The organism is Porphyromonas sp. C0041D3, from assembly GCF_056590575.1.
In genome coordinates, this window is record NZ_JBWPWJ010000011.1 from 1 (window position 1) to 43,706 (window position 43,706).

A 43,706-nucleotide genomic window follows, 5' to 3' on the forward strand; every position below is an offset into this window, starting at 1 on the left:
AACTACGGAGCTAGAAACACCGACTTCTTTCTCTACCGAGTTGCCCTCCACTTTTCCTGAATCCCTCTCCTCAACAATGGTAATCTCTATTTTCCTCCCCCTCCCAGCACATCAAAATGCGAATTAGCCAATTTGAGAGGTTCGGCTAGGAAGCAATGATCCCCCTAAGGCTTCACACCCTGTAGGATTGACACAGGGTGGGAGTACCTCCTAAGAGAGTATCAGGTGTCTCTTGTGCTGTCCGACTCGTCCGATATGATGGCGCAGTCAGCGGTGTGGCACCCCGGCAGGGGTGCTCGCTCCATAGGCATCGGTCATCCGCGAAGCGGTGACCGATGTGCCGAGATCCACCTCTATCCCCCTCGACCCCTTGCGGGTCGCCGAGCAGGATCCCCCTCCCCGCAACCCCGCCAGGGTGTCGCACCTTAAGCCTGCTATCAAGCCCAAAGCGTCACCCCTTACACTTGGTCAAAAGCTTAACCTTGGTGTCCTGTATCTGAGCGGAAAGGGAGAGGTGTGTCTTCTTAGTCAAAAAAAAGAAGAAGAGACTCTCCGAGCGTGAGGGCGGGCAATTCCTCATACTGCCTCCGGAGGCAGTTGCTGACTCCGGAGAGGATGGCGCCCTTTCCATCCGTACGCCCAGATCGTCTCTTCATCCCAAAGGTATAAAAAGTTTGATGTGCGACCATAGCCCCACTCAAGAGAACCCAACTCTCTGACACCTCCCGGCATCGGAGCTCTCCCGGGGATCGTCAGTTGAGTGGAACCTTTCCCAAGTAGTGTTTGTCTTGGTCATGTCTATGGGGGAAGGTGTCCTCGGGGATGCGTATGGCGGTGCCTGATGGATTTCTAATGCTGCCACCAATAGACCTGGAGACGACATCCTGGGGCTGCTGACCGTTTCTTGTGAATCCCTTCTGCGTCTCTCCCACCCAAACATTGCCCTTCCATCGGGGGCGCTCTCGGAGAATTCTTTTACCGATATTAGAGAAGTCTAATACCGGTAAAAGAATTCTCTAATATCGGTATTAGACAACTCTAATATCGGTATTAGATTAGAATGGCCGCATTGCGCTGATAGACGTATCTTTGTGAGGCGCTCGTAAATGGGATGATAGGCGGTATCTGATTCATGGCCCGTCTGGTCTGCGATCTATTGACTGTCAGACAATTAAGCGAACACCTATGACGGGTGCTTCTTAGCTTAGCTCTTCGCGGTCATCCGAAGGGTTTCTGTACGATCCTCATGCACCACCCCGACGACATCTGGAGGGGAAATGTCTAAATAAATGGATAGCTTTGGCTATATATGGGTACCCCACTGTGATAGAACTAATCTGTAGAGATGTCTTATGAGAGACTTTGCCGCAATAGACTTTGAGACCGCCAATAGTGAGCGCTCATCCATATGCGCCGTCGGGGTCGTAGTCGTCCGAGGGGGCGAGATGGTCGACTCCTTTTACTCTCTCGTGCAGCCGGAGCCTAATTACTACAGCTACTGGTGCTCTCAGGTGCATGGTCTGTGTCACCGCGATACGGACGAGGCTGAGGTCTTCCCCCGTGTGTGGTCGCAGGTGGAGCCTCTGATAGAGGGCCTGCCCCTGGTGGCTCACAACAGACCCTTCGACGAGAGTTGCCTGAGGGCTGCCTTTCGGACCTATCGTATGGAGTATCCGGACTATGACTTCTACGACACCCTCTGTGTCGCTCGGCGTGTGCTCCCCTGCTTGGAGAACCACCAGCTGCAGACTGTGGCTGAGGCGTGTGGGTATCACCTGAGAGATCATCACCACGCCCTGGCTGATGCGGAGGCGTGTGCCTGGATAGCAAGAGAGATACTGTGACGCTGCCTGTCGATCGATAGAGACTGTTGCACGAAGGCGATCTGCTGCGTTGCTTTCGGAATTCGGTCTCGGTCACGTACGTGAGTACGCTCCCTTCGACCTCATCCTCAGCGCCTTGCATCTCATCCTTCGTGCAAAGTCTCAGCACATTTGAAACAAATGTGCGAGAATGGCACTTCGTGCAACATTCTCCGGTAATTGTCGGTCGGAGGAAATGAAAAAAGGGCTGACCCCGTACCACGGAGTCAGCCCTTGCTTCATTTCTTGCCCTGAAAGTCTACAGCTCAAGGGTGATGCTGCCGTAGACACCTATGCCGGGGCTGTAGTAGTGGCTCCAGCGCTGGATCTTCTGATTGAGGAGGTTCTCCACTGTGAGCGAGAGCCCAAGGTTCTTGAGCACCTTATAGGAGACCTGAGCATCGAGCTTGGTGGTGAAGGGCAGGGTGTAGACCATCTCCTCTCCCTCACGGACAACGTCCCTCGGGAGTAGCTGCTGCATCTTGATCCCTCCCAAGCCGAGGAAATTGGCACTCAGTGTCAGGTCCTTGATCGGGCTGTAGGTGAGGTCTGCCGTCAGCTCGAGAGCGGGTCTGCCGAGGATGCTCTCCATCAGCTCGTGATCAGGCTTAGTGCTCTCCTCCTCTGTGAGTGCCGGGCGGGCAAAGTGATTGTACTTCACGCCGAGCGAACCGCTAATCCCCTCCGCTCCCTTATAGCGGGCGCCGAGGCTGAGGTAGCCGTGGCGGACCGAACCGAGATTGCGAAGGTCAAAGAGTGCCACCTCGGCATAGGGTTCTCCCTCGTAGCCCTCCGGTGTGGGGGTGGAGGCGCTCTTACATGCAAAGTCGTAGAAGTCTCTGTAGTCGGCATACCCGCCCTTGAGGTCGAGGGCAAAGCCGTTCCAAGAGCCCAGCTCCAGCCCAAGGGCGACATCGTAGGTCGAGGACTCGATGCCGTGCGAGATGCTCATCGGGTCAGCATACCTATTGATCCGGTAGAGGTCGCGCATCGAGAGCATCGTCATGCCTCCGGTGGCGGAGAGTAGGAGCGAGGCCTTGTCGTGCATCCGCCAGCGGAGCAGCACATCGGGGGTGATGAGTAGTTGCTTGGCACCCATAGTGGGGAGCTGCACCTTTACCCCCGCCCGCACCTGGAGCGATGGGATGATGTAGTCAAAATGTGGGATGAGGGTGATGATCTGTGACGCCTTGCCTCCTGCCACCTCCTTGTCGAGGGAGAAGCGATTGATCTCGTAGCCGGCATCGACGCCAAACCTGAAGTCATTGATCTTAGCACCGTAGGTGAGGCTCCCCATCACTCCGGCGTGGAGGGCATCGCCCCGCCCGGATATGTAGACCCCGATCGGCTCACCCTCGCGATGGGCGTTGACGTCGGCATTGCGATTGCCGTAGTCGATCGTAGCGCTCAGGCTGTACTCCCAAGTGGAGAGCGCACTGAGGGGTGCCGGTGAGAGGGAGACGCTAAGTCCCGTGCCATAGTAGCTCATCAGCTCGGGCTTCTCTGGAGTGGCGGTGATGAAGTGGTACGGCAGCTCGCCTGACTTCACTGAGCTCAGCAGGTGTCCGTAGAGCGAGTGGGCGTGCCCAAAGCCGAACCCCTCGATCTCCAGCATTCGGTCGCTCTCGGGTAGTTTCTGAGAGTATCTCACCAGCCCCTCCGTGTCGTGGGTCTCATTGATCGGAGCAGCATCGAGCTTGCCCATCTCCCCCGTGGCGTGCCGCGAGGTGTGGTCGAGGGCTACGGTGATCGTCCCGTAGTCTCCTACCCTGAAGTGTGCACCGATATTGCCTCCCGCCTTGACCGGGTAACCGCCAAAGAGGCGGGCGTAGAAGTGGTGACTCCCGTACTCCGGGAGGAGTAGATTATCGCTCGGGGTGAAGAGACGGGGCCTTGCCTTCATACTCAGGCTGTAGCTATTTCGGGCAAAGTCCAGCGGATGGAGCTGGCGGGGAGTTTGATTAGCGAGGGGATTGAAAAACTCCTTCCTTGCCTGACCGGTCTCCGGTATGTAGGCTCTCTGCAGGGTCATAGACCGGCGGAGCGTATCTGCCGGGGTCTGGGCGCTCAGACCGAGGAGCATTGACGACGCTGCGAGCGTGACTAAGAGTTGTCTGATCTTCATATGTAGTGGTAGGATCTTTCTTTAGGTAAAAATGAGTGCGGTGAAGTCAGAGGCGTGAGAGACGCTCATCGATCTGATTGATGATGCCGTCCTGCTGCTCTTTGTACCCGGACCGCAGGCTCTCGAGGTAGGTCTTGGCAGTGCTCTTGTCACCCAGACGGACATAGCTGTCACTCAGGAGGAGAATGGCTCGTGCAAGCCAGTAGCGGCTGTCGGACTGTCCGCCGACTACCTTCTCCATCCGGTCGCGGACCGTCTGGAACTGGCCCTGCTCAAAGAGCTCCTCAGCCACCAGCACGCGGGCTGCCGTCGTCTGGGCAGAGGTGGGCAGCTGAAGCACCGCCCGTGCATAGAGCCGCGCCATGTCCTTTTTCCCCACTTGGTCGTACCGTGTGGCGGCTGCCGTCATCACCTCGGAGCGGGTCTGTGGTGTGAGGTCCCACTTGCTCCGAGAGACATCATCGGCAAGGGCGAGGAGGAAGTCGTAGCTCTTGCTCTTCTGCGCGTGGGCCGCTGCAGCGGAGATGTAGCGGCTGCGGTCGGCCTGTGTGCTGCTCTCGTTGGCGAGCTGGAGGGCGACCTCGGCTGCCCGGGCGGAGTTGCCACTTCGCTCATAATTCTCCAGAAGTAGCAGCCGCACATCGTGGCTCATCGTGGGCTCTAGCTGCATCGCTGCGAGACGCTCAAGGATCGGTGTAGCCTCCTTGTGCCGTTTATTGGAGGAGAGGATTAGCGCCTTGCTGTAGAGGGCCTTGTCGAGGTACGCTCCGGCGGGGAAGCGGGTCAGATAGTCGTCAAGTGCCTTGACCGCCTCAGCGGGCTTGCCCTCGGAGACGATCTTGTCAGCCGCAAGGTAGGTCATCTCGTCCATCTCGCGGTCGGAGATCGCTCCAGAGCCACCGATGGAGCGGACTAAGCTATTGTACTCATCCACGCGATTGAGCTGGATGCTGAGTGCCTTAAGGTTCTGCAGTGCAGTCTTTGCCGCATCGGACTTGGGGTAGCTGCGGATCACCGCCACATAGGCATCCGCTGCCTCGGAGAAGCTCTCCTCACTCATATAGGTGAGAGCCTTCTGCACTGCGGCAGAGGGGGCCAGCTCGTGACGGGGGTAATTGGTCACCACGCGGTCGTACGCCTGTCGGGCGAGGGACTGTCTGTCGAGCATACTATAGGTCTGTCCCAGCTCGTAGAAGCCCTCCGGAAGGAGCGAGGAGGAGGGGAAGGTCTGCTGCATGCGGGAGAGGAGGTTGATCTTGCCCTCGTAGTCCTTCTGTAGCCCGAGGACAATTCCGCGGTGGAGGAAGCCGTAGTCTGACTCCGCTCCGCCGGCTCGCGCTGCCTGGTCGTAGTAGTCGGCTGCCTCGCTGAGTCGGCGCTCCTGTACAGAGATGTCGCCGAGGCGATTGAGTACAGCAGTGCGCTCATTGGTCGACGGGGTGGACTGAGAGAGGTAGGACCGGAAGGCGCTCTTCGCCTGGTCGTAGCTCTTATTATTGAAGTAGGCGTAGCCTAAGGTGTAGTAAGCCTGAGGATTGAGCTTAAGGCTCTCGGGACGATTGTCGAGATAGGCACGGGTATCGCTGATCGCGCCGGTGTAGTCTCCCTTGCGGTACGCCGCCTCCCCACGCCAGAGGTAAGCCTCTGCGACGCTCTCCGGGTCTTCGTTTTTCCCGATGATACGTCCGTACTGCTCGGTTGCCTTACGGAGGTCACCGCCCGCGAGAGCCTGATTGGCCTCACCGAGCTTCACCTTCTCCCTCACCCTCCTCAGCTCAGCAGGAAGTGGGCTGATAGTGGAGATCTCCCGCAGCACATCGGCTCGCTTGGGGTCATTGAGGAAGGCGTCACTGAGGTAGGTAATAACCTTGGGGCGGTAGGCTCCGGTGGGGTAGCGTCTGAGATAGGAGGCGAAGCGCTTTGTGCCAGCGCCGAGACGTCCCTGATGCCCGGCGTAAGCGGCGAGGGCGCCATTGAACTGCGCATCCTCGGTGAGCGGGGCGTAGACGTCGATCTCCGCCGCCCGATCAAAGGAGGACAGGGCGCTGCTGCTTTTCCCACTGCTTAGATTCGTGAGCCCGAGGTAGTAGTGCGAGAGCTGAGACATAAAGTCGGGTGTGCCGTCATCGACCCGCGTAAGGTAGCCGATGGCCTCCGTCTCGTGGCCCAGCTCGTAGAGGTTTTTCCCAAGGACAAGCAGGTCGATCCTCCCCGGCTGCTCTGCCTGCCTCATATACTGTCGCAGGTAGTCGGTGGAGAGGTCGATACGCCCGGTCATCGCTGCAGCGAGTCCTGCTGTATGGAGGAGCGAGTGACGGGCGCTACTCTCTGTGGCATCCCGCTTGAGCCCCCTCTGTGCCAGTGTCAGAGCCCCCTCAAAATCCTCCTGCGAGAGACGTGACTCAGCCACATAGGCGAGTGCCTCGGTGCCGTAGGTGGAGCTGCTGTAGAGTCCCGAGAGTAGCTTCTCTCCCTCGCTCACCCGGTCGGCCTTGAGGAGGAGGTAGCCGCCGTAGAAGGCTGCGGCATTGTGGAAGTCTCGGGAGTACGTCAGCGGGAGGAAGAGCTTGAGTGCCGCCTCCTCGGAGCCGGTCTTCATCAGAGAGTAGGCGTGGTAGTAGTCGATCGCCTGCGCTCTCTCCTCCGGCAGGGCAGACACGTCTGCTCGCTCCAGCCAGTAGACGGCACCGGAGTAGTCTCCCCGCACGTAGTACCACTCGCCGAGTCGGCTCTGAGCATAGGGCAAGAGGGCGCTGTGAGGATGCTGCTCGATGAAGTGGAGGAGCTTAAGGTCCGCCTCCTCAGCGCCCATACAGCTGCGGGCAATGGCATCGAGGTAAAGGGCCTCCTCGCCCATGATGGGCATACTCCAGGTCTCCTTGTATAGCGGTGCCAGGCTCTCCACCACACCGGTGTAGGCCTGTAGCGACATCGCCTGACGGGCGTGTAGGAGGTGCGTCAGCGGTGAGGTGGGCTCCTGACCAACGACCGTGGCAGAGAGGCCGAGGGCTGCCGTGACTAAGGCTAGTATTTTCTTATCCATAGGATCGGAAATGTCTCTTGAGATATAAGTTCTCTCAAAGGTACCAAATTCTCCAAGAGCAAGGGGAAGGCAGGCGATGATGCTCTGGGTGGCGCAGGTGAATAGCACAGAAGCCCTTCAACTTATTAGTGAAGAGTGAAGAACGAAGCACCCCTTGCGGGTGCCCGCTCCTTAGCCACGAGGACCCGTGGGTCAGGCATCACACACGATCCCGAGACCCCGCAAGGGTGTCGCACCGGTTGCCTGACTCCCTGATAAGTGCGACACCCTACCGGGGTTGTATATCTTTCTTGGCATCCTCTCCCGCGGTCTTCGGCTCTTCGCGCCCTCGACATGCGGACTAAGGAGCGAAGATCCCGCAGGGGGGGGCCTTAGAGTGGTCATCGCTCTTTAAGCGTACATTGAGCCACGAGGTGGCGAGGACCGCAGATGACGCAATTTTGGTCAGGAAGAGACAGATAGAGACATATAGAGACAAACCCTCCCCGCGGGGGTGCTATATTTGCACCGCTGAAGCTTCCGGATAAGTGAGGTGATCGTTGCTCAGGTGGGGTAGTGGGGCGGCCTCTGCTTCTCCTGCTACGTGCATTCTACATCCTCTGCCGGGTATTTCAAGCCGTAGGAGGAGACCCTTAGGAGCGCACTTTGATAGGCTGATGGTGCAAATCGCAGGGGGCGCTTCGTCTCCGCATCTTCACAAAAAAAGAAAGGCAGCTGCGAGAGTGATCTCACAGCTGCCTTAGCTAGTCTGTCTGCCTATGTGGGCAGATCTATCTATTACTCGCCGTAGTAGGGACGGATGTCGACACGGCGGGCATCAGGGTACTGAACGGATGTCTCCTTGATCGTGTCCTCGCCTGAGGGTATGATGTGGAGGTACTCGTCAGCGATCCCCTTGGTCCGGAGGTAGTCGGCAGCGGCATTGACGCGGCGACCGGAGAGGCGGTTGTTGTAGCGCATGTTACCCTCGGGAGAGGCGTATCCTCTGAGCTCTACAGCCATCTTATTCTCCTTGATCCAGCCGGCGACATTGTCGAGTACGACCTTCGCCTTCGCGTCCAGCTTGGAGCTGTCGAAGGCGTAGAAGACCTGGCTCAGGAAGTGATCCCAGGAGTCAGCCTTGGCACCAGGTGCGAGCGGAATCGTATTCTGCTGACCATTGGTGCCCGGAAGGACAGCTGTCGTGCTATTGCCGGGAGTGGTACCCGGAGTAGCACCTCCGGTGAGGAGGGAGGCAAGGTCGCCATTGCCGAGGAGGTAATTCACCAGCGCGGGGTCAAGCTTCCCGCCATTTTGCTGGGCGAGAGTGATCAGGAGAAGGGTCTCGAGACGGTCCATCCGATCCTCGTAGTCCTTGGTGTAGACGTTCCGAAGGGCCGACTCAAGAAGCTTATTCTTCAGAGTCTCGACCTTGAAGTCGTTAAGCACCTCAGCCTCCTTGAGCTTACGCTGAGAGTCGGCTCGGCTGGCTACGATCATCTTGGTGATGAGCTCCTCAGCCTGCTTGGACGTGATGGGGAGGAGAGCGTTGTCGTCCACCTTATCCCAGTCCTTGATGCCTAAAGCATCGGCATAATCCTCGGAGGACAGGACAGGAGCATCTGCTCTCGTCACGTCTACCGTGTCTGCCGGAGCGACCTGAGTGGTCTGAGCCACTGCAGGGACTGCGGTGGCAAGACCAATGGTCAGCAGAAGTGTGGTAGTCATCTTATTCATATCTAAATGGATCTACTCTTATTGATAAAACGAAAGAGGGGATTTCTTTAGAAGATGAATCGATAGCCTACAGCGATCTGGTTATTCTTGAAAAGACTGCGTGCGGTGTAGTCAACGAACATCTCGCCATTGGTGCCGAGATTGATATTGGTACCGGCGATGATATTGGTGCCAAAGTTGGTACCAAGACCGTGCTGGAAGATGCCAACGCCGAGACCTACATAGGGAGTAAAGCGGCTCTTGATGTCGATATTGTAGACAAAGTTGCCGGCGAGATCAAAGGAGGTACCTCCCTGGCGGAAGCCAAACATGATCTCAGGCACGAAGTCAAAAGAACTGTCGCTGATCTGCATGTAACCACGCATACCGAGTGCCCAAGAGGTGGACTCACCGAGGCTGACGCCGGTGACGGCAGCGAGGCGGTTGAGCTTCAGCCAGCCGCCATTGGGGTGCATAGCTACGGGGCGCTCAGAGGGAGCTACGTCGTAGGAGCCGCGGGGAGCGGGCTGCGGAGCATTGTATCCGGTGCCGGGAGCGATGATCGTCGTGGAGGGAGCCACGCTACCATTGTTGTCGCTGCGGGCATCACGCTCAAGTGAGCCTACGCGAGCCTGGAGGTCCTTAATGGCACGGTCGTCAGAAGTTACGGTCGTAGTCGTGGTGGAGGTAGAGGTGCCGGCGCTCTGAGTGGCGAGGGCGCGGAGGATCACGTCGGTCTCGTCTGCGGTGTAGAGGGAGGCACGCTTGCTCTCCTCCTCGTGGATGCGAGCCATGATGCGATCAACCATCTCCTCAAACTCCTTCTTGGTCATCATCTTATTCTGGAGCCTCTCCACATCGGCGCGGTTCACTCTTGAGCGATCACTGCGGAGCTCATTGGTGCGCTCGTTGTAGGCCACGGTCTCAGTGTCGTCCATGAGCTCACTCTGGAGCACGGGGTCACCAAGGTTAATGCGGAGACCAGCGGTGTAGCCGATATTGACAGCAATATCCTCGGGGGTGCTCACGCTCTCGACCTTCTGGTCATTGGCGGTCATCAGGAGCGCATCAGCGTTACCGAAGAGGGCAAACCAGCGAGAGATCGGGATCTCGATACCTGCACCGAGCATACCGAAGAGGTCGTGAGACTTGAAGTTCTCCTTAGCCTGCTCCTTGTCCTTAGACTCGATCAGGTTGTTGCGGTCGAGGTAGCCGGCACCGAAGCGGAGGTAAGGGACGATACCACGCGGATAATTGAGACGTGCGATGAAGTTGGCACCGTACATCTTCAGGTCCTTATTGAAGTCGAAGCTCAGCTTATTGGGCTCCTTGGTGGCCTGGTAGTAGAAGGCACGGAGACCAACGAGAGAGGAGAAGTCAACACCTGCGCTTCCACCGAGGAACCACTGATCGCTCAGACCGGTCTTGTTGCGGAAGTCTACGTACTGTACGCCGGGCTCGAGGACAAACTTCATGCCGCGGAAGCCGTCGCTGAAGAGGCTTGCATAGCGACCACCCAGCTGGTGGGTGCCGGGGGCAGCATTGCCACCGAGGTAGAAGTCGAAGGAGGCAAGAGCAGACCAGTTGCCATACTTCTTCTTGTCCAGGTCCTTCATATCACCGTAGTGGTTGATGAAAGAGTTGTTGGCGTTCATATTGAAGCCCAGGTTACGAGCCTCCATAGAGAATGCCATACGATCGGTGATGAGGAGCTTGACACCGGCACCGAGGGTGTAGTAGAGCTGCTTGTCCTTGACCTTAGCCTCCTCGATGATCGCATCCTTATTCTCTACCTTGAAGGGATTGTAGTCAAGCACCTGGACACCGGCACCTGCAGTAAGGTAGGGAGTTACGGCGGAATTGCCGAGGAGATTGACCTTAGCCTCACCACCTACGCGGGAGATGGTCATATCCATACCCTCGAGCTTCTGGAGGGCCTCCTCATTGAGGGGATTCCAGTCCTTGTCCTGGAGGGCATTCTTGAGGTTGATGGACTGCTCGTAATTAGCACGGATCTCGAAGAAGGGACCGAATCCGAAGCCTACACGGGCTCCGACGAAGGGTGAGTTCTTGAGAGCGATGTTGGAGTTCCACCAATTGTATGAGGCGTATGGAGATACCATAACGCTCACATCGCGAACCTGTGCATTGGCATTACTGCCTGCAAGGGCAGAAGCCATAAGACCCGCCACAGCGAGTACCAGTTTCTTTGATTTCATAAGTGTTAAACGATGAACTTAGTATAAGTTGTATAAATATGATGCCATTCCAAATGAGGACCCGCATAGTAGTCCACACGCAAAGGTAATCAAATATTGCTGCTAATTAAAATTATATTACATCCCTAAGTATTATTGTATCCCTCGCCTGAGTTTTTGTCAGGGTGGACATCCTCTCGGGTCGGGATTAAGAGATAAAGTGGTATTCCGTAGGATTTCTTTACATATATAATAACGACGCCCCTCCCGGACCCGAGCAAGGGTCTGAGAGGGGCGTGAGTGTCTTAAGTGGATCTCAGAGGGCAGCTCGATCAGATTCGGTCAAGGACCATATCGATGAGACCGTCCAGCGTATCCTTATAGGACGTATTCATATCCTGCTTCTTACGCCCGGCGATGATGGTGCAGACGGTGAGGCAGCGGTGATCGAGGATAGTCCCGATGCCAGCGAGAGCAGCACCCTCCATCTCGAAGTTGGTGATCCTGTGTCCCTGGTACTCAAAGTCCATAATCTTGCGATTGAGATCGGGGTCAAGTGGCTGTGAGCGAACCTTCCTCCCCTGGGGGACGTAAAAGCCGTTAGCTGAGATGGTGACCCCGTGGATGATGTCGGTCCCATCGGTGATCTGGCGGAAGAGGCTCTCGTCATTCCGGACCACATAAGGCTTGAGACCGGTGAGCTTCCAGTCAAGCCCTTTCAGCAGCGCCTGCTCGAAGTCCCTGTCGCAGACCTTCCCCTCATCGGCGTAGAAGTGGAGCACTCCGTCAAAGCCAATGGAGTACTCTGAGGCTACGTAAGCACCGACCGGATCCTCCTCCTGCAGTCCGCCGGAGGTGCCCACCCGGACGATCGTGAGGGACTTGTGCTCCGGCTTTACCTCCCTCTTCTCAAGATCGATGTTGGCGAGAGCATCAAGCTCATTCATCACGATCTCAATATTGTCCCCTCCGATGCCGTGGGAGAGGACGGTGATGCGCTTCCCCTTGTAGCTGCCGGTGATGGTGTGAAACTCTCGGCTGCTCACCTCGCACTCCTTGGAGTCAAAGCGGGAGGCAATCATATCAACGCGCCCGGGATCACCGCAGACGACGATCTTATCCGAGAGCTGCTCCGGGCGGAGGTGGAGGTGAAAGATGGAGCCATCCTCATTGACGATCAGCTCAGAGTCGGGTATTCTATTGGTAGTAGTCATGTGTTATTGGGTCTTGATTAGTTCGTCTTATTTTTTCCATCCTTCTCTCCGCTCTTGCGTGTCACATCCTCGGATGGTGCGGAGAAAGGCTTAGCGATATTCTCTCTCATAGATGTGTCAGCCTGAATGTTGCGCATCTGGTAGTAGTCCATGACGCCGAGGTTGCCGCTCCGGAAGGCCTCAGCCATCGCCAGTGGCACCTCCGCCTCTGCCTCTATCACACGGGCACGAGCCTCCTGTGCCTTCGCCTTCATCTCCTGCTCGGTAGCCACCGCCATGGCGCGTCGCTCCTCAGCGTGAGCCTGGGCAATATTCTTATCCGCCTCCGCCTGATCCATCTGCAGCACTGCACCGATGTTGCGACCTACGTCGATGTCAGCGATGTCGATGGAGAGGATCTCAAAGGCGGTCCCGGAGTCAAGTCCCTTCTTAAGCACCAGCTTGGAGATGGAGTCAGGGTTCTCGAGCACAGAGGAGTGCGCCTCAGCGGAGCCGATGCTGGAGACGATGCCCTCGCCTACGCGGGCCAGGACGGTCTCCTCACCCGCACCACCGACCAGCTGAGAGATATTCGCCCGCACGGTGACGCGTGCCTTGGCGATCAGCTGTATACCATTCTTGGCGACGGCGGTGACCGGTGGGGTGTCGATCACCTTAGGGTTCACGCTCATCTGTACGGCCTGGAAGACGTCACGCCCAGCGAGGTCGATGGCGGCTGCATCACTGAAGCTCAGGTTGATCCCTGCCTTATTGGCTGAGACGAGTGCATGGACCACCTGCTCCACATGTCCTCCGGCGAGGAAGTGTGCCTCCAGCTCGTCTCGAGTCAGTGCGATGCCCGCCTTATGCGCCTCGACCATAGCACGGACGATGACCTGCGGCGGGACGTTCCGGATCCTCATCATAAAGAGCTGGAAGAGGGAGATATTCACTCCAGATGCTTGGGCACTCACCCAGAGCATAACGGGGAAGTAGCGGAAGATGACGGTCAGGATGATCAGTGCAATGATCACCACTACCCCCCAGAAAATTAGTGTCGGTGTCATATGATTATGTGTAGATATTGGTTGTGCTTACTCTGCTGATGGCTTCGCCGTACCCCGCTTGTCGAGGCTGACGTATATGGTGTCCTTGTCTATGCGCGACACGTAGATCGGCATATCCTCATCGATGAAGCCCTGCTCTGACGTGGCCTCAAAGATCTTCCCCTCGACCTCCACCGTCCCCTTGAGGGCGAGGCGGCTACGGGCGATCCCGGTGGCGCCGACGCTGACATCCACCGGCTGGCGGGCTGAAGAGGAGATCTCGCTCGAGAGAGCGACCTTGCGGACCACCTTCCTCCGGCTCATGAAGTAGGCGGCTATGCAGAAGAAGACGATCGTGAGGAGGGCAAAAATGACCGCCATGGTGTCGTATCCACCCCGGATGAGGTAATACTCGGCGCCTGCCACCGTACCCACCCCGAGCAGACCAGCGAAACCCACTCCCGGGACTAAGAAAACCTCTCCCACCAGGAGTGCTGCCGCCACTATGGCGAGCAGTACGATGATGATGACTAATCCTATCGACATAATTATATAAGCGTAAAATCGTGGTTACTTTGCCTTTTTCTCACGTGCGATCACCTTATTACGGAGGTCAAAGAGCTCCCTCCCGAGTGCCTGCTCCTGCCTCTCCAGCTCAAGTATCTCGCCCCTCACGGATCTATCCGTCTCGAAGCGCTTACGGAGAGACTCCAACTTGATCCGAAGAGTGGAGAGTCGCTCCGCTCTCTCGGTATATTGCTCGAGGAAGTGCCGTGACTCTCTGCCGGTTAGGCTGCTCTGGTCATATATGGGCGTCTCCCCGAGCCAGAATAGCGGCTCCCGTGCGGCCTGTGCCCCCTTCACCTCCGCCCCACGGACGGGGGGAGGCAGGGCGATGCCGGACTGCATAATGCTGTCCCCCATCATCCACGCCAGCTCCTTCGTCACCACGTCCTGTCGCTCCGTGCGGTGAGAGAGGGCGTAGAGAGCGAGCACCTCGGGGGCCGATGTGCCTCGGTCGGTGAGCAGCCAGTCGACCCCTCTCTCCTCATCGCGAAGCAGCAGGTAGTCGCCCGCCAGTGTATTGTAGGGGGCCGGGAGCTGATGAGGTACCAGCAGGCGCCCTCCCTCACGATCGTACCTTGATATGAAGAGGTCATAGCCCCCGAGCGACTCGGGACCATTGTAGGCAAAGCTTATCGTCTCCCCATCAGCCAGCAGGTACGGATAGGCTATCCGACCGCCCTCCAGCCCGAGAATCTCCACCTCTCTCTCACTCTCGCTATCCCATGTGCCATCGCCCAGTCGTCCGGTCACCACCAAGTGATCGTGCCCAAGGGTGTCGGAGACCACCTGCCAGCGCTCTCTCCCATCAGCACTCACAAAGGTGGCTCGGCTGAGCTGACCGACCGAAGGCGCCTCGCGACTTAGGTCCGACAGTAGCCCCTCCTCACTTCCCGTGCGGTAGGTATAAAGCTGCATCCTGACGAGACCGGAGGAGGTGCGCTCTGCCGCCTTGAGTCTCATCGTCAGCTCCTCGACAGTGCTCTGCTGAGCATCAGACGCCCGGAGTGACTCTATCCCTGCGAGCTGGTCTGACGCCTCGCTCAGGTCGTAGTGAGCGAGGGCAATCTCGGTGAGCAGGGTGCGATTGGGGAGGGCCCTTCGCTTGGCTTTGCTCAGACCCTTGATGTAGCTCTCCATGCCGGAGGTATTGCCCCGCATCATCTCACTCCTGAGGCTGTCTGTCTGCGCCTTGCCGGTAAGGCTGAGCGTCAGAAGTCCCAGGAGGATGCCGAGAAGTGCTAATTGTCTATGCTGTCTCATCACGATATTCATCATTAATGGGATAAATATAGCGAAATAAATGATGCGAAAGGCTTTTTGGACTGGATCCTCTCCCTCTATATTCTTTCAGTGGCAGGGGTCAGTCCTATCTGAGACTTTTCTAAGACCGATATTAGTCGCACCTAATATCGGTAGAAGAGCTCACTAATATCGGTATTAGATTTTGGTGCAAAAAAATCCCTACCGAGAGTGCTGGACTCCCGGTAGGGACTTATCTGGTAGTGGTGGGGGAGGGATTCCCGGTCCTGATGGGTGGGGCTTATTGCGCTGGTGCTTACTGAGGAAGGCGGTACTTCTCCTCGCTGTCCTCGTAGAGCATACTGAGGTAGCTCTTGTAGCGCGATGGTGCTATCAGTCCGTCCCGCACAGCACGGAGTACGGCACACTTGGGCTCGTGGGTATGGCTGCAATTGGCGTAGTGGCAGTCCTTTGCGTAGGCAAAGATATCCGGGAAGTAGCCGTCTATATCCCCCTTATCGAAGTCAAAGGAGCCAAACCCCTTGATGCCCGGTGTGTCAATCAGAAATCCATCCTCTGTGCCATCGATGGGATACATCTGAGAGTAGGTGGTGGTGTGGACCCCGAGATTGGTCTGCTCAGAGACCTCCATCGTCCGGCGATTGGCGCCTGGGCAGAGGAGGTTGCTGATCGTGGACTTGCCGGCCCCGGAGTGACCAGAGAGGAGTGTGACGCCGTGCGTTAGCTCCTTCCTCAGCTCATCCATTCCGGTACCCTCCCGAGCCGAGATGATGAGGCAGCGGTAGCCGATGCTCTCGTAGAGCTCCTTCATCTGAGCCATCTCGGCACTCTCGGAGGAGTTGTATCGGTCGGTCTTATTGAAGACTATGATGGTCTCCACATCGTAGGCCTGAGCAGTGGCGAGGAAGCGGTCGATGAAGGTCGTCCCGGTGACTGGGTAATTGATCGTCACTAAGAGTATCGCCCGATCCAGGTTGGCTGCGAGGATGTGCGACTGCTTGGAGAGGTTGACGGATCGCCGTACAATATAGTTGCGTCGGTCTGCCACCTCGGTGATCCAGCCGAAGTCGCCGTCCTCGGTGACAGGGGGCGTAAAGGTGACGAAGTCGCCCACCGCGATGGGGTTGGTCGACTTGATGTCAGCCGTCTTGAAGTGCCCCCGTAGGTGACAGTGGTACTCCACGCCGTCAGCTACGATCGTGTAGACATCTCCCTGGCAGCAGGTGACAACTCCTTCCATGGACTCTCTGCCGGAGTGTGACCTCAGACGGTCATGATCTCCTTCTCCTTAGTATTATAGCACTCCTCGATCTGCTTGATGTGCTTGTCGTGGAGCTTCTGGACGTCATCCTCAGCATCACGCTCGACATCCTCGGAGAGACCATCATTGAGTAGCTTCTTGAGCGAGTCGTTGGCATCGCGGCGAGCGTTACGCACGCTGATGCGTGCCTCCTCGCACTCTGCCTTGACCTGCTTGGCCAGCTCTTGGCGACGCTCACCGGTCAGCGGGGGGATAGTGATGCGGATGTTCTCTCCGTTATTGCTCGGGGTGATGCCGAGGCTGGAGTCGATGACCGCTTTCTCGATGTCCTTCAGGATCTTCTTCTCCCACGGAGTGATGATCATCGTGCGGGCATCAGGCACAGTGACGGTGGCGACGTTCTTGAGAGGAGTGAGGTTGCCGTAGTACTCCACGCGGATGTCGTCGAGGAGCTTGGGATTGGCACGTCCTGCGCGGATCTTGTCGAGACGATCTTGCAGCGAGGAGATGGAGTCTCCCATCATCTTGCCGGCTTTGGTGAGGATATTGTCTAAGTCTTCCATAATCTGGTTTGTATCTGTATGGTCCGCCGTAGGCGGTGGTTGATTATTCGGTGACGAGTGTGCCGACGCTCTCTCCTGAGAGGAGTCGCATGAGGTTGCCGGGCTTATCCATATTAAATACGACGATCGGCATCCCATTTTCCCGGCACATGGCTGTGGCGGTGAGGTCCATCACACGCAGGTGCTGAGCATAGATCTCGTCGTAGGTGATGGTGTCGTACTTGGTGGCGGTGGGATCCTTCTCAGGGTCAGCGGTGTATATGCCGTCGACGCGGGTCCCCTTTAGCATCGCATCGCACTCCAGCTCCACAGCTCGGAGGGAGGCACCGGTGTCGGTGGTGAAGTAAGGGTTGCCGGTGCCACAGGAGCAGATCACTATCTTTCCCTCCCGCAGTGCTGCAAGGGCGTCCCACTTATTGTAGAAGCGACCTACCGGGGCCATCTGTATGGCGGTGAAGACCACGGAGTCCAGCCCGGCAGTCTCCAGTGCGGCTGATAGACCGAGGCTATTGATCGCCGTGGCGAGCATCCCCATCTGATCGCCCTTGACGCGATCGACTCCCTTGCCGATGCCGGTCAGTCCCCTGAAGATATTGCCTCCACCGATGACGATGGCGATCTCGGTACTGGTGGCGTCTGCTACCTCCTTGATCTCCTTGGCGTAGGCGCTAAGTTTCTCAGGGTCTATGCCATAGCCCTGAGCACCTTGGAGGGACTCCCCGCTGAGCTTGAGCAGTACTCGCTTGTATTTGGACATAAATGATTTTTCAAATGAGTTTTACCACTGACAAACCTAATAAAAAAAGCTGTATACACAAGACTCGGGACCCAATTTCCTGCTCCGGGTGGCTACCGTTTTTCCTTATAATATACGGTGTCTGTATCGAGAAGGGGGGCTCCATACAGGCGGTTCCCGGTCGGGTAGCGTCACCGGAGACGTTTTCGAAGGGGACCAAATCCTAGGTTCAACTTCGAAGTGCAACACTAGAGGAAAAAGTTTGGCGAGAGTCCCCCGCCCACATCCCCCCTTTGGGGGTGGAGGGGGACTCTCGCGTCGACCAGACTCTCCTCTTCGATCCCCCCAAATGAAAAGAGGAGACCGCAGTCTCCTCAAAATGAGTTACTTTTACATTGTCCCAAATATTTCTATTTATGTATAAGCAACTCACTTCATCACAAAGGTACGTAATTAAGAATGGACTTAAGGAGAACGTGCCACTCTGTATGATTGCACGTCTGATCGGAGTTAGTCCTTCTACCGTCAGCCGAGAGATAAAGAGAAACTTCTCGAAAACAGGAGTATACATCCCTGCCCTAGCCAATGAGATGGCTCTGGAAAACAGGGCTCGATCAGCTCGAAACAGGCGGACAAAAAAGAGGTACCGCTATAAAGTGCTTACCTTACTAACCAAGTACAAATGGTCTCCAGAGCAGATATCCGGTACTCTTCGGAGGGAAGGGATCAGCATCTCTCACGAAACTATCTGCCAATGGATTAGGAAGAATAAGGCTAGAGGCGGCTCCCTTTACCTTAACTGTCGTCATAAGCTCAAACATCGGAGTAGAGGTCTTTACAAGAAATCCTCTGCCGCTCATATCCCTAACAGAGTCTCTATCCATCAGAGACCTACGGAGGTCGATGGAGAGAGATTTGGGGACATTGAGATGGATACCATTGTTGCCAAAGGACAGAAGTCTGCCATCCTTACCCTTGTCGAGAAATCTACCAACATGTGTTTCATCAAGAAAATTGATGGAGGTTTTAATCCGGCGGCAGCTGCTAAAGCAGCTATCTTGCTGTTGCTCCCCTATAAGGATAAACTCAAGACTATTACTACCGACAACGGATTTGAATTTAGAGATCACGAGACAATTACTCGTGTTCTCGGTATTCCGGTCTTCTTTGCCGACCCCTACGCTTCTTGCCAAAAGGGGGCCATCGAGAATACAAACAAGCTCATCAGACAATACATCCCTAAAAAATCTGATTTCTCTGACTTCGACGACGATCGACTATTTGGAATCCAGACGTTACTCAACAATAGACCCAAGAAGAAACATGACTACATCTCCCCTTTCAAACTTTTCGCCCCTTTCTTCCTCCCTATTGCACTTCGTCCTTGAATCTACGAAGTCGAATCTGCTGTTTGTATATTCTATATATGTCATGGGAACAGGTATTTAGAACACAGCCTCATAGGGATCGTATCTGATTTGTTTGGAATCATTCAAATCTATCTCCTTGCCAGAGAATATATCGGCATAATCTAACAAAGTGAAATGAACATTTCCAGTGCCTTCATCAAAGTATCTGCATAATGCGAGAACAGAACGGCATACGCCCGAGATTGCCTCATCCGGACTAGGATCGTCAATGCATAATATTGTTTTTAAATCCGTTTTGTAGCAAGCCATTCCATTTTTGCACACGATATTCTCCGGCATGTTATGCTTTTTTAGGTCGGTAGGAGTAATACTGCTTATTCTTCTGGACCGTATTTTCTGATAATGATTATTATTATTGAGTGCTTGCACATAAATCAGCTACAAAGGTATCTCACGTATTACATATTGTCGAACTATCGTATGATAAACAGGGAAAATGTAATAGCCATCGGTGAAAATCTTTTTTGATAAATAAAACCAGAGCAGATGATTCTGTTAGTGTCATCCATACAATCAGGATTTATGCCAACATAAGGATTGTTTTGGGAAGTGCTAATAATGGGATCATTCTCCACGAAACCGTAAATCTCGAGTTTGTCGATTAACGCACTTGACATTACAAGACCGCATTGTATGCGTCCTTCTCTTTCAAAATATTCTTTGAGACTTTCTTTTACTATCATATTCTTCTTAAAAATTAAATCATTACTAAAAACGCGTTGATTTTAATAGCCTTAAACTTGATTCTGTTTGGACTCCTTGATTACTATTTTAGAACAATGCCTATAATGCTGCAAATCTTTGTTGATATACAACTCTTCCATCAGCCCTTCTGCATTCATCCTGTCATCCTCCGAGTAATAGTATAAAGCCCAATTTGCTCCGTTGCTGACAGATTCTGAAATTTTCTTGAAATAAGGGAAATCTATTTCATTATACGAGTGCCCAATTACGATAATCTCATCTATATCGGCAAGACCACGGAAGAAATCTGAATGCGCCTCAATGATTTTCTCTGTATGCTTACACATCTTGTCATAGAATGCACAGACAGCTCCTTCCGCAAATTGTTCATGTCCATCTTCTGTAGTTGTAATCTCTCCTGTTTCTTCATCTATGATGAGGTGGGCGTTCTCGTCCCCATACAATGCCTCTTTTACATTAAATTTTCCAATATCCTTACCATGTCCGAATATTAAGTTTTCTCCCACTTTGTTATGTATATGCAAAACATCTTCAGCGGGAATGCTATAGACCAGCTCTAATACTTCAGTATAGTTGAAAGTGAGAAAATAGGCTGTTCTGTCTATTTCGAACTTCTTTGCTATTCTATTCAATTCTAATGAATTTATCCATTCCTCAAAACCTGAACGAATTTTGTCTAACAATTCATCGCATTCTTGTTCTATATAAATTTGTGCATCATACCAATCGGCATCCCGGAATTCATCTGAAGCAAAATTAGGGGTGTTTTCATATATTATATCTGCAAGAGAATCATAACAGATACCTTCTTCTAATCCTCGTTCAAAATCTGACCATAATTCCGAGTCGCTATCAACATAGTAATATCGCTCCATTTTTTCTAAAACATCTTCTCTGTTACGTTCAAGATATGTGTAGAAATCTGAATATTTGCATGGAACTCCATGACCCATATCAAAGCCATTGCCAATAATGTATAGTTTCATAGTTTTGTTTTATATGTTTGATCTGTATATATTATCTACATCGTTACAGCAATCTTACAGAACTCTTTTATTAGTATATTACTGAATAGAGAAACTAATAAACCAAGTATTAAATTCGTTGCACCGCCATTCTTTTAATTAATATTACCCATAAAGATAATGCTTTCCTTTCATAAATACAATTTTAAATAGAAATTTTAATTAGCGTAGATTCAAATTACTAGTGCAATTTACTTATTATTTTCCAACCAGACAGCCATTGGGGTTTTGTACTGGTGTTTTTTTCGGGCTAATTCGCATTTCGATGTGCTGGGAGGGGGAGGATGGTGAAGGGGGGTGATGTGAGGGATTTAGGAGAAATGGAGTGTGACTTGGTAGAGGAAGAAGTCGGTGTTACCTGCTTTGTAGTTGACGCTAATGAGGCGATGTGCTTTAGCCTTAGCGTTGCTCTACCTGTGACTGAAATACCTCAAGATGGGGTGCGACCTGACTGGAGTAAGGTTGTGAAATCATGCACGTCCCTCTCCCTCCACCTCCAAATACGACTTAGCCAAATACTGCCTTATACCCTTATGTGTCCATTATTTGACCTATAAGTCCAATAGGATTGAGCGGGAAAAGAGGGAAAAAAGAGAGCCACAGTGGGGCGGGTGCTCCACTGCGGCTCTGCGATTGATTAAGGGTATGACTCCTCGCGCGATCAGGCGGCGGGCTTAGCGGCAGCCTCCTTGGCTGCGGGCTCGCCGATGGCGATCATCTCGAGGTAGGTGTTGTCGGTCATGATGTTCTTGAGGTACTGGCGGACATCCTCGATGGTGATGCTGTCGAGCGTCTTGAGGAACTTGTCATCGGTATTCCGGTCACGGAGCACCTGCATCTCGAGCTGGTTCATCCAGTAGCTGTTCTTGTGCTGGTTCTCGTCAAATTGCTTCTTCATATTGAGGATAGCCTTCTCGAAGAACTCCTTATTCAGCCCCTTCTCGACCATCTCCTTCATCTCGTCCTTGACTCTCTGGTTGAGGTGCTCGGCCTGCTCCTTATTGGTCTGGAAGACGATCATCATCTGTGAGGTGGGGGTGGGGAACTCGTCCTCGGAGCCCATGGCGGAGACGCCGTAGGTACCGCCCTCCTCCTCACGGATGGAGACGAGGTACTGCTGGTCGAGGATCGAGCTGAGGATCTCGGCCATGAGGATGTTCTTGAGGTCGTAGGTGGCGTTGTCCTTGATCAGCATGTCGATGACAAAGACAGAGGGCGTACTCACCTCGTAGGTGAAGTGGTGGTCGCTTGACTTCTTAGCCGTCGGGAGGGCGAGCTCACGCTGCCAGGTCTCACCGCGGGCGGTATTGGGCAGGGTGGCGATATAGCGCTCTACGAGAGGCTTGATGGAGTCGAGCTCGAAGTCACCGACGATGAAGAAGGTGAAGTCGCCCATATCGGAGAAGCGGCTCTTGTAGGTCTCCAGGATCTTGTCGTAGTCGAGCGACTTGATCTGGTCAATGGTGAGGGGAAGTGCCTCAGGATTGCCACCGTAGATCATGGAGGGGAGAGAGTCGCGGAGAATGGTCTTGGTGGGGTTGCTCATGGCCGCCTCCAGCATCGCTACCTGACGGTCGCGGGCAGCGCTGAAGAGCGCGGTATCCTTACGGAGGTCAGTGGTCATGAGGTGGATCGCCTGGAAGAGCTGCTCAGCGTCGCTCTTGGCAGCGTAGCCGGAGATCGTCTCGCTGGTGCGACCGATGGATGCAGAGACGGAGACCTTGCGCCCTGTGAGGATCTTCTCGATCTCATTGGGCGTGTGGCCGCCGTAGCCACCTACTTCGGCAAAGTCATTGGTGGCGCGGACGTTGATGTCCTTCGGATCCTCGCGGACGAGACCGCCGGGGCTGACGGCACGGATGTTGATCTCATTGTCAGCATAGTCGGTCGGGAGGAGGTAGACGCTGATGCCATTGGAGAGCTCCCACTTGGTGGACTTGAATGCCTGGTCAGCCTTCGTGGCTACGACAGCACCGGGCTGGGGCAGCTGCTCCATCAGGCTCTCGGAGGAGACGGTCTCCTTGTAGGGCTCCACCTCCTGCTTCATCCCCTTGTCAAACTCCGCGAGCAGCTCCTCGGGGGTCGGGTAGGTGAGGCCGTCCTTCTGCACCGCCATGATGGAGATGAAGAAATTCTTCCCCGCCTGCTCGGGGATCATCTGTGCCAGCTGCTGATTGATCGCCTGGACGTTGATCATCTGGGCCATCTGCTGGGCGAGCATAGCCTCGGTCTCGATGCCGGGGATGTAGCTGCCGCGGGTGAAGTAGGCGGAGTACTCGATGGCGTAGTCCTCGTTGGTCCTATTCTTTTTCTCCTTGACCCCGTTGTCGAAGTCGGCGAGGACTTTCTTGATCACACGGCTGTACTCTCCCTCGGTGAAACCGTACTTGCGGGCGCGAGCCAGCTCGGCGGTCAGAGCCTCGAGGGCACGGGCGTACTTGCCCTCCTCGGCGACCACATCGGCCTGGAAGGCGTCCTCCGTCTGTGCGACGATGAAGGATCCGATGCCGACAGAGGCCTGTAGGAAGGGCGCATTGGGCTGCTCGAGGATCTCATCAAAGCGGTTGGCGAAGAGCTTGCTGATGACGTTGGACATAAAGTCATTGAGGAAGCCGACGGCGGTAGCCTTGAGCTCCTTAGGCATCGCATCGTAGGTCTGTGCGATAGAGATCTGGGTACCGGTGACCTCGGGATTGGTGATCACAGCTGCCTTTGGCTGGGGATTATCCGGTACGTCGAAGTAGACGCGCTCAGCGGGATTCTCCGGCATAGGGATGGAGGAGAAGGTCTTCTTGATCTGCGCCTCTACGTGGTCCACATCGATGTCTCCGACGACGATGATTGCCTGGAGGTCTGGGCGGTACCACTTGTGATAATACTTGCGGAGGGCATCGTAGGGGAAATGCATCACGACGTCCATCGTGCCGATCGGTAGACGATTGCCGTAGCGGTGTCCCTCGGGGAAGGCTGAGGCGAGCAACTGCTGGAGGGCACGCATGGAGCCGTTGTCTCTCGTGCGCCACTCCTCCTGGATCACGCCACGCTCGTTGTCGATCTCCTCATCGGTGAGGTCGAGGTAGCCGCTCCAGTCGTGGAGGATCAGGAGGCAGGAGTCGACGAAGTTCTGATTCGTCGTAGGGGCGTTCATGATCTGGTAGACCGTCTCGTCGATGGCGGTATAGGCATTGAGGTTGGAGCCAAATTTTACACCATTCTTCTCCAGATAGTCGATCATGCCCTTGCCGGGGAAGTTCTTGCTACCCTGGAAGGCCATGTGCTCAAGGAAGTGAGCGAGACCGCGCTGGTTGTCCTCCTCGAGGACGCTACCGACGCGCTGAGAGATGTAGAAATGGGCTCTATCCTTGGGCTTCTCGTTGTGACGGATGATGTAGGTGAGCCCGTTGTCGAGCTTGCCCATCCGCACATCCTTGTCGATCGGCAGCGGAGGCGTCTGCTGCTGTGCATCCTGCGCTCTGCCGGGGAGTATCGCCACGGCGGCGAGACTCATCACTCCGGAGAGGAGGGTAAGAAAGTGGTTACTCATGTGTTGATTGATTTTGTATATAAGTTTTGTAGTTTTTATTCGTAGGCAAATTTAGGGGAAAAAGTTGGTAGTCTCAAGTCCTAAGGTACTCACTTTGCACGCTTCTCTTACCAGACTACCAGCTCATCGGCAAAGAGGAATTGCCCCCGCTGCGCCTCCTCATACTGGATCCGGAGGTACCGGCAGGTGGTGCGGGGGTAGAAGGTGAAGGTCTCGAAGTGGAGCTTCCTGTCCGCCGGGTCGAGCGAGGACTCGATGCGATCCACCACTGTCCACTCCTCGCCGTCGCTGCTGACGGAGAGCTCCACCCACTCGGGGGCGTAGATCCCGGGGATGGTATTGTGCATGCAACGGGTGGAGACCTTACTGATCAGTGTCTCCTCGCCCATGTCGAGTATGCCGATATTGGATGGGGTGACGATGTTGCCGTACCAGCGTCCGTCACCAAAGGAGACCGACCCACGGTAGCCGTCCGTCAGGACGGTCTCAAATCCTCCCCCGCTGTACTTGCCCTCCACGGGCGTCTCCCACCGGATCGGCTTGCCGATGGCGCGGTGGTGGTCCACCCGCAGCGTGACGGGATCGCCTACCGGCTCGCCGTTGCGGAACTGCCGGACGACGATGTCAGCGCTGTCACGCACCTCGATCGTCTGGTCCTCCCGGATCTGCGGGTCACTCATCTCGGGCACCTTGCCATCGACTCGGTACCTCATCTCGCAGGGATCCAGCTCCGTGGTCCAGCGGATGCGGGTGAGACCGGCATCCCGGTCGACCTCGGTCTCGGGCCGAAGCCCATTGGTCAGATCATATGCCTGTATGTCCCGCTCGTGGAGCATGGGGATGTGCCGATTGATCCGTATGCGGAAGTCCTCCCACGATCGCTTCTCCTGCGGTGTCCAGCCGATCTCGGCGATGGCGAGGAGGCGGGGGAAGATCTTGTACTCAAGAGCTTCATTCGTCTTGACATACTCCGTCCACATATTTCCCTGCACCCCGTGTATCAGGGCACGCTCCTCAGGGGTAAGCTCCTCCGGCAACGGGTCGAGGGCGTAGGTCTGGGCGAGGTCGCAGTAGCCCTCGTTGCTCTCGTAGTCCACGGAGAGAGGGTCCTCCTGATAATAGTCGAGGTAGCACTGTGGGCTGGGGGTCATGATCACCTGATGCCCGCTGCGGGCGGCCCGGAGACCACCCTCCATGCCTCTCCACGACATGACGATCGCTCCGGGAGCCAAGCCTCCCTCGAGGATCTCGTCCCAGCCGATGAAGTGTCGACCGTCCTTCTCAATCATCTCGCCCATACGGTGGATGAAGTAGCTCTGCAGCTCATCCACATCCTTGAGCTTGGCACGGCGCATCACCTCGCGACACTTGGGACAGCTCTTCCATGCCTGCTTGCCCGCCTCGTCCCCGCCGAGGTGGATGTAGGCGGAGGGGAAGATGTCGTACACCTCGCTCAGCACATCGCGGAGAAACTCGTAGCTCATCGGGTTGCCGATACAGAAGTCACTCTCCCCTCGCCGAGCTCTACCGCTGCAGCTCAGCACCGGGTAGGCATGCAGCACCTCCTCGCTGTGGCCCGGCATCTCGATCTCCGGGATCACCGTGATCCCGCGGGCGGCAGCGTAGGCGACGATCTCCCGTGCCTGCTCCTGGGTGTAGTACCCTCCGTAGGCACCTGGCGACCCCTCCTTTGCATAGCGCCGGTCGCCCTCTATCCACCACTTCACCCAGTCGCTCTCGGTGCGATAGGCGGTTCGCTCAGTGAGGAGTGGGCGACTCTTGATCTCCAAGCGCCAGCCGCCGGCATCGGTGAGGTGCCAGTGGAGGCGATTGAGCTTGTACCGCTGCATCTCGTCGAGCAACTTTTTCACCTCCTCCACACCGAAGAAGTGTCGGCTCTCGTCCAGCATCAGTCCGCGGTACTCAAGCCGAGGCTTGTCCTTGATCTCCACCATCGGGATCCCTGTCGGCAGGATCAGCTGCCTAAGAGTCTGGATGGCGTAGCCTATCCCGTCCTCGTCGGCAGCAGTGATCCGGATACCGCCACGCTTGACAGAGAGGGTGTAGGCCCCGGGGGTGGTCAGCTCCTTGGCGTCAATCGTGCAGACGACCGAGCCGTAGGTGTACTCCGGCGTGAGCTCCAGAGTGGGCAGGCCCGCCTTGCAGAGGTCCGCATTGAGCCCCTCGACGAGGATGCGGTTTCGCTCGTCCGCCGAGGGGAGGACGATCGTGTGCCCCTTGGTGAGTGGCACCACGCCACCATCCTGCCAGACCACCTCCTCGGGCATCGGGAGCAGGGCAGGGTAGTCGGAGGACTTGCCCCCTCCCAAGTGACAGCTCGATAGGATGAGGAGAAAGAGGGTGAAAGTGATCGCCGGGTGTCTCATGGTCTCTGTGGTATGGGGTGTAAAACTAAAAAAAGAGTGTACACTCCTATCCGCCAAAGGTCTCTCGCCTTACGGTCGGGGTGTACACTCATGATATGGTCAGTCTCGTCGTCTCAGAGCGTCGCGTGGTCTGCCTCAGCCCAGCCTCTGAGTCCCTCGATGAGGGCATCATTCTCCGCCTGATGGGGGAGGGGGGCGATGCGCAGCTCGTTGCCATGGATGTCGATCCCCTTAGCTGCTGTGCCGACGAGGATATGGTGCTCCTTGAGCAGATACTCCGCCACCTGCTGAGCAGGACTGCTGCACTCTACTATGAAGAATGGGGCATCACTGAGCCTGCTCTCGAAGCCCTCGATCTTGTCGATTTCCTTGGCGAGCAGTCGTGCGTCCCTCAGCCACTTGCGGATGGGGATCGTGAAGGATGCGGGGTGCACCAGCACGTAGTGGACCGCCTCCAGCGCAAGCGAACTGATACCGGTAGGGACGTAGTCCTCCCTGAGGCCATTGATGAAGTCGGGTCGGGCGCAGATGTAGCCGACACAGAGCCCGGCGAGGTTGTAGGCGCGGGAGAAGGAGGAGAGCACCACGAGATTGGGGTACTTCTGGATGTCCGACACCTTCAGCGTCTCCTCGAGGACATACTTCCGCATAGAGAGGTCGACGATGATCGTCGTGTCGGGATGCTTCTTGAGGAGCGCGAGGAGGTCTCTGTGGCGATAGACCTTGCCGTCCGGGTTACTCGGCACGGAGAGCCAGACGAAGTCGACACCCTCTGTGACTAAGTCTGCCAGCTGGGTCCCCTCCGGGGCCTCCCTTACCTCATGGCCGGCGTGGTGCAGTGCCTGCCGAAACTCCATCCCTGTGGGAGGGAGGATCAGCGAGCAAGCTCCTCGGTGTGCATCGGCGATCAGTCGTACGGCCCCATCACCGCCATCGGTGATGAGTAGCTCGTCCTCGTCGATCTCCAGTCGTCGCGAGAGTAGCCGGGCGATGCGGGTGCTGCTGTCGCCGGGTGACTTAGAGATGAGGTCGATGTGATTGACCAAATGCTCCTTGATCGGCTCCAGACGCGCTCCCTGCCACTTGAGGGTACTAAAGTCGAGCACTACTTCGGGCTCTACGTCCTGCTCCTTGTGAGCGGACCCTTTTACCGTGTGAGTCATATATAGCAATGAGTTCTATTTTTCCAAGACCAAAGGTACCAATAATCGCCCACACCCCCGTCCCGCTTCGAGAGCATGGCAGGGGGAGTCCAGACGAATTTTCTTTACCGGTATTAGATTCGTCTAATATCGGTATTAGTTTTCTCTAATACCGATATTAGTCTCCGCTAATACCGATATTAGTTCGGAGGGGGATATGGATGGTATCGGAGGGCAAAATGGGGCTCTCTCAGCAACAGATGTCCCTCTGCTTCTTGATCAGGTCGAGGTGAACCACGGTGCCCCGGATGAGCGTTTGTGCTATGGGGCAGTGGGCTTCGGTCATCTCCAGCCAGCGGCGCTTCTGGTCGGCATCGGCCTCGAGGTCTGCCTCCATACGGATGTCAATCCTCCGGATAGCCGGCCCCAGCTCAGGCTCCAGCTCCCCGATGACCGTCAGGCGAAGGCTCCTTAGGTCGATGCCGATGCGCTCAGCAGCTCGGTGTGCGACGACATTGACGCAGCCGGCGAGGGCGCCAAGGAGCACCTCGACCGGATTGGCAGCCTCATCGGTGCCGCCTTCGTTGGTCGGTTCATCGGTGAGGAAGGTGAATTGCCGGACCTTGATCTCCGTGCGGCACTCGGTCTCGCTCTCAGCGCGAGCGACGAGCTTGATGGTTTTCTTTTCGCTCATAATGCATTCTTTATATGGGATGATCTCCCCAAACGTACGACTTTTTTTCCTTCTCTTGGGCACAAAAAAGCACTGCCGACTGAGTGCCGGCAGTGCTTATCGTGAGATGGGAGGAGGTTATTTCTTCTCCTTTGTAAAGATGACCTTAACCTTCTTGGTGAAAAGGTAGCCTGTGAGCGTCTCCTCTGAGGTCCTGGTGAGGTCAAAAGAGAGTACTGTCGGCTGTGCGTCCCACGCCTTGTCGAGGCTGAGGGTTACCTTGGGGTGCTTGTAGATGTAGGTGCCGGAGTGACTCACGGCACCCAGGTTGCCCGCCTTGCTCGTGAGGGTAAAGCGGTTGTTGCCATCAAAGGTGAGGATCCACGCCACGGGGTCGATGTCGGTCTTATTGTCCTTGACCTCTGCCACCCACTTGGTGTTGGCAATGGAGGAGGCATTCTCGGGGATATTTCCGTCATCCTCCTTGCACGAAGATGCGAAGAGGGTGAGACCTACGAGTGCCGCTGCGGCGATGAGAATATTCTTGACTTTCATAATCTTGCTATTTTGGTTTGGTGAAACATTTAGCATCACAAAGTTCTAATATATCGGTGATTGAACCAAATTTTCTCCGTTAATTAGTCTTTTTCTTTGTCACAAAAGCTTGTCGAAAATGGACGGGAGGAGCTTTTGTGTCAATCCTGATGGCTACGCCACTATATTGCGACCAATCCAGAAGAGCAGGATCACCACCAAGATCAAGACTGATGCGCGGTAGCCCACGAGGAGGTCTCTAAGTCTGGCGCAGCGAGGGGAGCGGTGTGCGAGTGGCTGGAGGAGCAGTGCGAGAGCGAGGTAGGGTAGGGCGATGACGAAGAGGGGGTTCATTTGCCAGGCTCCGGCGAGGTCGAGATTGAGCAGATGGTGGATCGCCCGTTGCGACCCACAGCCTGGGCAGAGGTACCCCGTCAGTAGCCGAAAGGGACACCTCGGGAAGATCGGTACCACGGATGGGTCGAGGCACTTGTAGCCGACAGCTGCCACCACAAGTGCCAGTACTATGAGGAGATACCTGATGCGGGGGCGCATCTCAGCTTAGGGATATGCCTGAGGCGACACCAATCATCATAAGGAATAGGTAGATCCCAGCTACGGCAATGCCGCTCCAGAAGCCGTAAGTGACCCACTGCTTCGCCTTAGCGGAAAATTCGTTGGCTGCGGCGACGTTTCCGCTCGAGAAGGCACTATTGGCCTGCGCGGAGTAGACGATCCCCAGGATCCCGAAGACCATACAGCAGAAGATGGTCACCAGGATCGACTCCACGAGATAGTCCTTGGGCTTAGTGGTAATAGTCTGCCCTTGTGTGGGTGGAGGTACAGCCCCCTCAGGGACAAGTAGTCCTGAGAGCTCCGGGAGGTTGATCGCCTGGACCCAGTCGGCAAGTCCCTCTCTCCACACATAGGTCTGTGGGGTCACTCTCCCCCTGAGTTGGTCGATGGTGTATGGTCCTTGTTGCTCAGATCCGTTCAGTATGTAGTACTCTGACATAAGTTTTGTGCTGGTAAGCGTGGTTGTGTCTAAGAGCAAAGTTATGTAAAAATCACCACCGGTGCCACGAGGGAGAGTGCCGGCTCACACCGGCTTGGAGAAGCGCTTATCCGTCTGCTGCATCAGGGGATCGAGTGAGGCGGCCACGTAGCGTACGTAGGGAGAGCCGATAGGCAGCTCGATGCCCTCTGGGGTCAGATTTATCAGCCCGTCAGCCGCCATCTCGTGTAGCTTGTCCCGGTCGTATATCACTGCCTGCATAGTCTCCTCTGCAGTTATGCCGAGCCGCTCAGCCACTTCGCTCCACCGGAGGCGGTAGTTACACATCAGTGTCTCGATCACCTCACGGACGATCTGCTCCCTCGGGGAGAGCAGATAGCCTCTCTCGGTGTAGAGTCGACCGGCACTGAGGGTGTCGATGTACTCGGTGATGTCTCGCCCGTTCTGCGCATAGGCGGTGCCGAGCTGACTGATGCCGGTGACACCGAGAGCATAGACCTGCGCCGTGGTCCTGAGGGTGCAGTACCCTTGGAAATTTCGTCTCAGTCGGCCCTCGTCAAGAGCTATGCTGAGCTCGTCGGATGGGAGGACAAAGTGATCCATCCCGATGGATCGGTAGCCCTTGCTGTGGAGTATGTCGGCAGCACGGCGGTACATAGCCTGCTTCTCGCCCGGCTCCGGGAGACCTGCCCGCTCTAAGATCAACTGCCGCTTGTGTACCCATGGCACGTGACCGTAGCTAAAGGTGACTATCCGCTCCGGATGGATCTCTGCCGCCATCCGGACTGATTGCGCAAAGCTCTCCGCCGTCTGGCGTGGCAGACCGAAGAGGAGATCCATATTGACCGTCGCCCCTGCGTCGTGCAGCATCGACACGATCTCGCTGACCGGGAGGCGTGGGGGCTCGCGGTGGACGATCCGGAGCACCTCCTCATCGAAGTCTTGCACCCCGAGACTGTAGCGACTGAAGTGGCAGTCGATCAGCTCTGACCATGCATGCTCATCGAGGTAGCCGGGATGGCACTCGATCGCGATCTCCGGTCGGTCGATCGTCTCCATGAGGGAGAGGAGGTGCTCATTGAGCTCGCGGAGGTAGTGGACGGGTATGGCAGTGGGACTGCCACCGCCATAGTGGATCTGTGAGATCTTGCGCCCCGGGGTGAGGTGCGTGGCGATCAGGTCGATCTCTCTATGGAGCGCCTCCACGTACCCCTCGATGCGATCCGGGTGAGCCATCGGGTAGGAATTGCAGGCGCAGAAGTGGCAGAGCTGGCGACAGAAGGGGATGTGTATGTAGAAGGAGACGTGGTTGTCCGAGGCACTATTGGATGCCTCTACGGCAGCGAGGAAGTCCTTCGGCTCTATGCTGTGGAAGAAATTGGCAGGCGGGTAGCTGGTGTAGCGGGGGACAGGTTGATTGTACTTCTCGAGGAGGGTATCGCTATTTTTCATTTTTATAGGCAAGGTGTATATAGATAAGTGAGATGAGTGCCAGCAGCACGGCAAGGGCAAAGAGTCCACTGTAGCCAGTATGGTCTGCGACCACGCCACCAAGGATCGCCATCCCCATGCCACAGAGGTGGGTGATCACGATCTGCACCGTGAAGTCTGTCCCCTCGCGGCCCGCACGCAGGGTCTCCATGGAGGAGACATAGACGACGACCGTTGCACTCCCGTAAGCCGCCCACAGGAGCATCACACCGATGCTCACAAGGAGCGTGCTGACCTCGACCTGCGTCAGCGTGAGGAAGTAGAGTGTGGCGACTAAGATCAGTGTGGCGAAGTGCTTCCGAGCCCGATAGATCCCGATGCGTCGGACGATGAAGCCCGCGACGATGGAACTGACAAAGGCGGTACCGGTGCCGAGCAGTCCGCTCAGGATGCCTATGGAGCCCATATCAAACCCCTGGTCCACCAGCCACGGACGTAGCATAGGCAGTATCGCCATCAGGCCCGAGTAGAAGAGTAGGAGGAAGAGCACTTGGCGCCAGATCCCCTTCCGGGAAAAGAAGAGGGCGAAGTCACCGATCCCGGCACGTCGCTTGGGATCTTTTTTCTCAAAAGAGATCTGCCGCTCCAGCCCTAAGGGTACCAGTGCCAGCAGCACGAAGAGTGCCAGGCAGAGCAGGACTACCTGCCAGCCGTAGCGGTGTAGGACGACCAAGAGCAGCCCGCTACCGACCAGTGTGCCGGCAAAGCTTCCTGAGGACTGCATCGTATTGACGAGACTCTTGTCGCGCCCTCCGTAGCTCAGCGCTGCGAGGGAGTCGGTGGCGATGTCCTGTGTCCCGGAGGCGATCAGCGCCAGGATGATCAGCCCGAGGATCAAGTAGATGTCGCTACTTACCTGCAGCAGACCTATGGCGCAGAGGAGTCCGGCGTAGATCACCTCCGAGACGATGATGCAGCGCTTGTAGTCCCGCACCGTCAGACAGTGCCGGTCCACCAGGGGCGCCCAGAGGAACTTCAGTATCCACGGGAGCTTGACCAGCTGGAGGAGCCCGATGGAGGAGAGGGAGAACTGCTGCTCCCGCATCATCACCTGCAGTGCTGTGGAGAGGAAGCTCGAGGGGATCGACTGCGCCACGTAGAGGCAGAAAAACGTCCCCAGTGTCAGTGCCTCAGCTCTGTATAGAGTGTTATCCTTCTGCTTCATAGGGTGATGACGGAGGGGAGGAGGTGGTATCGTCCCGAGGAGGTGCGAGGCAGTCTCTGCTCCTCGGGGCTGCGGAAGATCGGTCCTCGGGATACGTCGTATCGCCCATAGCGGTAGTACCCATTGGCCCGACCACCCCAGCCGTAGTTGCAGTGGAGATAGAGTGCATCCTCCGTGCGGAGCAGTCCATCCACGATCCACGTGTGGAAGGTGAGGTCCTCCCGTCCGGCAGTGAGGATCACCGGCAGTCCCTCTCGAAGGCTACGCTCGATTGCTTCTCTCAGCCCCCACCAGTGGAGCCTCGCCTGATGAAAGCCCATCCGGGTGAGGAGAAGTCGGATACGCCACGGCCAGGTGAGCCCAAAGTCGGTCGTGTAGATCGTCGAGAGGGCGGTGCCTATCTCCGAGAGAAATCGACCTGCCATCTCTCGCTCGGAGGCGGTGGAGGTGACCCGGGGATCGAGGGCGGAGACCCGCTCGAGGGAGCGGAAGAGGGGATTTCGGGAGCCGCGCTCTACCGCCACTTGAGTGAGTAGCTGAGCCAGCGCCACGGGTGCACAGCCGGCAGGGGAGCGACCGATGGACGAGGAGGGTCGCAGCCCTCTTCGGATCGGAGTATGGAGGTCAAAGGGGGTACCCTGGTGCCATATCGTGCGCACCATCATCGGGATGTACTCGGTCACCTCCTCGGGCGTGATGAGGTCAGAGCCGCTGAGGAGTGCCTTGAGGCTTTCTCTTCTCTCCATCTCAGGCATCCTCCTTCTCCATATATTGTCGTATCGCCTCTATCACCTGCTCCGCAGCCATGCGCTCCTCCTCCGCATTCCGCAGGTGACCAATAGACACCACCACCTGCGCCCGGGAGTAGTAGGGCTCCCTTTTCTCCGACACCATCTCGAGGTAGTCGCGCACCTCGCTCCGCGTCTTGTCAGCCACTGCCGGTCGGGTCGCACGGACGCTGTAGAGCCTCTCGGCGAGTAGGTCCAGCGGCGATTGGAGGTAGACGACCAGCCCATGGGCGAGCATGCGGTCCATATTGTCCTCCCATATAGGTAGCCCTCCACCAGTGGCGATGAGGGTGTCCTCCTCCTGTAGCAGCTCCAGCAGAGCCACTCGCTCTCTCTTGCGGAACTTGTCGATCCCGCAGCAAGCGATCATCGATGAGATGGAGGCGTGGTACCGACTCTCGACGAAGAGGTCTGTATCGACAAATGTTAGCTCGAGCCTCTCGGCAACGAGCCTGCCGATGGTGCTCTTGCCCACTCCGGGGAGTCCTATGAGGAAGAGTGGTCTCACGCTGCTGTTGCTCTTACCTTACGATACATAACTCCATAGAAGACGAGGGCAATCCCCTCCGATACAGCGGTGAGGATGATGATGACCATCGTCAGCCCCTTGTCGTAGAGCAGCCCGCTGAGAGCTGATCCGGCAAGCAGAGCCAGCCCGTAGAAGGTATTGAAGAGTCCGAAGCCGAGTCCGCGCTTCTTGTAGGGCGTCAGGTCGGCTATCGCTGAGCGCATCACGGTCTCGTGAGCGCCGAGGATCACTCCCAGGACCACCATCCCGGAGATGACCACCGGGACTGAGGTGCTGAGGGTGAGGATAGGCAGCAGCAGGGTGAGGAGTGGCACGATGAGGAGGACGAGGATGCCCCCCGTCTTGGAGCCGGTCCACTCCTTCAGTCGGTCGTACGTTCGCCCGATGAGCAGTGCCACTAAGGCATCGACACCCATGGCGCCGGCGTAGAGCATCGTGATCATCGTGTCGGACATAACGGACTGCACCTTGAGGTGATAGCCGATGATGCCGAAGTTGAGCAGACCAAAGGCTGTGAAGAAGGTGAAGGCGGAGTAGATCCAGAACATCCGGCTCAGCCTCCCCGGCTCCCCCGCCGGAGCGACAGCGCCATGCTCACGCTCTAAGCGTGACACCCGTCGCCAGGCGTATACGAGGAAGAGCATCAGCACGACGAAGGGGATCGCCAGCAGCCTGTACCCGAGCTGAAACTCCCCCACACCACTCTGACCGGCGTAGTAAAAGACTGCGGTGAAGATCAGTGGACCGAGAAAGGCGCCGAGCTGATCCAGTGCCTCCTGAAGTCCAAATGCGAAGCCCAGTCCCACCTGCCTCTCGGATATCCCGGAGAGGAGCGTGTCCTTGGCCGGGCTGCGGAAGGCCTTCCCGATCCGCTCTGTCAGGATCAGGACGATGAGTACACCCCAGCTGGTGGTGCAGCCCATCAGTGGTATCACGAAGTGGACCCCGTAGCCGAGGAAGAGGAAGAGCCAGTACTTGCCACTCTTGTCGAGGATGACACCGGAGATGAGACGGAGCGCGTAGCCGATGAATTCGCCCAAACCGAATACCAGCCCCACCTGAGCCGCAGACACGCCGAGGAGACTGAGGTACTGACCATTGACACTGCGAGCGGACTCGTGGACGACGTCTCCCAGCATGCTGATGATGCCGAAGAGGACAATCACTGCAAGCACCTGACGGCGGACTGAGGATTGATCTTGGGTATGATTTTCAGTCATGACTTTTGCTCTTTGAGCCACAAAGGTACACAATCGCGCCCCTTTGCGTGGTCCTTTTGCCTGAGATTTTCACAGTCAGCGCATCATACAATTTTGATGTGTGGTCTCGCTTTCGCCCTTAGCAAAAAAAAACGGGCACTGATCCGGAATAGGATCAGTACCCGCCTTTTTTGTACTAAAGTGATCGCCTTACTTGGCTGCAGTCACCTCGATCTCGATCACGCCACCTGCCGGGAGGGCGCTAACGGCGAAGGCGCATCGTGCCGGGAAGGGAGCAGAAAATTGCTCCGCATAGATCTTGTTCACGGAGGCAAAGTCTCCCATATTGGTCAGGTAGACGATGCACTTGACGACGTTGTCCATCGTCATACCGGCCTCGGCAAGGATCGCCTTGATATTGGCAAAGGACTGTCTGCACTGCTCCTCGACTGTGTCACCGGCGAGCTTACCGGTCTCGGGGTTGAGGCCCAGCTGGCCTGAGATGAAGAGAAGATCGCCGGTGCAGATGGCCTGTGAGTAGGGACCGATGGCTGCCGGTGCCTTCTCTGTAGAAATAGCTTTTTTAGACATGATTGGTTTTTTGTATAAGTGATTGGTTTGGGATTAGTCTTCGGTGTGCGTCAGCAGCTCTCTGGCGTTGTCGAGAGCTGCCTCGGTCTGAGCTGCACCGCTCAGCATCGCAGCGATTGCCGCGACTCGCTCCTCGCCCTCGACGGGCCGGAGAGAGGTATTATAGGTGTCTTGACCCTCCTCCTTCTCAACCACCACCTGATGGTCCGCCTGTGCGGCGATCTGTGGCAGGTGAGTGATAGAGAGCACCTGGAGGTGCCGGCTGAGCCGCCTCATGATCCGCCCGAGTTGCTCGGCGGCTCGACCGCTGACCCCGGTGTCTATCTCGTCGAAGATTATCGTCGGGAGGATCTGCCGCTCAGCGATGATCGCCTTGAGGGCAAGCATGATCCTGGAGATCTCTCCACCGGAGGCGATCTCATCGATAGGCTGGAGGGTCGTCTGCTTATTGGTCGCTATGAGGAATTGGATCTCGTCCTCACCGGTCGGGGTCAGATCCTTGGTCTTGGTGAGACTGACCCTGAAGGAAGCACCCGCTATGCCGAGCTCATCGATCGCCTCCATAAGCGAGGGGACGAAGGACTTGATCCCTAGCTCCCGGCTCTTCGTTAGCTGCTGTGCCATCTCCGCTGCATCGTGGCGAGCTCGCTCCACCTCTCGGCGTAGCTCCTCTATGCGATCGTCCGCCGAGGTGATGGAGTCCAGCTGCTCCTTGTACTGGTCACGGAGCTGGATCAATCCGTCCCCATCCGATACGTTGTGCTTGTACATCAGAGACTGCAGGAGGTTCATCCGATCCTGGAGCCGGGCGACCTCCTGGGGGTCGATCTCTATCTCGTCCAGCTGACGAGACGCATCGCTACTGATGTCGGCAAGCTCGATGTAGACCGCCTCCAGCCGCTCGCCATACCCCCCTGCAGGGGCAAAGGTGTCAGCAAAGCCCCTGCAGTCGTGGGCGAGGGTGTGCAGTCTCGACAGCACCGAGACCTCCTCCTCGCGACCATAGCCGTCAAGCCCTGCCAGCTCCTGCATCAGCTGGGAGATCTCTGTGGCATGCTCCGCCATGGTGAGACGCTCACGGACCTCAGCCTCCTCACCCGCAGTGATGTGGGCGTCGCTCAGCTGCTTGTACTGGAAGGAGATGTAGTCCTCCTCCTCTCGCTGCTTGCGGACCCGCTCCTGCTCCGACGCGAGCTGAGCTGACAGTCTCCGGTAGAGTGCGTACTTCTCGGCGTAAGCCTCTCGCTCCCCCTGATTGTCCGAGAGCGTGTCTATCACGGAGCGCTGGAAGTCCGGATCACCTATGAGCCTATTGTGGTGCTGAGAGTGGATGTCGACCAAGTGGTCCCCGATCTCCTTGAGTAAGCCAGCTGATACCGGTGTGTCATTGACAAACGCTCGGCTTTTTCCGCTCCTGAGCACCTCGCGCCGTAGGATGCAGGTGGAGCTGTAGTCGAGATCGTTTTTCTCAAAAACCGGCTTCAGGCCCACCCGCTCCTCTAAGCAAAAGGAGGCCTCGACCACCGCCTTTGAGGCACCGGAGCGGAGCATCTTGCGGATGTCTGCTCGACCTCCAAGGAGGAGCTCGATGGCTCCGATGATGATGGACTTACCGGCGCCGGTCTCACCGGTGATCGAGGTGAAGCCCTCTCGGAGGTCCCACTCGAGGTGGTCTATGAGGATGAAATCCTTGATGTGCAAGTGTGTGATCATATACTCCTTCTATTCTCTGACCCAGGGGATAAGCTCCTCTAATAGACTCCTCACCTCTGGATCTTTGCTCCACTGCTGCAGCTCTCCCGACTTAGTCTCGCTGATCATCTGGATCAGGCGGGGCGCCTGCATCGAGAGCCGGAGCTTATTCATCTCCTTGAGCCAGTAGGTGAGGCTCTCTCTGCTCCTCGACTCCATCGGCTCATCCAGCACCTCTCTGTGGTACAGGCAGTAGAGCTCTCGCCCGCGAGTGCCCTCACCTGTGCGCAGCTCGGGGAGTAGCCGATCCGGGCTGAGGGGAGCCGAGCGGAGGTCGCCACTCTCCCGCCAGGCGTCACTGAGCTGCTCTGACCTCTGCTGCAGATGATCGAGGAAAGGCTGACCGCCGAGGGTGTCAAAGGAGTCATAGTAGAGCAGCATCGACATCGTCAGGTAGTAGTAGAGTCGACGCCCGAGGATGCTCTCCGGGATAGAACCGGGTAGGGGAAAGTAGGTCCCCGCCTCGCTTGTGGAGATGGGTATCTCGCGCTCCATCACCACGAAGAGCGGACTCTGCCGCTCACTCCCGTAGATCGGTCTGTAGGCGGTGAGCGTGAGGTCTCCCGTGAAGTGCTGTCCCGACCCGGCAGTGAGCCGAATGTAGATCGATACCGAGACAGGCTCCTTGGGGGTCATACTGAGCCGCACATCGGGGCTGAAGCCGTCGGCAAATCGCCGTACCCGCTCACTCAGTCCCTCTGCGTCCTTGGCGGCTGTCGAGCCCAGCGCTGTGGCATCGACCTCTACGTGTGAGGTGACCAATTGCTGGGCTGAGAGTGGTACCGCCATCGCGCTCAGCAGGAGTGTGACGAGGAGGGCAATAGGGCGAGTGAAGATCTGCATAGGGGGGCAGGGCTACGATTACCTGAGCTGAGGTAGGGTGTAGAGGATCTCGAGTGCTACCTGCTCCTTCTCCATCAGTGGCAGAGAGCGCTCGATAGAGCCGTCCCTACTGAGTAGTGTCACTCGATTGGTGTCGGTGCCAAATCCTGCTCCCTCGTCCTCAAGGGTATTAGCGACGATGAGGTCAAAATTCTTCCGCTCCATCTTGCCCCTCACCTGCTCAAGATCGAGATGGGTCTCTAAGGCAAAGCCGATGTGTATCTGCTCCTTGTCCTTTTCCTTGCCCATAAGTGCGGCGATGTCGGGATTGGAGACCAGCTCGATCGTCATCGAGGGTCGACTCTCCCTCTTTACCTTCTGCTCCTCGGGATGAGCCACCTTGTAGTCTGCCACGGCGGCACAGAAGATGGCTATCTGGTACGAGGTCACTGAGCGGCAGGCCTCCAGCATCTCATCAGCACTCTCGACCCGGATCACCCGCAGTCTCTCGTGGGGAGTCGGGAGGACCTGGGCGGGACCGGTCACCAGAGTGACCTCTGCACCCATCCGGATCGCCTGCTCGGCGAGTGCCTTGCCCATGCGTCCGGAGGAGTAATTGCCGATGAAGCGGACCGGGTCGATCCGCTCGTACGTTGGTCCCGAGGTGATCAGTAGCCGCTTCCCGGCAAGTATCGTTGCCTCGGCCATATCCTCCTCTATCCTGCGGACGATCTCCTCCGGCTCGGGCAGTCGACCCTTGCCTATGAGGTGGCTCGCCAGCTCTCCCTCCTCAGCCTCGAGTATCGTCGCTCCCATCTCTCTGAGCCGGTCAGCGGAGGCGATGGTCGAAGGGTGGCGGTACATGTCAAGGTCCATTGCCGGGGCGATGTAGACCCGTCCTCGTGTGGCGAGGTAGCAGGTGACGAGGAGATTGTCAGCTATGCCATACGCCATCTTGGCCATCGTGGAGGCGGTGGCCGGGGCGACTATGAAGAGATCTGCCCAGAGCCCCAGCTCCACATGGCTGTGCCACGTGCCGTCGCTGTGGTCAAAGAAGTCGCACAGCACCGGTCGACCGGAGAGGGTGGAGAGGGTGAGCGGGGTGATGAATTCCCTCGCTGCTGCCGTCATCACCACCTGCACCTCAGCGCCTGCCTTGACGAGGAGTCGGATCAGTGGAGCAGCCTTGTAGGCTGCGATGCTCCCGGTGACCCCGAGGACAATGTGCTTACCGCTTAGGTTAGGCATGGTCGGGCTTTTCGCTCTGTAGGTCAATGGCTTTCTTGATCTTCTGGAGCTGAAACTTCGTGTCCCCTGGGAAGTCGCCATTCATCATCCAGCCGAAGTAGCCTGGCTCCTTGGCGAGCACATCGGAGACGAGTCGGCCCTTGTACTTTCCGAAGTTAAAGACCACCTCGTCCTTATCGTTGTAGATGAATCGCCCGGCGAAGTCCACCACACGGCGCTGCGTGGTGTACTCGTCTAGACTGTCGACATCATTGGGGAGGTCATCGTACTTGGCAAGCTGACCGCGCAGGACATTGTAGGTCGCCTCGGTGTCAGCCAGCGCTCCGTGTGCTCCGTCGAAGGTGCATCCGCAGTAAAACTCATGGGCCGCGGAGAGCGTCCTCGCCTCGCGCTTGTGGTAGATCACCTGTACGTCGACCACCTTCCGGCTGTGCAGGTCGACCGGTACCCCGGAGCGATAAAACTCCTCGCTCAGCATCGGCATATCGAAGCGGTTGCAATTGTATCCCGCAAGGTCGCACCCCTCGATGAAGCCGGCCACACGCTTCGCTATATCAGCAAAGGTGGGTGCCTCAGCCACATCCGCATCACTGATGCCGTGGACCGCCGTCGTCGACTCCGGTATGTGGCACTGAGGATTGACACGAGAGGAGAAGGTCTCCTTGCTCCCGTCAGGCATCACCTTGACGAGGGCGATCTCTACGATCCGATCCCTCGCCGGGTCCGTCCCGGTCGTCTCGAGATCGAAAAATACAAGCGGGCGCTCCAGTCGAAGCTGCGGAAGGGTATCGAGCTCGCTCATATCAGCAGAGGCATATCTACGGCAATAATCGTCTCCTCCTCATCCCGCTCCTGTGGCGTGATGATGGCGGCGTGAGCGCGATCTCCAAGCAGGAGCTCCACTTCATTTCCGGGGAGTATATTGAGGATCTTGATCAGGTGGATGGCGCTGAAGGCGATCTCAAACTTCTCCGTACCGCTGTAGTTGACCGGCAGTGTCTCTTGTGCAGAGGTCGAGTAGCCGAGGTCTTTTGCATCCAGTTGCAGCTGATTGGGCGTCAGGACTAAGTTGATCAGCTTGGTGGCGTCATTGGCAAAAATCGAGACGCGCCTAAATGCAGCCAGCAGCTGCGATCGGTCGGCGATGATGCTCTTGTCATTGTCCTGAGGGATGACGCTCTCGCAATTGGGGTACTTGCCATCGAGCAGGCGACACTGGAGGCGCATATCCTCACGCTCAAAGGTGGCGTAATTGACATACACGGTCACCCGGATCGTATCCTCAAGCGTCGGCGAGGAGATCTCTGTCTCACTATCAGTCCCCTCCGCCTCCGGTGCGGAGTCGTTGCCTCGGTGAGTGAAGAGGAGCTTGATCAGCGATACCGGCTTGCCCGGCAGCGTGAAGGACTTGCTCTCGGGAGCGTCCGTGAGCTGCACAGAGCGATTTTTGTACAGCGCCATCATATAGCCGTCGGTGGCAGAGAATGCGATCTGCTCCTTATTGATGTCAATGTGCACTCCGCCCAAGAGGGGCCGGGTGTCCTCCACCGATACTGCATAGTCGGTGTAGGTCAGTCCCCTGCTGAATACACTCGTGGGCAGATCCAGGACTGTCGACTGATCGTCCAGCGCCTCTACCTCGGGGTAATTCGTGGCGTCCTGTCCGACGAAGTCGAAGTGGCCGTTATTGTACCGGACGTTGATGTGCTGATTGTCTGTGTCGATGTCGAAGGTGAGGTCCTGAGCGGGGAGCTCCTTGAGGGGGAGCAGGAGGTGCTCCGGTCGGATGCAGATGGTGTAGTCCTCGCCCTCGTGCGACTGAGTGCGGAGCGACAGGGTGAGGCGCGTCTCGCCGTCTGTCCCGGTCATACGGATGATGCCTCCCTTGATCTCAAAGAGTATGTCGTTGATGATGGCCGATGTGCCACCGGTCTTGCCGGAGGAGGGGATCACGCGGCTGATGATCGATAGTCTGCTGCTGAGCTGCTGACTGCCTACTGTAAATTTCATAAGTGATCGGATAAGAGTATCGTTTATACTTAGGGGTAAAAGTACCAAATTGCCCAGATATGACCAATTGTCTCCATAGAGTCGTTTGGGGTGACGCATTTGAGCATTAGGTTAATTAAGTACCGAAGGGGGCTTATCCCTGAGGCACCCGAAGGGTGCTCGCTCCATAGGCATCGGTCATCCGCGAAGCGGTGACCGATGTGTCAATACCCGCCTTAATCCCCTCGACCCCTTGCGGGTCGCCGAGCAGAAATTCCCTTTCCTAGAGCCCCCCTTTGGGCGTCACATTCCCCGGGCAAGCTTGATAGTGCGACACCCTGGCGGGGTCGCAGGATCGCTTGCAATGCCTGATCCACGGGTCATCGGGGCTACGCCCCTCGACCACGTGGCTAAAAAGCGGGCACCCCTGTCGGGGTGCTTCGTCTTCCACTCTTCACAATGAGTTGAATAGTTTCTGCACTGCTCAAATGCGTCACCCCTGCTAGAGTCGTCTCGGAAAAAGGAGATCAAGGATGATGCCAAACTAATACCGATAATAGTGATCTCTAATACCGATATTAGTCTAGACTAATATCGGTATTAGAGATCAGCGAGAGCTACTCGGGCGACGGACCTCATTTCCCTGGGCTTGCTGTGCGGCGCACTTGCGCGCTCTTCTGTCCGGATCTTGCCCGGCCTGTCTCCGGATGTCCGGTGGGATGGTGCGAAAAAAAGAGCTGTCAGTCGTAGTGACTGACAGCTCTCGTATACTATGTAGTCCGTATGAGAGTCGAACTCATCTTTCAAGAATGAAAATCTTGCGTCCTAACCGATAGACGAACGGACCAAATAGCTTGGGCCGAGATCGTTTCGAGGGCGATGACTTCGGCTTCTTAGGCGTTAGCCTGCTGACCCTTGAGGCTATTAACCTTCTCTGCGAGGGAGTGCTTCAGGTTGGCAGCCTTATTCTTGTGGATGTGACCCTTGCCGGCCATACGATCGATCAGTGATGTGACCTTCGGGAGAGTCTCCTCTGCCTTGGCTGCATCGTCGAGGGCACGGAAGTCGCGAACTGCATTACGCATCGTCTTACCATAGTAGCGATTGCGCGTGCGACGAGCGCTGGCTTGTCTGATTCTCTTAAGTGCTGACTTATGATTTGCCATGATTGGATTATTCTATCTGCACCCTTAGGAGAGTGTGTCCCTGCAAGAAGTCGGGATGAATAGTAGTCCGTAGGGGAATCGAACCCTTATTTCAAGAATGAGAATCTTGCGTCCTAACCGTTAGACGAACGGACCAAAAACTTTCGTGCTATTGCTCTGCAAAGGTAAGAAAGTTTTTTACTTCTTGCAAGCTTTGTGGGGTTTTGACCTTACTTTCGTTGATTATTGACCCCGGACACCCTCTCTTGGGTGATAATGATTATCTGCGGATGTGTAGTTTCTCGATGATGGCGCGGTAGCGATCAATGTCGTTGCGCATCAGATAGTCGAGCAGGTGGCGGCGCTTACCGATGAGGAGCTTCATAGAGCGAGAGGTATTGAAGTCCTGCGGGTGCTTCTTGAGGTGCTCCGTGAGGTGAGAGATGCGGTACGTAAAGAGAGCGATCTGGCTCTCTGCTGAGCCGGTGTCCTGGTCTGACGTACCATACTCACCGAAGATTTCCTTCTTCTTAGCTGTATCCAGATACATAATCTAGTAACAATGAAAATGAGTGTGAATAATGACGCATAATCACCCCGTACGTCCGGGTGACATTTGCGACTGCAAAGGTAGTACTTTTAGTTGGTTGCTCCAAGTGCCTCTCCTTTTGACCTTTTGGGGCTGCCCGGCTAATTCGCATTTTGATGTGCTGGGAGGGGGAGGATAGTGAAAGGGGGTTTGTTGATGTGAGGGATTTAGGAGAAGTGGAGGGCGACTCGGTAGAGAAAGAAGTCAGAGTTTCTAGCACCGTAGTTGACGCTGATGAAGCGCTGGAGGTTTTGGTTGAGAGCCTCCGCCTTGGCATTGTTCTCTCTGCGGTAGAAGTACCTCAGAATGGGGGTGGCGTTTGATCTGAGGAAGTTGGCGATATTGCGTATCTCCTCCACCTCACTCTCCATCCCTTCCTTGGTGATGAGCATAA

Annotated in this window: 37 protein-coding genes and 2 tRNA genes; 2 read left to right on the plus strand and 37 right to left on the minus strand. The window is 56.4% G+C overall.

The features are described 5' to 3' along the window. Positions 1–524: 524 nt before the first annotated feature. A complete protein-coding gene (locus AC1EKE_RS07400) occupies positions 525–656 on the minus strand; it encodes a hypothetical protein (RefSeq protein WP_480308876.1) in 132 nt (43 codons plus the stop codon). Positions 657–1,352: 696 nt separating this feature from the next. Here AC1EKE_RS07400 and AC1EKE_RS07405 point away from each other — a divergent pair. Continuing rightward, positions 1,353–1,844, plus strand: a complete 492-nt coding sequence (locus tag AC1EKE_RS07405) for an exonuclease domain-containing protein (protein ID WP_480308877.1) — start codon at positions 1,353–1,355, stop codon at positions 1,842–1,844. Positions 1,845–2,121: 277 nt separating this feature from the next. On the opposite strand, the gene AC1EKE_RS07410 is transcribed toward AC1EKE_RS07405, so the two are convergent. The 11 genes from AC1EKE_RS07410 to pyrH form a co-directional block, all read right to left on the minus strand. Beyond that, on the minus strand, positions 2,122–3,987 hold the full coding sequence (locus AC1EKE_RS07410) for a TonB-dependent receptor (protein ID WP_480308878.1): 1,866 nt from the start codon (positions 3,985–3,987) through the stop codon (positions 2,122–2,124). A 46-nt stretch (positions 3,988–4,033) separates the two neighbouring features. Further along, positions 4,034–7,030, minus strand: coding sequence for a tetratricopeptide repeat protein (locus AC1EKE_RS07415; RefSeq protein WP_480308879.1), 2,997 nt, complete (start codon positions 7,028–7,030; stop codon positions 4,034–4,036). 777 nt (positions 7,031–7,807) lie between these two features. Further along, positions 7,808–8,746, minus strand: a complete 939-nt coding sequence (locus AC1EKE_RS07420) for an OmpA family protein (protein ID WP_480308880.1) — start codon at positions 8,744–8,746, stop codon at positions 7,808–7,810. A 47-nt stretch (positions 8,747–8,793) separates the two neighbouring features. After that, positions 8,794–10,944 carry an outer membrane beta-barrel protein gene (locus AC1EKE_RS07425; protein WP_480308881.1) on the minus strand — a complete coding sequence of 717 codons (2,151 nt, stop codon included), beginning with the start codon at positions 10,942–10,944 and terminating at the stop codon, positions 8,794–8,796. Between the two features lie 311 nt (positions 10,945–11,255). Beyond that, a complete protein-coding gene (locus tag AC1EKE_RS07430) occupies positions 11,256–12,137 on the minus strand; it encodes a nucleoside phosphorylase (RefSeq protein ID WP_480308882.1) in 882 nt (293 codons plus the stop codon). A 17-nt stretch (positions 12,138–12,154) separates the two neighbouring features. Further along, the gene (gene floA / locus AC1EKE_RS07435) at positions 12,155–13,183 is read right to left on the minus strand and encodes a flotillin-like protein FloA (RefSeq protein ID WP_296163918.1); all 1,029 of its coding nucleotides are present in this window, start codon (positions 13,181–13,183) and stop codon (positions 12,155–12,157) included. Between the two features lie 27 nt (positions 13,184–13,210). Beyond that, on the minus strand, positions 13,211–13,708 hold the full coding sequence (locus AC1EKE_RS07440; RefSeq protein ID WP_296163921.1) for an NfeD family protein: 498 nt from the start codon (positions 13,706–13,708) through the stop codon (positions 13,211–13,213). Between the two features lie 24 nt (positions 13,709–13,732). Further along, positions 13,733–14,989: a hypothetical protein gene (locus AC1EKE_RS07445; RefSeq protein ID WP_480308883.1), complete on the minus strand. Its 1,257-nt coding sequence runs from the start codon at positions 14,987–14,989 to the stop codon at positions 13,733–13,735. Between the two features lie 295 nt (positions 14,990–15,284). Beyond that, positions 15,285–16,229, minus strand: coding sequence for a ribosome small subunit-dependent GTPase A (rsgA, locus tag AC1EKE_RS07450; protein WP_480308884.1), 945 nt, complete (start codon positions 16,227–16,229; stop codon positions 15,285–15,287). A 23-nt stretch (positions 16,230–16,252) separates the two neighbouring features. After that, positions 16,253–16,813, minus strand: coding sequence for a ribosome recycling factor (gene frr, locus AC1EKE_RS07455; RefSeq protein ID WP_296164990.1), 561 nt, complete (start codon positions 16,811–16,813; stop codon positions 16,253–16,255). A 43-nt stretch (positions 16,814–16,856) separates the two neighbouring features. Continuing rightward, the gene (gene pyrH, locus AC1EKE_RS07460; protein ID WP_480308885.1) at positions 16,857–17,570 is read right to left on the minus strand and encodes a UMP kinase; all 714 of its coding nucleotides are present in this window, start codon (positions 17,568–17,570) and stop codon (positions 16,857–16,859) included. A gap of 395 nt (positions 17,571–17,965) precedes the next feature. On the opposite strand from pyrH, the gene AC1EKE_RS07465 reads away from it, so the two are divergent. Beyond that, positions 17,966–18,937, plus strand: coding sequence for an IS30 family transposase (locus AC1EKE_RS07465; RefSeq protein WP_480308886.1), 972 nt, complete (start codon positions 17,966–17,968; stop codon positions 18,935–18,937). A 57-nt stretch (positions 18,938–18,994) separates the two neighbouring features. Here AC1EKE_RS07465 and AC1EKE_RS07470 read toward each other — a convergent pair whose 3' ends face one another. The 25 genes from AC1EKE_RS07470 to AC1EKE_RS07590 all read right to left on the minus strand — a co-directional run. Then, positions 18,995–19,258, minus strand: a complete 264-nt coding sequence (locus tag AC1EKE_RS07470; RefSeq protein ID WP_480308887.1) for a hypothetical protein — start codon at positions 19,256–19,258, stop codon at positions 18,995–18,997. Positions 19,259–19,713: 455 nt separating this feature from the next. Next, complete coding sequence (locus AC1EKE_RS07475) at positions 19,714–20,670, minus strand: bacteriophage abortive infection AbiH family protein (protein WP_480308888.1); 957 nt, start codon at positions 20,668–20,670, stop codon at positions 19,714–19,716. A 700-nt stretch (positions 20,671–21,370) separates the two neighbouring features. Continuing rightward, complete coding sequence (locus AC1EKE_RS07480) at positions 21,371–24,253, minus strand: M16 family metallopeptidase (RefSeq protein ID WP_480308889.1); 2,883 nt, start codon at positions 24,251–24,253, stop codon at positions 21,371–21,373. A 107-nt stretch (positions 24,254–24,360) separates the two neighbouring features. Beyond that, positions 24,361–26,640 carry a glycoside hydrolase family 20 protein gene (locus tag AC1EKE_RS07485; protein WP_480308890.1) on the minus strand — a complete coding sequence of 760 codons (2,280 nt, stop codon included), beginning with the start codon at positions 26,638–26,640 and terminating at the stop codon, positions 24,361–24,363. Positions 26,641–26,753: 113 nt separating this feature from the next. Continuing rightward, the gene (locus AC1EKE_RS07490; RefSeq protein WP_480308891.1) at positions 26,754–27,803 is read right to left on the minus strand and encodes an aminotransferase class I/II-fold pyridoxal phosphate-dependent enzyme; all 1,050 of its coding nucleotides are present in this window, start codon (positions 27,801–27,803) and stop codon (positions 26,754–26,756) included. Positions 27,804–28,032: 229 nt separating this feature from the next. Next, positions 28,033–28,476, minus strand: a complete 444-nt coding sequence (locus tag AC1EKE_RS07495; RefSeq protein WP_480308892.1) for an OsmC family protein — start codon at positions 28,474–28,476, stop codon at positions 28,033–28,035. Between the two features lie 117 nt (positions 28,477–28,593). Continuing rightward, positions 28,594–29,010 carry a hypothetical protein gene (locus tag AC1EKE_RS07500; protein WP_480308893.1) on the minus strand — a complete coding sequence of 139 codons (417 nt, stop codon included), beginning with the start codon at positions 29,008–29,010 and terminating at the stop codon, positions 28,594–28,596. Between the two features lie 153 nt (positions 29,011–29,163). Next, on the minus strand, positions 29,164–29,544 hold the full coding sequence (locus AC1EKE_RS07505) for a DUF2752 domain-containing protein (protein ID WP_480308894.1): 381 nt from the start codon (positions 29,542–29,544) through the stop codon (positions 29,164–29,166). 1 nt (position 29,545) lies between these two features. Further along, complete coding sequence (locus AC1EKE_RS07510; RefSeq protein WP_296164205.1) at positions 29,546–30,004, minus strand: CD225/dispanin family protein; 459 nt, start codon at positions 30,002–30,004, stop codon at positions 29,546–29,548. An 84-nt stretch (positions 30,005–30,088) separates the two neighbouring features. Continuing rightward, positions 30,089–31,456 carry an oxygen-independent coproporphyrinogen III oxidase gene (gene hemN, locus AC1EKE_RS07515; RefSeq protein WP_480308895.1) on the minus strand — a complete coding sequence of 456 codons (1,368 nt, stop codon included), beginning with the start codon at positions 31,454–31,456 and terminating at the stop codon, positions 30,089–30,091. Then, entirely contained in the window at positions 31,446–32,660 is a 1,215-nt protein-coding gene (locus AC1EKE_RS07520) for an MFS transporter (protein WP_480308896.1), read from the minus strand. The genes hemN and AC1EKE_RS07520 overlap by 11 nt, the downstream gene beginning before the upstream one ends. Next, on the minus strand, positions 32,657–33,406 hold the full coding sequence (locus AC1EKE_RS07525) for a C10 family peptidase (RefSeq protein WP_480308897.1): 750 nt from the start codon (positions 33,404–33,406) through the stop codon (positions 32,657–32,659). Before AC1EKE_RS07525 ends, AC1EKE_RS07520 begins: the two co-directional genes overlap by 4 nt. A gap of 1 nt (position 33,407) precedes the next feature. Then, positions 33,408–33,956: a shikimate kinase gene (locus AC1EKE_RS07530; protein WP_296158809.1), complete on the minus strand. Its 549-nt coding sequence runs from the start codon at positions 33,954–33,956 to the stop codon at positions 33,408–33,410. Continuing rightward, positions 33,953–35,197 (minus strand): MFS transporter, encoded by a 1,245-nt coding sequence (locus AC1EKE_RS07535; protein ID WP_480308898.1) that lies wholly within the window; start codon positions 35,195–35,197, stop codon positions 33,953–33,955. Before AC1EKE_RS07535 ends, AC1EKE_RS07530 begins: the two co-directional genes overlap by 4 nt. A 189-nt stretch (positions 35,198–35,386) precedes the next feature. Next, on the minus strand, positions 35,387–35,767 hold the full coding sequence (locus AC1EKE_RS07540; protein ID WP_296158807.1) for a RidA family protein: 381 nt from the start codon (positions 35,765–35,767) through the stop codon (positions 35,387–35,389). A 33-nt stretch (positions 35,768–35,800) separates the two neighbouring features. Beyond that, positions 35,801–37,480 carry a DNA repair protein RecN gene (gene recN, locus AC1EKE_RS07545; protein ID WP_480308899.1) on the minus strand — a complete coding sequence of 560 codons (1,680 nt, stop codon included), beginning with the start codon at positions 37,478–37,480 and terminating at the stop codon, positions 35,801–35,803. A gap of 9 nt (positions 37,481–37,489) precedes the next feature. Next, positions 37,490–38,362 carry a type IX secretion component PorD family protein gene (locus AC1EKE_RS07550; RefSeq protein WP_480308900.1) on the minus strand — a complete coding sequence of 291 codons (873 nt, stop codon included), beginning with the start codon at positions 38,360–38,362 and terminating at the stop codon, positions 37,490–37,492. Between the two features lie 18 nt (positions 38,363–38,380). After that, positions 38,381–39,589, minus strand: coding sequence for a bifunctional phosphopantothenoylcysteine decarboxylase/phosphopantothenate--cysteine ligase CoaBC (gene coaBC, locus AC1EKE_RS07555; RefSeq protein WP_480308901.1), 1,209 nt, complete (start codon positions 39,587–39,589; stop codon positions 38,381–38,383). Beyond that, on the minus strand, positions 39,582–40,391 hold the full coding sequence (locus tag AC1EKE_RS07560; protein ID WP_480308902.1) for an exonuclease domain-containing protein: 810 nt from the start codon (positions 40,389–40,391) through the stop codon (positions 39,582–39,584). Before AC1EKE_RS07560 ends, coaBC begins: the two co-directional genes overlap by 8 nt. Then, positions 40,388–41,599 carry a DNA polymerase III subunit beta gene (gene dnaN / locus AC1EKE_RS07565; RefSeq protein WP_480308903.1) on the minus strand — a complete coding sequence of 404 codons (1,212 nt, stop codon included), beginning with the start codon at positions 41,597–41,599 and terminating at the stop codon, positions 40,388–40,390. The genes AC1EKE_RS07560 and dnaN overlap by 4 nt, the downstream gene beginning before the upstream one ends. Positions 41,600–42,353: 754 nt before the next feature. Further along, positions 42,354–42,425, minus strand: a tRNA-Glu gene (locus AC1EKE_RS07570). Between the two features lie 46 nt (positions 42,426–42,471). Then, positions 42,472–42,744, minus strand: a complete 273-nt coding sequence (gene rpsT / locus AC1EKE_RS07575; RefSeq protein WP_070467353.1) for a 30S ribosomal protein S20 — start codon at positions 42,742–42,744, stop codon at positions 42,472–42,474. Between the two features lie 63 nt (positions 42,745–42,807). Continuing rightward, positions 42,808–42,879 (minus strand) — tRNA-Glu (locus tag AC1EKE_RS07580). 124 nt (positions 42,880–43,003) lie between these two features. Then, a complete protein-coding gene (rpsO, locus tag AC1EKE_RS07585) occupies positions 43,004–43,273 on the minus strand; it encodes a 30S ribosomal protein S15 (protein ID WP_070467351.1) in 270 nt (89 codons plus the stop codon). Between the two features lie 206 nt (positions 43,274–43,479). Beyond that, the coding region (locus AC1EKE_RS07590) for a transposase (RefSeq protein WP_480308904.1) at positions 43,480–43,706 on the minus strand (227 nt) is incomplete at its 5' end.

Excerpts from the sequence above, each read along its gene's own strand:
- AC1EKE_RS07400 (WP_480308876.1), bottom strand. The coding sequence starts at position 656 with ATGAAGAGACGATCTGGGCGTACGGATGGAAAGGGCGCCATCCTCTCC.
- AC1EKE_RS07405 (WP_480308877.1), top strand. The coding sequence starts at position 1,353 with ATGAGAGACTTTGCCGCAATAGACTTTGAGACCGCCAATAGTGAGCGC.
- AC1EKE_RS07410 (WP_480308878.1), bottom strand. The coding sequence starts at position 3,987 with ATGAAGATCAGACAACTCTTAGTCACGCTCGCAGCGTCGTCAATGCTC.
- AC1EKE_RS07415 (WP_480308879.1), bottom strand. The coding sequence starts at position 7,030 with ATGGATAAGAAAATACTAGCCTTAGTCACGGCAGCCCTCGGCCTCTCT.
- AC1EKE_RS07420 (WP_480308880.1), bottom strand. The coding sequence starts at position 8,746 with ATGAATAAGATGACTACCACACTTCTGCTGACCATTGGTCTTGCCACC.
- AC1EKE_RS07425 (WP_480308881.1), bottom strand. The coding sequence starts at position 10,944 with ATGAAATCAAAGAAACTGGTACTCGCTGTGGCGGGTCTTATGGCTTCT.
- AC1EKE_RS07430 (WP_480308882.1), bottom strand. The coding sequence starts at position 12,137 with ATGACTACTACCAATAGAATACCCGACTCTGAGCTGATCGTCAATGAG.
- floA (WP_296163918.1), bottom strand. The coding sequence starts at position 13,183 with ATGACACCGACACTAATTTTCTGGGGGGTAGTGGTGATCATTGCACTG.
- AC1EKE_RS07440 (WP_296163921.1), bottom strand. The coding sequence starts at position 13,708 with ATGTCGATAGGATTAGTCATCATCATCGTACTGCTCGCCATAGTGGCG.
- AC1EKE_RS07445 (WP_480308883.1), bottom strand. The coding sequence starts at position 14,989 with ATGAGACAGCATAGACAATTAGCACTTCTCGGCATCCTCCTGGGACTT.
- rsgA (WP_480308884.1), bottom strand. The coding sequence starts at position 16,229 with ATGGAAGGAGTTGTCACCTGCTGCCAGGGAGATGTCTACACGATCGTA.
- frr (WP_296164990.1), bottom strand. The coding sequence starts at position 16,813 with ATGGAAGACTTAGACAATATCCTCACCAAAGCCGGCAAGATGATGGGA.
- pyrH (WP_480308885.1), bottom strand. The coding sequence starts at position 17,570 with ATGTCCAAATACAAGCGAGTACTGCTCAAGCTCAGCGGGGAGTCCCTC.
- AC1EKE_RS07465 (WP_480308886.1), top strand. The coding sequence starts at position 17,966 with ATGTATAAGCAACTCACTTCATCACAAAGGTACGTAATTAAGAATGGA.
- AC1EKE_RS07470 (WP_480308887.1), bottom strand. The coding sequence starts at position 19,258 with ATGCCGGAGAATATCGTGTGCAAAAATGGAATGGCTTGCTACAAAACG.
- AC1EKE_RS07475 (WP_480308888.1), bottom strand. The coding sequence starts at position 20,670 with ATGAAACTATACATTATTGGCAATGGCTTTGATATGGGTCATGGAGTT.
- AC1EKE_RS07480 (WP_480308889.1), bottom strand. The coding sequence starts at position 24,253 with ATGAGTAACCACTTTCTTACCCTCCTCTCCGGAGTGATGAGTCTCGCC.
- AC1EKE_RS07485 (WP_480308890.1), bottom strand. The coding sequence starts at position 26,640 with ATGAGACACCCGGCGATCACTTTCACCCTCTTTCTCCTCATCCTATCG.
- AC1EKE_RS07490 (WP_480308891.1), bottom strand. The coding sequence starts at position 27,803 with ATGACTCACACGGTAAAAGGGTCCGCTCACAAGGAGCAGGACGTAGAG.
- AC1EKE_RS07495 (WP_480308892.1), bottom strand. The coding sequence starts at position 28,476 with ATGAGCGAAAAGAAAACCATCAAGCTCGTCGCTCGCGCTGAGAGCGAG.
- AC1EKE_RS07500 (WP_480308893.1), bottom strand. The coding sequence starts at position 29,010 with ATGAAAGTCAAGAATATTCTCATCGCCGCAGCGGCACTCGTAGGTCTC.
- AC1EKE_RS07505 (WP_480308894.1), bottom strand. The coding sequence starts at position 29,544 with ATGCGCCCCCGCATCAGGTATCTCCTCATAGTACTGGCACTTGTGGTG.
- AC1EKE_RS07510 (WP_296164205.1), bottom strand. The coding sequence starts at position 30,004 with ATGTCAGAGTACTACATACTGAACGGATCTGAGCAACAAGGACCATAC.
- hemN (WP_480308895.1), bottom strand. The coding sequence starts at position 31,456 with ATGAAAAATAGCGATACCCTCCTCGAGAAGTACAATCAACCTGTCCCC.
- AC1EKE_RS07520 (WP_480308896.1), bottom strand. The coding sequence starts at position 32,660 with ATGAAGCAGAAGGATAACACTCTATACAGAGCTGAGGCACTGACACTG.
- AC1EKE_RS07525 (WP_480308897.1), bottom strand. The coding sequence starts at position 33,406 with ATGGAGAGAAGAGAAAGCCTCAAGGCACTCCTCAGCGGCTCTGACCTC.
- AC1EKE_RS07535 (WP_480308898.1), bottom strand. The coding sequence starts at position 35,197 with ATGACTGAAAATCATACCCAAGATCAATCCTCAGTCCGCCGTCAGGTG.
- AC1EKE_RS07540 (WP_296158807.1), bottom strand. The coding sequence starts at position 35,767 with ATGTCTAAAAAAGCTATTTCTACAGAGAAGGCACCGGCAGCCATCGGT.
- recN (WP_480308899.1), bottom strand. The coding sequence starts at position 37,480 with ATGATCACACACTTGCACATCAAGGATTTCATCCTCATAGACCACCTC.
- AC1EKE_RS07550 (WP_480308900.1), bottom strand. The coding sequence starts at position 38,362 with ATGCAGATCTTCACTCGCCCTATTGCCCTCCTCGTCACACTCCTGCTG.
- coaBC (WP_480308901.1), bottom strand. The coding sequence starts at position 39,589 with ATGCCTAACCTAAGCGGTAAGCACATTGTCCTCGGGGTCACCGGGAGC.
- AC1EKE_RS07560 (WP_480308902.1), bottom strand. The coding sequence starts at position 40,391 with ATGAGCGAGCTCGATACCCTTCCGCAGCTTCGACTGGAGCGCCCGCTT.
- dnaN (WP_480308903.1), bottom strand. The coding sequence starts at position 41,599 with ATGAAATTTACAGTAGGCAGTCAGCAGCTCAGCAGCAGACTATCGATC.
- rpsT (WP_070467353.1), bottom strand. The coding sequence starts at position 42,744 with ATGGCAAATCATAAGTCAGCACTTAAGAGAATCAGACAAGCCAGCGCT.
- rpsO (WP_070467351.1), bottom strand. The coding sequence starts at position 43,273 with ATGTATCTGGATACAGCTAAGAAGAAGGAAATCTTCGGTGAGTATGGT.